This window comes from Rhizobium sp. PRIMUS64 (genome assembly GCF_023006465.1).
Lineage (GTDB): Bacteria > Pseudomonadota > Alphaproteobacteria > Rhizobiales > Rhizobiaceae > Rhizobium > Rhizobium leguminosarum.
The window spans coordinates 1-53,316 of sequence record NZ_JALBGX010000042.1 but is presented as its reverse complement, the minus strand read 5'-3'; the positions used below and the strand labels follow the sequence as shown (position 1 = coordinate 53,316).

Sequence of the window (53,316 nt, the reverse complement as noted above, 5' to 3'; positions counted from 1 at the left end):
CGTCGGCCGGCGCGACTGCCTGTGGCGCCAGCTCGCCTGCTCGGCGCTCGATGCTGTGGGACGCGAGCACCAGATCCTGTTCACCAGCTGGTCCTGCACCGTCGTTGCCGCCGCCGTGCTTGCCGGCATGGCGGTTTCGGTGATGCCGGAATCGGCGCTGCGGACGGGCATGAAGGTGCTGAGCCAGGCGGACGGCTTCCCGGCGCTGCCGCCGGTGCAGATCGGCATCATGAAGCGGCCTGGCGTTTCGCTCTCGCTGATGAACGCGATCACGGCACATATCACCGCCTGCCTCGACAATATCACGCCCACTGTCGTCGACGACACGCTCGAAGCGGATGTCAAATCCGCTCAGGCGCGCCTTTATCCGCGGCTGAAGGCGGCCAATATGGTCCCAAGCTGGTAAGAACTCTCAGGCGGCGCGCGACACGGTCGCGGTGAAAAGGGAGGCGCGGATGACGCGCTTCCACTCATCGAGCATACGCCGCGCTAGGGCCTCCTCGCTCACGGCGGCAAGCCGGATGACGGCGCCGATCAGGTGGCTGAACAGGTAAGTGCGCGCATACATTTCTTCGTCGCAAAGGTCGGGAGCCAGTTGGCGCACGGCGTCACGGAAGATGCCGGCGACGTGACCGCTATGCTCGATATTCAGCTGTAACAGATCCTGATCGGTCTCCGTTCCCATCCAGACGCCGAGATAGACGGGATCGTTGTGGTAGGAATCGTAATACCAGTCGATGGTGGCGCAGACGACATCCAGCGCCTGATCAAGTGACTGTACGCCGGTGAACATCGCCGCCATCTTCGCCTGGATCGCCGAGGCGTGCTGGTCGAACAGGGCTTTGACGATCGCCGCCTTCTCCGGGAAATACTGGTAAACCGAACCGATCGGCACCTTGGCGGCGGCGGCGAGCTCCGTCATCCGCATGGCGCTGACGCCCTTTTCGGCGATGATCTTGGCGGCGGCGGCGAGAATGAGGTCCAGCCTCTGGATGCTGCGTTCCTGCTTCGGCTTCCTTCGCAGGCCTATCCGATCCATGCTTTCCGCGCCCATGTCGTTCCCATTCTTTTTGTTCGCGGCGGAAGGCATGTGCCAAATCACCGCATCGGGTCGATATGACATGCAGGTCTTCATCCGCCGTAAATGGAAACGTTCGCATTTTAACGGCCGGGAAAAGCGTGTGTAATCGCGATTTTAGGCTGCGGCTTTATCGACTCACAACCCGATCCAAGCGATCTAATCCGCATGATGGTTGATGGGCCAACTCGCCTGCCGTTTCACCCCATCGCCATCCAAATGGCGAGCCAGACCCACATGGCGGCCAGAGCCAAATAACCGGCGGCGAAGATCGGGCTGCGATAACGCAAGTCGTTGCTGGTGACATGGATGGCGGCGTGGGCGTAGCGCAGGGCGACGAAGGCCCAGGCGAGGCCGAGGGCGACGAGATTGTCGGCCTCGGTGAAATAAAGAAGAATGCAGCAGGCGTAGAACAGCACAGGCAGTTCGAACTGGTTGGCGAGGCAGTTCTTGACGACAAGGCTTTCGGCCGGCTCGTCACGATTTTCGCGATAATCCGATTTCGCGATGGTGCCGGCGCGGACCATTTTTGCACGCCGAAGCCCAAGAACCGCATAAAGACCATAGACCAGGGCCACATGGGCGAGGAGTGGCCAGAAGATTTGATAGCCGGTCATGTGTGGCCGTTTCCTTTCCGCTTCCGATTTCGACGCGAGCATTAGTCGAAAGACGATCGGGATACCAGCGTCGGCGGCCCGCCATCAAAAACTGGCGGGCCGCCGGACTTCATCACACCTGCGCGGCGCCGCCGTCGGCAAAGAGTTCGGTACCGGTGACGAAGCTCGAATCGTCGGAAGCGAGAAAGAGTGCGGCGGCGGCGATCTCTTCGGCGCGGCCGACGCGCCCCATTGGCACCTGCGTTGCGAGATAATTGAGCAGGCCCTGCTGTTGCACCTCATCCTTGCCGGCGAGTTCGACGAGACCGGTTGTCTTTGTCGGACCGGGGCTCAGCGTATTGATACGAATGCCGCGATCCTTGAGATCGAGGATCCAGTTGCGAGCGAAGCTTCGTAGCGCGGCCTTCGAGGCGGCGTAGACGCTGAAGGCCGGAGTGCCCGTCGAGCCCGCCGTCGATCCCGTCAAGATAACCGATGAGCCCTGACCGAGCAGCGGCAGCGCCTTTTGCACGGTGAAAAGAACACCTTTCACATTTCTGTCGAACGTGTCGTCATACTGCTCTTCGGTAATTTCGCCGAGTGGCAGCATCGAACCACCGCCGGCATTGACGAACAACACATCTATCCGGCCGGCTTCGGCTTTCACGCGGTCATAGAGCCGGTCAAGGTCCGCCAGCTTTGCCGAGTCCGCCTGGATGCCAACAACCTTACCCCCTATCTCCGCAACGGCCGCGTCGAGCACGTCCCTGCGCCGGCCGGTCACGAAAAGCTGGGCGCCTTCGGCGGCGAAACGCTTGGCAGTCGCAAGACCGATGCCCGACGTTGCGCCAGTAATCACTGCAATCTTTCCACTCAACCTCTGTGTCATTGTCGTCTCCTGTTGTTCGACCAAGGCTGAGATATGGACGCGACGAACGTTTCGAAATAGAAAGAAATGAAAGCTATTATTGCAGGAATGAAATGACGAAATTTCCGGATTTCGAAGGCCTCGCAATGTTCGCCAAGGTCGCAGAAGAGCGTTCTTTCGCCCGCGCCGCTAGGACGCTCGGTGTGTCTGTGCCTACCGTTTCGCGGGCTGTCAGCCGGCTGGAGGAGAGACTTGGCGCACGGCTCTTCAACCGCACCTCGCGGCAACTGGCGCTGACGGATTTCGGCTTGCGATTGGTCGACAGTGCCTCGCGGCTCTATGCGGAGGCAGAGGCTGCGGAAAATGCAGCGCGCGAGCTGTCCAGCCAACCGCGGGGGCTTATCCGGCTTGCCGTGCCGATGGCCTTCGGCACACGCTGGCTGGCGCCGATCCTGCCCGACTTTTTCGACCTCTATCCCGATATTTCTATCGACCTGCATATGAGCGACGCCATCGTCGACCTGGTGGGAGACGGTTTCGATGCTGCCCTGAGAATTGCCGTTCTGCCGGATTCCTCATTGGTCGCCCGGAGGCTGACAGCGGTCGCTCCGTTCATTCTCGCTGCACCGGCGTACCTCGATAGATACGGTGCGCCGCGGCATCCGCGCGAGCTTAAGGCTGACCATTGCCTAGGGTACGCCTATCGGCCGCGCCAGGACGTCTGGCGCTTTCGCAATAAGGCAGGCGAAGAGGAAGTTGTCGTGCCGGCCGGTCCGTTGCGCTCCACCAATTCGCAAGCCTTGATTCCGATGGCGCTGCACGGCCTTGGAATTGTAGAGTTGCCGGAATTCATGGCGCATGAATATCTCGCCGATGGCAGGTTGAAAGCGATCCTCGCCGACTGGACGCTGCCGAGCGGAGCACTCTATTTCGTCACGCCCTCTGCCCGGGCTCGGCCTGCGAAGGTGGAGGTGCTCTCGGATTTCATGGTGGCGCGGCTTTCAAATCCGACGTGGCGGTGGACAGGCTGATAGCACCCTTAGTCTTGGCGCGGTGAGAGCCAGCGGGCGATGGCGAGCCGGGCGATGAGGATGAAGCAGATAGCAAGGCTTGCGAATTTCAGCCGCGTCATCCACGGCAGCAGCTGTGTTGCAAGGCCTGAGGGCGTACCATCGCCGAAGGCGATCAGGCTCGAGATGTTCTCGCCGTAATCGGCGATGCCGTAGATGAACGGCAGCAGGTAGACCGCCTTGCCGACGAGCGGATGCGCCGATCGGCCGAACCATGCGCCGCCGGGACCGAGCTTGAGGAAGGCGAGAAACAGCAGCGCCGTCAGCAATGCCGGAAAGATCAGCTCCGGCCCGAAATACATGGCGCGCAGCAACCTGGTCGCCGTCTCGTTCTCATCGAGCAGCTTCTGCATATGGAAGACCGCAGACTCGTCGTAACCGGCGAAATAGGTATCGAGCACCGCCTGGCCGGTTTCGTGCTTGAACGGAACGACGAAGCCGAAGGTCGTCCAGGCGAGCACGGCAAGACAGAGGGCTGCGAGCAGCGCGACGATCCAGAGAGGAATCCGGCTGCCCGCCTTCATGATCAGAGGCCGGCGCCCGGATAGTTCGGGCTCTCGCGGGTGATCGTCACGTCATGGGCGTGGCTTTCGCGAAGACCGGCACCGGAGATGCGCACGAACGTGGCGCGGTCCTGGAAATCCTTGAGGTCCTTGCCGCCGACATAGCCCATGGCCGCTTTGAGGCCGCCGGCGAGCTGGTGGATAACACCCGAAACCGGTCCCTTGTACGGCACCTGACCTTCGATGCCCTCAGGCACAAGCTTCAGCGTGTCTCGCACCTCGGCCTGGAAGTAACGGTCGGCCGAGCCGCGGGCCATGGCGCCAACGGAGCCCATGCCACGATAGGCCTTGAAGGAGCGTCCCTGGTAGAGATAGACCTCGCCCGGGCTCTCATCGGTGCCGGCAAGCAGCGAGCCGATCATGACGGCGGAAGCGCCGGCGGCAATCGCCTTGGCAAGATCGCCGGAGAACTTGATGCCGCCATCGGCGATGACGGGCACGTCCTGATCATTCGCGGCCTGCACCGCCGACATGATGGCGGCGAGCTGCGGCACACCGACGCCGGCGACGATGCGCGTCGTGCAGATCGAACCCGGACCGATACCGACCTTGACGGCATCGGCGCCGGCATCGATCAGCGCCCTGGTGCCGTCATAGGTGGCGACGTTGCCGGCCATGATCCGCACCGAGTTGGAAAGCTTCTTGACGCGCGTGACGGCATCAAGGACGCGCTGCGAGTGGCCATGGGCGGTATCGACGACCAGAAGGTCGACGCCGGCCTCGATCAGCCGCTCGGCGCGCTCGAAGCCATCATCGCCGACGCTGATGGCGGCGGCAGCGCGAAGCCTGCCCTGCGCATCCTTGGAAGCGTTCGGGTTCAGCTGCGACTTCTCGATATCCTTGACGGTGATGAGGCCGACGCAACGGCCTTCGGTATCGACCACCAGCAGCTTCTCGATGCGATGCGAATGCAGCAGGCGCTTGGCCTCCTGTTGATCGACGTTTTCCTTGACGGTGACCAGTTTGTCCTTGGTCATCAGCTCATGGATCTTCTGTTCCTGATCGGTAGCGAAGCGGACGTCGCGGTTGGTCAGGATCCCGACGAGGCGGCCGGACTTCTCCACGACAGGGATGCCGGAAATGCTGTAGGATTTCATGAGCCCGAGCGCATCGGCAAGCGTCGCATCGGGGCCGATCGTCACCGGATTGACAACCATGCCGCTTTCGAATTTCTTCACTTGCCGGACCTGCTCGGCCTGCTCGATCGGCGTCAGGTTGCGATGAATGACGCCAAGGCCGCCGGCCTGGGCCATGGCGATCGCCAGGCGGCTCTCGGTGACGGTATCCATGGCTGATGAGATGATCGGGATGTTGAGTTCGAAATCCCGGGCGATGCGGGTGGAGATATTCGTCTGGCCCGGCATGACCTCGGAATGTCCCGGCTGCAGCAGCACGTCGTCGAAGGTAAGCGCGTCTGCGCCGGTTGCCGTTTCAATGATGCGTGCCATGGCCAAATTCCTTCATTTAATAAAAATGCGACCCTGTCCGGAAACGAATCGTCCGCCCCGGCGGTCTGCATGGGTTGCTTGGAAGTTGGCGAGGGCTGGTAACACGTCTATGACAGGAAGGAAATAGCAAAAAGCCCGGCATGTCCGCCGGGCTCGTCATGGGTGCCATGCGCCAAGAGCATTGCAGGAAAAGCGCCAGCGCATCGGCCCGAAAATCGGAATCGATTTTCGGAAGCTCGATGCGAGGATTGAAAGTGTTACAGCGTCCTTTGCGCGTCTGAAAAGACGCGCGGCGCTGTAAGCGCTTTTCCGTTCGGAATTGCATAAAAACAAGACGTTAGAGCGGTCCAGCGCTTCCGTGAAAGGCTGAACCGGTTCGGATCAGATGTTGAACTGATAGGTCTTCGGCACGAAGCGATAACCGCCATCCTGCCTTTCGACGAAGCCTACCGCCGGGAACGGCATGTGATAGCCAAGGAAGGCGATCTTCTCGCTCGCAATCATCTCGAAGATCTTGCGGCGCGTGGCCGCCGCCTGCGTCTTGTCCATGTCGAAGCGCACTTCCCAATCCGGCCGCAGCAGCGACAGGATATAGTGATTGGCCGTATCGCCGGTGAGTACAAGGCGCTTGCCCTCGGATTCGACGTGGAACACCATATGCCCCGGTGAGTGGCCGGCCGCCAGCATCGCCGTTATGCCGGGCGCGAAACTGTCCCCTTCCTTAATGAAAGTGGTCTTTTCGGCGAGCGGCACCACATTGGCAAGCACCGCCTTGTGACCGCCTTCGGCCGGCGTGCCCTCACGTGCCTTGTCCGACCAGAAATCATATTCGGCCTGGCCGACGACATAGCGGGCATTCTTGAAGGCAGCCGCACCGTCTTCCATCAGACCGCCGATATGATCGCCGTGCAGATGGGTGAGCGCCACCAGCGTGACGTCGTCGGTTGAATATCCCGCCGCCTTCAGGCCTTCGGTCAGTTGACCGGCGCCACGTGCCCGGCCGCTGGCGCCGAAGCCGGTATCGACGAGGATGACATCCGAACCGGTATCGATAAGGGCCGGCGTATAGCCATTCATGAACTTGTCGGCCGGCAGGAAGTTTGCGGTCAGCAACGCCTTGACGGTTTCGGGGTCCTGATTGGTGCCGAAGGTTTCATAGGGCTTTTCGACAATGCTGGTGCCATCGCGGACGACGGTGAACTTATAGGAACCGAGCTTGAATTGATTGACCTCGGGCAAAGGCGTTCCATCCATATGATTGCTGTCTCCAGTTGCGGCCGCTTCGGCCCTCTCTTTAAAAATTGCCGGCGCCGCCAGCAGGCCAAGGCCCGCGGCAAAAAGGGTGCGCCGCTTTATTCCCGATGAAATTGCCATATGTCCATCCTCTTATGACGTGCGGTGCGTCGCCGCACGGCCCCCGATGTCAGTTCCGCCAGGTTTTCATGCCCGGCGGAGTCGACATATCTCAATCTTGACACGCAACGTTGATGCGCAAGCCGTCTCACGCAGACGTGAAGCAAACGTGTCGTCGACCCGGATTTGGGGATTGGCATAACCCGCAGCTGGGACTAAACAGCACGAGCCTTTCCAGCTCCAATCCGCTGCCCCATCAAGGCTCCCGCCTATGAATCGCATCGTCCCGCTGATCCTTGCCGTCGCCCTTTTCATGGAACAGATGGACTCGACCGTCATTTCGACGGCGCTGCCGGCGATCGCTAGTGATTTGCATGTCGGGCCGATCACGCTGAAGCTCGCGCTGACCTCCTACATGGTGGCGCTGGCGGTGTTCATCCCCGTCAGCGGCTGGATGGCCGACAGGTTCGGCGCCAAGAAGATCTTCCGGCTTGCCATCTCCGTCTTCGTCATCGGCTCGATCTTCTGCGCGATCTCGTCCAACCTCGTCGAATTCGTGTTTGCCCGCTTCCTGCAGGGCATGGGCGGCGCGATGATGACCCCGGTCGGCCGTCTCGTGCTGGTGCGCACCACGAAGCGCAGCGATCTGGTCTCGGCCATGGCGCTGCTCACCATCCCCGCACTTGTCGGCCCGCTTACAGGACCGCCGCTCGGCGGCTTCATCACCACCTATTTCAGCTGGCACTGGATCTTCCTGATCAACGTGCCGGTCGGCATTATCGGCATCTGGCTTGCGACGATCTTCCTGCCGGAGGTGGAAGCGACGGCGCCGCCGCGGCTCGATTTCACCGGTTTCGTGCTGACCTCGCTATCGGCTGCGGGCGTCGTCTTCGGCCTGTCGGTGGTCAGTCTGCCGGCCCTGCCCCCGATCATCGGCGTCACCGCCACCTTGATCGGCCTCAGCTGCGGCCTCCTCTACGTGCGCCATGCCAAGCGGCACCCGGCGCCGATCCTCAACCTCAACCTGTTCAAGAACCCGACGTTCCGCGCCTCCACCTTGGGCGGCACGCTGTTTCGCATTTGCGTTGGCGCCATGCCCTTCCTGACGCCGTTGATGCTGCAGCTCGGCTTCGGGCTGACGCCGTTCCAATCCGGCCTCATCACCTTTGCCGGGGCGATCGGGGCGATCACGACCAAGTTCATGGCGAAGCGGGTCTTTGCCGCCGCCGGCTTCCGCACCACGCTTCTCGGCGCCGCCGGGGTAACCACCCTGGTGACTGTCATCACCGGCCTGTTCACGCCGTCGACGCCGCACCTCGTCATCATCGGCGTGCTGCTGCTCGGCGGCTTCTCCCGCTCCTTCATGTTCACCGGCGTCAATGCGCTTGCCTTCGCCGACATCGATGATGCCGAAGCCAGCCAGGCGACATCGATGAGCTCGGTGATGCAGCAGGTCAGCCTGGCGCTCGGTGTTGCGGTCGCCGCCGCGATCCTGGAGAGCTCGATCTACATCAGCGGCGAAGCACTGCAGGTGGCCGATTTCCACCTTGCCTTCTACATCATTGCCGGACTGACGGTGATTGCGACCATTCCCTTCATCCGGATGGACCGCAATGCCGGTGCGCTCGTTTCCGGCCACCGTTTGAAGACGATGACGGCAGCAACTGTTGAAGCCGAACAGCACGCGGTGAAATAGAGCATGTCGCGCAAAAGCGTGCAGCGGTTTTGCGGTAACGACATGCGTGGAAACAAAGACTGAAGCGCGAGGAGCGAATCTGAAAGATTGCGACGGTTTAGGCGCCGTTACTCCGGGTTTTCGCAGACGGCAGAAAGCTTGTTGCCGTCGAGGTCACGGACATAGGCGGCATAGAAATGGGCATGGTAGGCGCGCAGGCCGGGTTCACCTTCATCCACGGCGCCTGCCGCGATCGCTGCCGCATGGAAGGCGTCGACATCCGCCCGTGTTTCGGCTGCGAGCGCCACCATGGCGCCATTGCCTGAGGTCGCCCGGCGGCGATTGAAGGGCGTCACCACCCAGAAGCGGCAGCGGGTATCGCCCTCGGCGGCATAGCCGATTTCCTCTTCGGAAGAGCGCTGGCGGCGGTAACCGAGCACAGACAGCACGGCATCATAAAAATGCCCTGCGCGATAAAGGTCGTTGGTTCCGAGCGTGACGTAAAGAAGCATGGGATCAGCGGTTCAAATCCTGACAGCGCCGCGCGCCCTTTCAGATACGCAAAGGACGCGGCAACGCTTTCCATTGCTGCATATCTCATCCTTAAATCGACAGCGTTTTAAGGAGCTATGCAGTCGATCGCCATCATCCGTCAGGACCGGCACGAAGATCAAGCTTCTTCAGCGTCGCCTTCGGCCTTGCGCCCCTTGAACCCCTTGGCCAGCAGGAACATCTCGACCGATTCGGCGCGCGACGAGTTCGGCTTGACATGGACGACCTGGCGGAAGTTCTGCTTCAGCATGGCGAGCAGCTCACGCTCGGTGCCACCCTGGAAGGTCTTGGTGAGAAAATGTCCGCCTTCCTGGAGCACTTCGACGGCGAAATGTGCCGCGACTTCGCAGAGATGCATGGTGCGCAGATGGTCGGTGCGGTGGTGGCCAGTGGTTGGCGCCGCCATGTCTGAGATGACAAGATCGGGCGTGCCGCCGACGGCCTCCAGCAGCTTTTCCGGCGCACTGGGATCGAGGAAATCGAGCTGCAGGATCTTGACCCCCGGCAGCTGGGTCATCTCAAGGAAATCGATCGCGGCCACACGAATATCATCATCCGTCGAGCCGGTGACCTTGGCTGCGATCTGCGACCAGCTGCCCGGCGCAGCGCCGAGATCGATGATGCGCTTGGCGCCGCGCAGGATATGATGTTTTTCGTCGATCTCCAGCAGCTTGAAGGCGGCACGGGCGCGATAGCCTTCGAGCTGGGCGCGCTGCACATAGGGATCGTTGAGGTGGCGCTCCAGCCATTGGCGGGAGGAGGCCTTCATCTTCTTGTTTTTGACGCGCTGGCCGAGCTTGCGGCCGGTGCGGTTTCCCGCGATCGGTGCCTTGGTCATGCCTTCTTCCTATCTCGCGCGCTGGCCGCGGCGGTTACGGTTGCGCCGCCACACGCCGTCATCGGCCATCATGTCTGTGAGCAGGCCTTCCCTCAAGCCACGATCGGCAACGCGCATGCGCGGGCTTGGCCAGCGGCGGCGGATCGCCTCGAGAATGGCGCAGCCAGCAAGCACCAGATCGGCCCGATCAGGCCCGATGCAGGGATTGGCGGCGCGGCTTGCGAAATCCCAGGAGAGAAGCTTTGCCTGCATGGCGGAGACCTCGTCATCGGACAGCCAGATGCCATCGACCTTGCGCCGGTCATAACGCGGCAGATCGAGATGGACGCCGGCAAGCGTCGTCACCGTGCCAGACGTGCCGATCAGATGGAAGTCGCCGGTCTGGGCGACCTCGATCTCCGGGCAATCGAAGTGTCCGAGCATGCCTTCGACTTCGCGCACCATGCCTTCGAAAGCCTCCGGCGTGACGTCGTGCCCGCCATGGCGCTCCGACAGCGTGACAACGCCGACCGGCAGCGAGGTCCAGTGGGTGATGTGATTGGCGAGGCGGCTGAAGCGATTGTCGCCGATACGGATGACGGCAATCTCCGACGAACCGCCGCCGATATCGAACAGCACGACGGAGCGCGTCTCGCGACCGACCAGCGAGGAGCAGCCGGAGACGGCAAGCCGCGCCTCGGTCTCGCGATCGATGATCTCGAGCGCGAGGCCGGTTTCGGCAACGACCCGACTGAGGAATTCCTCGCCATTGACGGCTTGGCGGCAGGCTTCGGTGGCGATCAGCCGCATGCGGCGGATCTCCCGGTTCCTGAGCTTGGAGGCGCAGATCCTCAACGCCTCGATCGCCCGCTCCATCGCCTCGTCGGACAGACGGCCGCTGGCCGCTAGGCCTTCGCCGAGGCGCACGATGCGGGAAAAAGCATCGACAACGCGAAATTGTCCCGGACGGGTCGGCTGGGCAATGAGGAGACGGCAATTGTTGGTGCCGAGATCGAGAGCGGCATAGAGCTCCTCCGGCCAAGCATGCTCGCCGGCCTGGCGATCCCCCTGATGCGCGGGATTGCTATGGCTTTCCTGGCGGCCCCTGCGGTTGGCGTTCGCGCCATTCAACGTTTCACGCAGTTCGACACCGGGCGCCGTCTCTTCCGCGCGGCGTTCCTGTTGCGAGACACCTGATGGTTTTGCCGATGTCAGCGGCCGGCCCTGAAGACCGCGCTTGCCGCGATGCTTCCGGCGGTTGCGGCGGCTCGGCGCCGAATCGCCATCGGACCGGGCGGCATGATCTGCCGCTCCGGCCTGTTCCATCACATGAGGTTGAAGTGAACCATCCTGCGCAGCACCTTGGCCGCCACGACGGCGACGCTTGCGCTTGCGGGCCGGATTACCGGCTGCATCTTCCATCGGGCGCGCTGGCTGTCCGGCACCGCCGGAAGGCTCATGCGAAGCGGGATGAGCCGCGTTGCGGGATTGCCCACTACGTTTGCCCTTGCGGCGCCTGGACTTCTTGCCGTCCTTGCGCCCTGCCGCCGACGCCCCGTCAAATTGCGGCTTTGCGCCGCCTTCGGGGTCTTCCACGTTGTTTTTCCACCGCGCCGCGCAAGTCTTGAGATATGCAGCAGGCGCTCATTCGATTTTTGCGTTGCGGCAAGAATATCAGCGCCCGCCGAAATCGCCAAATTCTTTTTTGGACGGGGGTTTGCGGGTGGTTTCACCTCTTCCGCACCGCACTGAATTTTTTCAAATCGGCTATTTGCAATCCGCCCGCTTTTGGTTATAAGCGCCGCACAGCAGCCAAGCCATGCTTCGGCGGCAACTGCTGGGGAATAGTTCAATGGTAGAACGACGGACTCTGACTCCGTTAATCTTGGTTCGAATCCAGGTTCCCCAGCCAAAAATTTTTCTCGGTTGAATCAACGTGGCGACCAGGCGTAGGGCAGCAAACTTGCCCATGTGATGTTGCGGGTGCTTGCAATGCAGTTCCCTGCAATTCCGCACGTTCGATAGCAAGATCGCGCCTCCCACGGATTATGGCCAGAAGCGCCTTCTATAGCGCGACCAACTGCGATTCTGCTGGCAATGGCCGCGACCTCAGAGTCGAGCCCGTCTGAACAAACGAGCCTGATCAGGCGACGCCGATCCGCAGCAGGTCGTGGAAGTGCACCAGCCCGACCGGCCGGCTGTCATCGTCGATGACGATCAGCGCGCCGATGTGATGCTGGTTGAGCAGCGCCAGTGCTGCGGTCGCCAGCACCGTCGGCTTCACCGTCTTCGGCGTCCGCGTCATGATATCGTCGACGGCAAGCTCTGAAAGATTGCGCGTCAGATTGCGCGCCATGTCGCCTTCGGTGACGATGCCGCAGAGCCGCCCATCTTCATCCAGCACCCCGACGCAGCCGAAATGCTTGCGCGACAGCACGGTGATCGCCTCCGGCATCGGTGTGCCCTTGGCAACGAGCGGCAGCCGCTCGCCGGTATGCATGACATCGGCGACATGCATCAGGCTCGCACCCAGCTTGCCGCCGGGATGGAAGACGTGGAAATCCGTAGCGGTAAAGCCGCGCGCCTCCAGGAGCGCCACCGCCAGCGCGTCGCCGATTGCAAGCTGCATCAGCGTCGAGGTCGTCGGCGCCAGCCCATTCGGGCAGGCCTCCTGCTCGTTCGGCATCAGCAGGACGATATCGGCGGCGGTCGCCAGCGAGGACCCTTCGCTGCAGGTGATCGCGATCAGCGGAATGGAGAAGCGCCGCGTGAAGGAAATGATACTCTTGAGCTCGGCGCTCTCGCCACCTTTGGAAATCGCCAAGACGACGTCGTCGCGCGCAATCATGCCGAGATCGCCGTGATTGGCCTCCGCCGCATGCACGAAAAAGGCGGGCGTTCCCGTTGAGGCGAATGTCGCCGCCAGCTTGGCGCCGATATGCCCGCTCTTGCCGACGCCGGTGACGATGACGCGTCCGGAGATGTCGCCGATGACTTCGACGGCCCGTGTGAAAGGACCGGCCAAGCCATCGTCAAAGGCCTGTTCGAGCGCTTCAAGACCGCGTCTTTCGGTCTCTACCGTGCGTTTTGCCGACTCGAGCACGCTGTTTTCAACGAGGTTTATCGCTCTTCTGATCATGAAGTTGCGTTAGACCTTTTCACTTTCCAAGTCCACCCCGCACGATTTCGGTCGGCATCTGTGCAACGAATGCGAAAAGGGGCCACCGTTTTACCGGCTTGAGAAGAGGTCAAATAGCAGAAAGGTGAGTACTCGTGCCGTTCCTCGCCCCACTCTTTCGCTCCGGCGGTGACGTGGGCTTTGTATGGGCCAATCAAGCAGCGAACCGTATGAAGGCGGCGCCCAACCGCGATCGAACATTTCAGAGCAAGGACGGTAACCGCTTAAGACGGGCGAGAATGCGATGTTGAACGGGCAGCAGGCGCAGATAAGGGGCAGGCCAGAACAAATCGCGGAAGAAACTTGAAGATTTCGAACGGCCGATCCATTTCGGGAATGCAGGATGGATATAGCCTTTGTCGATAGCTTGATTGATATCCGCCAATGTAACAGCACCTGCGTCCAGCGCAGCGTTCACTGCCGCGTAAAACACGTCTCGATTAGGATTGGTCGGCTCTACCCATGGCTGGCGATTCATATCGGTGAAGTGGATAAGGCTCGTCTCGCCACTGTCATAGTATTCGAGCGCATTCCATCGGAACGGCAAGATCATCGCCTTTTCGTCGGCAGACATATGAGAGAATTCGTAGACCAGAGAATGATAGTCATAGACACCAGTATCGAGCTTTTGCATTAGCTCCTTGGCAGCCCAGCGCGCTTTGGCGCAGTCTACCAGGAAAACGCTGTATTGCGGTCGACGACCGCGTTCAGGCGGCTGTTCAGCGTACAAAAGCGATACCCCGTCAGGCATCGGCCAATTCCATAATTCGGCGATATCGGTAAAGACCAGCATATCCGCATCCAGATAGATTGCCCGGCCCTCATAGCCGCAGATTTGCGGAATCATGAAACGCGTGAAACTGAAGCCAGTCTTGGACCTTAGTGCCGGATTCTGAGGCGAAGGAGCAGCATAATCGCTGAGATAGTGAATCTTCACCGGAGCACTTGTACGCGAAGTGATGCTGTGAGCCAGCACCTTCGCGCCAATCATCTGGTATTCATCGGTGCCAATAAATATCTGGATTGGGTCCAAGTTCGCCATATGGTCGGCCTATCTTTGGGTGCGTTCTGATTTTATGTGGCGGGCAAGCTGCGCGATGCCCGTTTCCAGGCTCACTTTCGGTTCGTACCCTAACAAAGTCCGAGCCCGGGTATTATCGGCAAGCGCAAAACGGACATCCCCTGGTCGGAAATCGCCAGAAATGCGAAGGTTTTCCTTGCTGGCGCCCAGTTCGGTGAGCAAGCACTCAGCAGCATAACGAATTGTCGTGCTAGTGCCGCTTCCCACATTTATCGGCTCACTGTCAGCGCTGCCAGCAACGGCAGCAAGCATCAGCGCCTCGACGATGTCATCGACGTAAACGAAATCGCGGACGATCTCGCCATCCTCATAGATGTTCAGAATCTTGCCGTCTAAAATCTGCTGGCCAAAAATCGAGAGCACACCGGTATAGGGATTCCGGCTACTCTGCCCGGGCCCGTAAACATTCTGAAATCTGAGAATTACGGGTTGGATGCGCGTGTTGTCGAGGCCTTGGACGCATATGTATTCCTGCATCAGCTTTGTGGAAGCATAGATGCTTGACGGACGCAGAGTAATGCCTTCAGGAGTAGCGACAGGGGTAGCCGCTTCACCAACGCTGTCGTAGAGATCAAAAATCCCCTTAGACATAGTCTCGCTTGGACGCGGCTTAGGTGTGAAGATTTCGCCGACGCTCGATTTGTAGGCGCCCTCCCCGTAGACTGCCCTGGAAGAGGCGAGAACGAGCCGTCTCGTCTTGTCGGGAAGCTTACGCAACCCTTCAATCAGATAGGCGGTTCCATTGATGTTGGTATCACAATATCGAGAAATTTCGTGATAACTCTGACCGGTCCCGGTTTCGGCCGCAAGATGGAAAATCAGATCGGGATCGTGTCGTTCAAGCACCCCTTCAAAGAAAGCCCTGTCTGACACCGATCCTTCTTCAACAATCGCCCCCTCGATAGATTTAGCCGGTTTCTCACCGTGGACTTGGGGATGAAAGTTGTCGAGCGCGACAACGGACTTAATGTCTGGCCGCTGCGCCAGGCGTGCAATGAGCCGCCTCCCGATGAAGCCCATGCCACCGGTGACCAATACTGTGTCTTGCTTCACTATCAAGAATCTCCTTGGGCATCATAACGGGGTCGGAATCAGGCTGCCTTCTCGGCGGCCAGTTTCGCCTCATATTCCTTGATGGCCTTGGTACGGAGACGCTTGGCCTCGTACACTTCCTTATGCGCAACATATCCCAGGCGCTTATCATTGGCCTTGTGATAATTGTACCAGGCCTTGCGTGCAAAACCCGGAATTTTATTGAGATACTTGAGATCAGCGATCAGAGAGGGCCGGAAATAGCCCATATCGATCTCTTTCTTAATCTGATCCATCGCCAACTGCCCCTCGGCAACCATTCGGTTCACTTCATTGAACCAGATGTATCCGAGTGGATGGCCACTATAGGTCCATGGCTGAGTATAGACGTCGGTGTAGTGCAGCAGGCGCGTGTTTACGTCCCAATGCTCAAGTGAGTTCCATTCGAATGGAACGCCATACTTGACCTCGTTTTCTTCGAGAATGCAGAATTGGCTCATCAACTGATCGTAATCGTATTTGCCATCATCCATCCCCTGGACGATCTCCTCGACCTTCCAGGCGCAAGCGGCACAATCGATCAGCATCACAGCGCATTGCTTCTTACGGGCGGCAGGCGCTCCCTCCTTCGCCGTCGTCACCTCAGCGTGCTTGACCTCTTGCTGGACAATGATCTTCGCGCCGTCGAAGGGAATATTCCACAATTCCTTGATGTCTTTCATGACGATCATGTCGGCGTCCATGTAGATCGCCTTGCCCTTATACCCATTCAGCGCTGGAATGGTGAAGCGGGAAAAGGAGAAGCCCGTACGCTGACCATTTCTCGGATCGACCGGTGCGGGCACCGGCAAATCCAGCATTCCAAAGACCTCAACCTTTGCATTGGTATGGCGCTTGATCGAGTATTCCAGAACGTTGACAGCAAGCATCTGCGAGCTGTCCGTTCCGACAAATACGCGGATGGTGTCATCATCCAGATTGCGGGTAGCAAGATCGTTGATCTGGGTTATAAAAGTCGGCATCGTCAATCGCCTTCCTGCTGGATCCGATAAGTTGCGTGTTTCACTCATACATTCTTACCCGCCATCGGATCAAATGGAATTAGCGGGAATAGACAGCTTTTGATGCCGCGGAGAATGATGAGCCGTGGGCGAGGTATCACTCGCTAAAGTGCTCGTTTTGTGGCGGTTTTGGCGTGCGATCTTCTAATAGGCGATCAATCTCACACACGATGTTGGACGCAACGTTTCCCGCCGCCAACGCGGACGATTTGAAGCGGCTGACGGCATCCATAGTCGCACTGCCGTCAAGAGCACGGGTTACAAAAGCCTCTATATCCTCATAGGAACGACCGATTTCGAGCGGTTCAAACAGAGGCAAATCCAACGTATTGGCAAAGACCAGAACCGGCCGGCAAAGCTGGGTTGCATCTACTGCAACTGTCGAGGGAGTTGTTATGGCCGCTAGTGAGGCCGAGAGTAAATCGGCGGCGGTGACACCGGCGAACCCGGGATCATCCCGGTGCAGTAGAAGCGCGTTGGCCCGGGTTGTTATGCGGGGATTCTTTTGCAGCCAGACGCCAGCCGGATGCGGTTTTATGACAAAAAACACATCCTTGAACGTGTCCACCAGTCGTTCGATATTCGCGCTGAAGTGCCCGCGATAGCCATCGGCTTCATACCGATGCCAATGCAGATTCTCAAAAATCGCGATCACCGGTAGGCGGCGAGGGTTCATCGCCTCGAGGCTGCTCTGAAGCGTCGCAAGGTGCCGCGACGTGCTTGGCGCAAATCGTCCTACGGGAATGCAGCGTCGCACAAGATCAGATGATGCTTGCTTCGGCAGTCGCGCAGGATCGCCATAGGTGAATATGGATGACGACGCAATTTTCACATCACTGGTATGGCGATCATCAAAGTAGGATAAACCCGGCGCTTCCAATCCATGTTGCATGGATATCGTTGGAATACCGAGTTCATTGGCTTTCAACACGGCCGCGTGAACCAATCGATGTGGGCGCAAGGAAGTCTCCGCACCGACGATAAGGACGGACGCGGACTTCACATCGAGCGCTCGCAGATTGCCCTCGTCCGTGTCCTCCGTGAGAAGACGAAGACGCGCACCGGTGTTTACGATCTCTCGCACGATATCCGGCTGTTGAAGGTATACCGACTTCAGAAGCACCACATCCACATCATGGCGGTTGCCATTCATGTCTTCGCCAGCGTCGGCGACCAAAGCCGTCACAACTGGCAGCAGCACATGAATGTCCTGCAGAAGATGGAAGAATATAGCAATCCGCGGGGATTTGGCAGGCCGAGGCTTCTCCAGCCGCATAAGCTCGAGCCATTTCCGGCCAGTAGCCTCTGCCGAGAATTCTTTCTCAATAATCGATCTTGCCTTCTCAATGTCCGCCTCTGTCGCCGCTTCATCGAGAAGATACCGTCGAAATCCGCCCTCCCAATCATCGGTTACGATGCAATCCTTTAACGGCTCGAGAGACATCAGACGCGAAGCTATCACCGGAGTACCGCAGCTAAGCGCCAGAAGCGCGCGATTGGCCGATTTACACTCTGAAAATTCATCCTCGATCTGGGGCATGAGGAAGGCATCACTCGCCCTGACAGCCTCAAAGCAGCCCTCCTGGCTCCACAACTCAAATCGTGACCGGAATGGGAGTGGCTCTATCAAAGTCCTATAAGCATCAGAGCGGCTACTCATAACGACCAGTTCGAAATCAACCGTCTGCGCAAGGCGGATCAGATCAGATGCAATGAGCGTCAGGGTTTGTATGCCCGATTGAAAGCTGTCCGAACCCGCGTTTCCGAACCAGATGAGCTTCTTGCCACCGTTAAGACCCGAGACAGGTGCCTGATCCGCCGGCATCTTATTGCGACCTGCAGTCACTAGCCGAGGGCGAGTTGCCCAATAACCACGAAGCCGATCATACAGCCTCGCCGGCAACTTACGCGGCGTGCGAGACAGCTCTGCGACCAGGATCCGAAAAGACAGAAAGGACTCTCGCGCCTGTTGTCTCGTCCGCCCTATCTTGGATTTCAAGTCGGCCAAGCGGGTACGAGGGCGAATAAGCCGGCGAAGTTCAGCAAGACTATAGGCATCAATCTTTTTGACGCTGAAAACACGCGTGCGCTCAATGAGCGCGCTAGACTCCGCTTGATCAGGAATAACAACGATCGGAATTGAACCCGAAAGCGAAGCGGATAAAACCTTCCTCAGCTGCTCCGTTGGCACCACGATAGCGTCGATGTAGGGCGCCTGAGAGAGAATGATAACCCTGCGCAGTTCCCCCGAGCTGTTGCCGTACCTGGGATGCGTGACATAATCGCATAGATCGAGAAAGACCTTTCGTGCGTACCGTTCGCGGAGCTCCCGCATAATCGCGGTCAAAACATGGCTTACGGTCTTGACGAATATGACGACATCGTACTCCTTCAAATGCTCGATCTTGGCATCGCGAACCGAGAAATAGGCATTTTGGAATCCATTGTCCGCAAGGGCGAAGCTGGGATAAAGCGCGCGATACCTGAAACTGGCAACGTTCGGGCTGATGTCTGCCGATACCCAAGCAATCTTCATGTGGCTTCCAGGAATAGATCCATACTGCGCAAGGCGTCACCGAGGATCGCTCTTGCATTCAAACATGCAACCGCAGGACCCTTACAACTTGGTCCTCCAATCTCGCAAGAGAATAAAACTCCGCGATCCTATCCTGCACGTTCTGCAACAAAGAAGCCGCTTGGCTCTGGGGCATCGAAAGCAATTCGATGATTCGTTCTGACCAGGTTTCGTTCACGGTTTGGGGCAAGCCCGTAATATCGCAAATACGAGCATAGACCGGTCCTGTCGACAGCACGGGCAGGACGCCAGAACTCGCATACTCTATGAACTTGGTATTTGCCTTGCAGTCATTGAACGGATTGCGCACCAGCGGCGCCAAGCCCACTTTCCAGTCAAGCTCACGCATCCTCGCGAGGAAACCATTATAGTCCGCCGTCGGCGGAATGGCGCGCACCCTGCTTCCGTATTTCCGAACCATTTCAGGCGGCATCTTGATCGATCCGAAGGTTTCGAAGCGCGCTTCCGGGAGACGATCCAGCACATGCTCGATGGACGGCAGGACTTGCGCGAGATCCTCCGCGTGACCGGCAGTCCCCATGTAGCCGAACAGGAGCTTGTCCGACAGTTCTCGCTTTATGTCATTTGAGGCGGGGCAATATATCTCGCCGGCGATGGCCTCGGACCTGAAGTCATAGCGGTTAAAACGTCTCTTCAGCTCTTCGGTGGACAGGTAAATAAGGCTAGCGCCTTCGCAGAGCGCTCGCATGCTCTGCAGGCGGATAGGATCATGGTACCGATCGTACTTTGCCTTACCCAGCGAGAGCGGAACGTCAAACAAGTCATCGTCGAAATGGCTCACGAGCGAAATGCCCGCGCTGTGACAGTAAGCAACGACCTCCTTCGAACCGACACCTCCATAGCGGCTCGCCACCACTATAGTAGGATGCAAAGACGACAGAAGTGTACGCATATCTTGAGGGGTCGAAATGACCGACTCCTCAAACATAGCGAGCGCAACTTCCCCGGTCTGCCGGCGTAACGTCAGCGGCAAATCAAAGCTTATTCGCTGAGTTGCACCAGCTCCATCAGCCATTATCACCACCCTATGCCGAGCGTCGGAAAAATGGCGATCGAATATGAGCGGAGAAATCTTCGAGGTCGATTGGCCCTGAGGGGTGGGGCGGAAAATACGGGCGATACGGCGCAGCATTCAACGGCACTTCATCGGTAGCAATACTCGTACATCTCTTGAGTTGCCGCTTTAGATATAGCAGGAGAAACCCAATCGCAAACATTATCCCCACCCGAGCTATCGTGTTCGTTCGGAGCCGGGGGCAAGACGCCTCAAAACGGCGTGCGGGAGAAGTTTTCGCTGGCGCACCGGCCAAAAGCTGAATATCGGTGCCCCGCTGACCATGCAATTTACCACCAAGATAGGACGTTTGTTTCTCAGCATGCAGACTGAAAACATTGATTTCGATGGCACGCCTTCGCCGGCCAAACGGGTCCGGCATAGCATCGCGCTTGCCTATCAATTGTTCCGACCGCAGCTCAAGGCCAAATTCAGCCGATCATTCCTCGGCTATTTCTGGATCATTTTCCCTATCGTTGTCCTGACGGTGGCGGCGCACGGAGCCCATCAATCTGGAATCATGTTCGCGCCAGACATCAATCTTCCGTTTTTCATATTCTATATGATTGGAGTGGTGGCGTGGTTGAATTTTGGTGAGGCTCTTATGCTAGGGGTGCGATCGGTTGAAGCCTCCCGGTCGTTCATCGCACGTGTCCGCTTTCCAATGCTCAGCATCGTGCTCAGCCAGTTGTTTGCAATCCTGGTCGACGGCCTGATCCGTATTCTTTTCGTCGCCCTGATGTCGCTTGCCTTTGGAATTGACCCGTTGAGAGTCATACTTAGCTGCGGGATCATCCTGTTCGGGACCGTCTTTGCGGCAATGCTTGGCGCCTTTATTGCTCCCTTTGCGCTATTGGTGGAGGACGTTAAGCGTATCTTCCAGCTATTTTTGTCGTTCGGTCTCTTAGTTAGCCCGGTGTTCTTTCAGCCGCGGCCCGGCACAACATTGGAGACTGTTTTATATTTTCATCCGATTGCCCCGATAGCTTTACCAGCTCGCAAGGCGATGGCAGGTGCGCCAATTGACATTCCACTGTCGATTGTGTTCGGTCTGACAGTGTTGGGTCTACTGATTATTGGTTTGCGCTTCTTCATCAAGGCTAAGCCGCTCATCGTCGAGCGCATGCTGTTGGGAGGACGATGATGTCAGAGAATGCCGTCGTCCGTGTCAACGGTTTGAACAAAAAGTTCAATCGCGATCTGAAAGGTTCCTTTACCTCGGGCATTCGTACGCTAATTGGAGGCGCCTTTAAGGAGGACCCCAGCAAGCTGAAGGCTGGCGAATTTTGGGCGCTTCGAAACATAAATCTGGAGCTTAGGAAAGGCGAGTCACTTGGCCTTGTCGGAGTCAATGGCAGCGGCAAGACCACCCTGCTTCGCCTGATAGCCGGGGTCATAAACCCGACATCCGGAACGATCGAGACCCGTGGCAAGATCGCACCCATGCTGGCTCTCGGCGCAGGCTTTGAACCCAGCCTCAGTGGCTCTCAGAACATCTACCTCAATATGTCGCTTCTTGGGATGACCACGGATGAAATCCGAGCGAGCTACGACGCGGTCGTCGATTTTGCGGAGATCGGCGAAAGCATCGACGCCCCGCTCGGCACCTATTCTACGGGCATGAGGATGAGGCTTGGATTTGCATGCGCCGTCCACACCGACCCGCAACTTCTCATCGTCGACGAGGTACTGGCAGTCGGGGATGCGAGCTTCCGCGTAAAGTGCCGCAACAAGATCAACGATATCCGCAAGGGAGGGGCATCTCTCATTCTCGTCTCCCATTCCCGGCTTTCGATAGAGTACTTGACAGATCGAGCAATCTATCTGCGGAAGGGCCAGGTGCTGGCAGAGGGAGATTCGAAGTCCGTTCTCGATGCCTATGAAGCCGATCAAGCCAGCACAACAAGAGAAAAGCTAAACAGTCGGGACAAGCCCTCAACCTCTGCGACATCGATTGCGACAGGCAAGAAAATAACCATCGACCACGTCCGATTGCTTGACAATGCCGGCCACGAAATTGAGCAGATTTTTCCTGGCGAGGATTTGACCGTCGAAGTAGCCGTGACAGCTCATGAAGACCTTGACGAGTGTGCTTTCAACGTCATGTTTAAGCCGGTGGTCGAACCAGTGGTCTATCATCCCTCCTCGACACGAGATGAATTGGGATGGGTACAAATTACCAAAGGCAGGCACACGGTTCGCATGAAATTTGATCCTGTCATCTATTTGCCTGGCCTTTACTCGATCAGAGTCAACATCTCGCAGGGATCGATGATGGACATACTGTGTCACGTGGAAGAGAAGAGTGTCCGAGTACTGCGACCCGAGGGAAAGATAATTCGTTCGCACTATATACCGCCGCTGCACATCGACCTCGCAGGCTTGGCTGTTACTGCGCCGGATCCGGAGGACGTGGATTTTGAAGGAGCAGAAGATCTTTGACGAGGCGTCCGGGCATGCTGAATGAAAGGTCAGTGCAACTTGTTGTGTTTCATGTCGATAAAGGCGCTGCTGTTATCGATCGAACCAAATATGGAGACTTTCGCGCGCGGGATTATCACAAAATGATTGCCCTCATGTGGGCGTCATTCCAGCGTTACCACCCAGGCACGACCCTCACCATTCTTACGGATACAGACAGCCGATTTAAATTGCCGGGTGCTACGATCTGGCGTCGCGAAATCGACATCGATCGAATAATGTATGAGCGCATGATCTGGCAACGCGATGCACTCACGCGCCTCGGCAGCGAACACCCGGTATTCCTGCTCGACTCCGACATGCTCTGCCTCAGAAGCTTCGCCCACTTATTTGAACAGAAGACCGGTACCTTTGATCTCGCGTTGACATACCGACGCTCCCACAACTCACCGATCAACGGCGGCTTGTTGATCGTCAATAGCGGTGACGAAGCGCGCAAGCGCGTAGTGAGCATGATGTCTCAGATGATTGAAAACTACACGTCTATGAGCGAGGAGGAAAAGACATGGTTCGGCGACCAGCTCGCGCTCCGTGATCTTGTGGGCCTACATCACAGCAAAATGCGTAACCTTCAAGTGATCGAAAACTGGCTGGGACACATCCTTCTGCTGGACTGCGAACAATATAATTTCACCCCGAAATTGAGCGATCATGACATCCTCAAGCCGACGACGAAGTGTCGGCTGTATCACTTCAAAGGTAATCTCAAGCATTATATGGGGCCGTATTTCACGGTCGCACGTGCCAAGCCCTTTAGGCCATCGGCATTTCTTGCCTATCCGTTTCTGCCCTGGGCACTCTTTAAAATTTGGCGGCTGGAGCGGATTCGACACGCTGAATCCCGACGTGGCGAACAACAGCCGGAGAGCAACGGCGCGATAGCGACGAAGAGAAAAGGTCCTGACGAAGGCGAGCAAATACGCACCGAAATCAAGACGCTTTCCGATGAGCTGCGCGCTCGCAATTTGACATACTGCGGCTATGACAAACTGGCCATCCTTCACGATTGTATTGTTGATGTGGAACGGAACAAACTGGAAGGGCGGTTCGTTGAGGCGGGGGTCGCCCTTGGCGGCTCGGCTATCTTCATGTGCCATTATAAATCTCACAATAGGCCACTAGACCTGTATGACGTTTACGACCAGATCCCAGCTCCTGGGCCGGAAGACGGGCTTGATGCACATGAGCGCTATGCTCAAATCGAGTCTGGGCAGTCCCACGGCCTTGGCCAGGATCAATATTACGGTTACCTTGGCGATACAAAGCAGCTTGTCGCCGACAACCTCAAGACTTTCGGCTTTCCTGCCTTCGAGCACAACATCCATTTCATCAAGGGATTGTTCCAGGATACGATGAACCTGACAGAACCCGTCGCAGTCGCTCATATCGACGGCGATTGGTACGATTCGGTGAAGACTTGCATCGATCGCATTGCGCCACATATCGTAAAGGGCGGTTACATTATATTTGACGACTATTCGTCTTATTCCGGATGTCGGAAGGCAGTGGATCAGTGGCTCGCGCAATCACCTGAATTCGAGCCGGTGGTGATTAAGCGCTCCATTGCCGTTCAGCGAAAACGCTAGCGAATCTCTGTCAATCCTCCGAGGTTGCCGATGTTGGCGTCTGCCTCGCCTCTCCTCACCGTACGCGCGGTCATCTGCGCTGCGTGAACGGTCGACAACGATGCCGATGCATGAAGACGACAAGATGGTCGCCGGAAGAGAAAAGAACCCCGACCGGGCCGGGATCTCGCCATTGCGCTCGCTCTTCTGCTCGTCAGCAGCTACGTCATAACCGGCAGCTTTGGCATCATGTTCAATCAGAAGGCTTTGGATCCGATCTGCGCCTATATCCGCCCTTATTTGTGCGGACAGAGGCAGCACGGGCTTTATGCCTGTCGTTCGGAGCTAGATCACTCAAGAGCGGTTCAGTTTTTTGCGGAAGTGCAGAACCGTCCCGAGCTTTGCCATTGCGCCATTCCTGGGAAAACTGCTTCGCACTTTACTGGCGTTGCTCTAGCTGACGTCACAGCGACGCCTAGTTGATCCGCTTACGGGCGGCCCGGAATCGCATTTACGAAACGCTGCATCACCAAATGGCACGCCTGAGCCGAGGTTCTGATCATCTCCAGATCCGCATCGAGGTGATGGCGGAGTTGGCCGGGTTCGATGAGTTCGAAACCGAGAGCACTCGCAATTCCGGGGGAGCGTTCGTCGACCTTGACGAGAAAACTCCATTTGTTCTGACTCAACATATGAAGATGCGCATGGAGGCGACTACCCACATGCAAGTCCACTTGCCCGTAAAATGCCAGGAGCCTGTCAACGTCGTCGGCCAGGAGGATCTCGTACCCAAGCTGTCGAGCGAGTTGGCGCAGGTGGCGAGGCGTCTTCGCCTTTTGGCTGCCCAAACGCATCCCGAACCGGTCGGCCAACGGCTCAAAGACAGATGGAGGATCAAAATTCTGATGGAACACCAAAACCCGCCTCTTTTCCGGAAATAACTCGGCCACCTCTTTTAAAACCGGAATCTCTCTATCCCAGAAATCACCGCGATCTGTAATCGTTACCGCGATGGTTGACAGGTTGCGCTCGAACTTAGAGCCGTCCAATAGAGGGCGGTCCATGACAACTGGGCAGCAGGTCATCAGCGTCTGTTCACGCAATGCCGGCAACGCCGTGTCCAGAAGCCCCTTCGTCAGCGGACAGCGCCAACTTGAGTATTCAATTCGTTCGTGGATGATCGACAAGATCTCACTAGCGTTGTCTGTGAACCCTTCGTTGAAACCCGCTTCTCCGTGCAGACCGATACCGAAGGGTATGAACACCAGGTTTGACTTGCGCAGCGTGCTTGCCTTCATTTTGGCGATCGGCGCGAAGTCATCCTTGAGCTGGTTGGCTCCGGCGAGAATCACATAGCGATGCGACTGCAACCGCGCAAAATCCTCATCGACGAGGGGCGTTCTGGGAGAAAACATCGCTGACTGAGAGAACCTGCCAACCTGCCGCTCAATCGCACGCAAGATGAAGCCGTCACCATAATTGACCTTCTTTTGATGACGAATGGAAGGCGGAACCAGAAATGGAGTAAGAACTGCGGACATCAAGAATTGCGCCTACTTCCGGCCAGCGTAAACCGCATATGGATTAGGGTGGGTGCGCACGATCACCTTTTCAACCACCTCACTATAGTTTTCAAAGAACACTTCTTCGAGGCACTGCGGCGAAAACCGGTAGAAATCAGCATTGTATCGAATGCCGTGTCTCGCGAAAGTGCGTGTGGTATTGTCGCTATCGTCGGGAAGGGTCATGTAAATCGGCACCCCTATGATGGCGAGTCCACCCGGCTTCAGTACCCGCAAAAACTCCCCCGTGCTTTTCCAAAAGTATTTGTCGTGCTCAAGCGAAGACGAGGACAGAATGCAATCGAATGTGTTCTCGCTGTACTCCAATTCGTTCGAATTACCCAACACCATCTCACACTGTTCAAGCTCCGGCGAAGTTTTCTCAAAGCCCAAGTTCAGCGCAATTTTGCGAGCACCATCAAATGCATCCATCGACAATAGAGTATATGCACTTGCACCGGCTTCCATAACCGCTGCAACTTTGCGATCCCCTAAATGCTTTTTGACGATATCCTCGAAGACCGCAAACACCTGTGGACTCATAAGTCACCCTTTCTTTATTTGTGCCGCTATATGTCTACCCATGCATCAGAGTATCAATAACAGCTATCCTGCACGGCTCCGGGCAATTGCAAGAAACGTACGCTTCTCTATTGGCTCGAGATAACTATCCAGCGTCTCCCAGCCACACTCGGCCAGCAGAGACAGGAGTTGATCTTGGGAAAGATGGTTTCTCCAGCCAAGTCGGGTCAGCGCTTCCCCGTCATACACGCCGGCATCCGATATGACATGCGAAATGATTAGCCGATCTGCCGATCCAGCCATCTTGACCAAGAAGCCCCTGAGATCATCGATATATTCGCTGACACCGAGGACTGTTATAAAGTCATAATGCCTGGGCAGCTCGTCCCTGTTGAGATCCAGAGCAATGACACGCCGACTCTGAGGAAGAATGTCGTAACCTTGATAGGAAGCTCGGGACAAACGAGAAGCTAGGAGGCGCTCAAGTTTCTCATCCCCGCAGCCAAGATCGGCGACATCTACGCGCTCCGCTTCCCGAGTTTGAATATCTCTCTGAATAAAGGACACGCAGATCTCAGCCCGATTGAGCCACGACGTAGCCTTTTGATCCGACAGGTTATAGCGATTCATGATTGCTCTCTTGACGGCTCCACTCAGAGGTAACAACTCCTCGATATCATCCGTAACTCGTGCCCCGAAGGCGACATTGCGTTTACCCGCCTTCCGAGACAAAGGCTAGCCTTTTTCCCGAGCGGCGCCGCTTCCTTGGAAACCGCCGATAGGAAGCGCAACGCCTACAACCTGTTTAGGAGAGCAAGGATGGGAAGGAATTTGGTCTGGAGTGCGCTTTGGCGCTTTATCCCGGTTCGCTTGAGCACGGACAATCTCTCAAAGGGCCAGCCGCCATGGCGAGCCCGCTGAAAGGCATGGAACGCGGCACGATTTTCGGGAGTAAGGCGATCCTCGAAAGTCGCGATTGCGAGTTCATGGACAGTGTTCCACGCGCGCCATTGCCCCTGGAGGGCCATCCACAACCTTACGATTTGTCCCGAGATACTATTGTTGGCGCCGATCAAGTTGGCGGCGTGCTGACGGTATTTCAACACGGGCTCGGAATCATATCGGACAATCCCGCCGCAGCCCGCGACAACAATGTAGAACCACCAGTCATGGGAAATGAGTCGTGTTTTCGGCAAGGTATTGACCACAAGATCCCGCGCCGCCTGGTTGAACATCATGGTGTTGCCTCCGCCGATGCTCTGGACCAGGGCGTTGCGAAAACTTGGCTCGAGTTTAAACTTGGGTGACAAGCCTACATGGTTGAGGTGCTCATCGACAATTTCAGTCCGAGCGAAATAAACTGCCGGTGTGCCCGCATCGATCCGCCCCAGCCAGTCAATCCCACGTTCGAGTTTTTCCGGGTACCAAATGTCGTCCTGGTCGCTGAACGCATAAACGTCGGCATTCTTGAGCTTCGAAAGATTGCCCAGGAAATTTCCGCAAAAACCGAGATTGACGGGATTTCGTATCAAGCTGAAGCGAGCGTCATTTACGGCCAAAGCTGCCAGCATTTCGACGGTACCATCCGTTGAACCGTCGTCGAAGAACGTGACATGCCAGTCGGTGAGTGTCTGTGCCTCAATGGATGCGATCTGCTCCTGAAGATGGCGCATTCCATTAAAGGTCGCGCAAAGAATGTCTATCAACTCAACATCTCCGAATCTTCAACGGGAAGTGGTAGCAGCGCGTTCACGAGCCATTGGCACGGGGCAATGCCACCTCTTCTGTTGACGGCGTACGTCCGGGCAAGCGCCTCTCCAGCTACCACGCGAACCTACTTGCCATTGCACGACGCCAGTTCCTGCGATGACGCGCTCTCAACGGCTCGGCGTGAAATCGCTGGAAATAACTGTCCGTCTTCCTCGAACATCGTCTCCCCGTGCAAGATAGCCTCTAGGAGAAGAGTTGAACCGGTGCACGTCTCCATGTGATCTTCGTCCGAAAAAAGGCTCCAATCCTCGGCGAATCCAAGCCCCTCACGCTCCAGATCAATGAACGGAATGTGATACTTTTCGGACACCCTCTTCAGATCCTCGACATGCAAATCCAGGCCATACTCTTTCTCGAATTCAAGCGCATCGGATCGCACCGGCGGCTGATAGAAGACGATCTGAATATTGTGTGCTTTCCCCCATATTGCGAAAAGGTCGAATAGCCCATTCCAGGGAAAATTGCTCCTGATATCGGCGAGCCTCTGAATTTTAGGATGTTCGCGCGCAATGGGCGGAAGTGGGTTCGCATTCATCGCGGCAGACAAATCGATCCGCTCACCATTTGGGCGAACCGTCTTGAACCAGGGATCATCGTAAACCGGGATGGAGCCATCAGCGCCGATCAGCCTGCGGTATAAATTCGTCAGACGAAGATCCGATCTATACCGCACAAGGTGAAGCAAATGCGAATCTGGCGATCCTCCATTCGTTTCGTAGTTGATAATTTCCGCTTTGGTCTGCTTTGCCTGATCCAGTTGATCAATGAGAGGCATCAAAGAAAGGAGCAACGGAAAGTATTTCTGATGATCTCTTTCCATGGATAATCCATCGCGGCGCCTCATCAAGACTGGTGCCTCGACATAGATCTTTCGCAAAGTGGGGAATTGAAGCCGTATTATTTCCGCCTGCAAGAGCAGCCCGTATGAGATTTCATTGTAGGAATTCCCGGATCCATTGACGGCATCCGCGAACCCAAAGCGAGCGGGCCTCAGAACCTTTGAACGAGAACTGCCGACGAACGCGGAATGCACGGCCTCCGGGTCCGGCAAGCGTTTGAACAGCGCGACATTGTGTACCAGAAATTGGTTGCCGATTTCGCGTCCGGATATCTTTGTTTCCGGCAGCGACCGAAGCAAGCCCTCTACGCCCTCCGTACTCGTTGCGGCCTGCGACATTTCATAAGCACGAACCGCCCCCTCAACCATGGCTAACGCCAGCACAGACACCACGACGTAAGCGAATACCGTTCTCACCGCTGTTCTCCTAGAACTGGAAATAGATGAATTGCGCGCCGTCTACATAGTAAATGAGTGAAAACACAAACATTGTTGAGAAAACCAAAAGCTGATTCCGAATTGAATAATGGGTTATAGGTTGACCATTTGTGGTTTTATTTGCGATGAAATACAAAATGACAAACATCCCCAGCAATTCAAAGAAAACCCCATCCAGTCTTGTCTGCATGTATCCGGCGCCGAAGCTAAATATATTTGAAACCACCATTAGCGCCTCGGAGAGGGTCGGCGCCCTGAAAAATATCCACGAAAAGAAAACCACAGCCATGGTAAGAATCCACGACATCGGCCCCCATGAGAACACCGCCTTCACGCCCGATGGGAGCCTCACGAGGTGGTAGTACCTGTTCACGCTGAGGGCGAGGCCATGAATTCCCCCCCATATGACGAAATTATAACTGGCTCCGTGCCACAAACCTCCGAGCAACATGGTAATCATTAGATTTCGAGTGATTTTGAAATTGGAAAGATCTCTCGACCCCCCGAGAGGAATATACAAATAGTCGCGAAGCCAATTCGACAGCGTGATGTGCCAGCGGCGCCAAAACTGTTGAATTGATCGCGCCGTGTATGGAGAATTGAAATTCGAGGGCAAGTCATAGCCAAAGAGCTTCGCCGCCCCTAGAGCCATGAGAGAATAGCCCCAGAAGTCGCAGAAAATCTGAACGCCAAATCCGACAACAGCCAGCAGATTGTCGAGGCCGCCATAATTGCCCGGGTTGGCAAATGTCGTATTGACGTAGGGAGCGATACCGTCGGCGATCCCACACTTCAGAGCGAAACCAGTCACAAAAAGATACGCTCCCGTAACAATGAGATCGCTTGAAAGTTTTTGCAGGGTGCCAATTTGCGGCATGAACTGATTAGCGCGGCAAATCGGGCCGGCAATCAGGTGCGGGAAGAACAATACGAATATCGACAGCTTCAGCGGATTTCGTTCCGCGACCATCTTTTTATTGTATAGATCGACAGCATACGAAATCAATTCAAAGACATAAAACGAGATGCCCAGCGGCAGAAGAGCCGGAATCCTGGGGCTCTCTACCGCGATTCCGACTAACTGAAGTCCATCGACCACGTTGTCGACAAAGAAGGAGAGATATTTGAATGAGAATAATATGCCCAGATTTGCCAACACCACCAACCACAGACCCAGACGGCTGTTCCGCGGATAAACCCCGACAGTGATGACCCAATTCAGAATGATGAGGCCAAGCAGCAGAAATACAAATAGAAAACTCCACTGAATATAAAAAACAACACTGGCAATAAATACTATTAGCTGCCGGAGAGGGACAGACTTTGTAGACCAATACGCCAATAATGTAAGAGCCAGAAGGATCCCATAACCTTCAGAATTGAACAGCAAACGTCACCTCTCCGCGATCCAGCTCGTACAACGGGCACCTAGCGACCTGTCGGTCCGTTGTTTCATCACCCATGCCGCAACCTCATGCGGCAGCGGCAAATGTCTATGCCGGCGTGCGCCATAGCGCATGATTGACACCTATGCCAAGCGCCAACTGGTATTCAAAGGATGCCAGGGATGAATTCTCTTTTGGCTGCAGCCGTTATGTCACTGCAGAACCCCTTGCGATCTCGGATAGAGACGAGCGGGACGCAAAGCCTCGACGCAATTTTGCAGGAATTACTCTAGAAGCCAACACTTTACCTTGGCTTCAATCGTTTGCTCCGGCGTTTCACGCATCCGGCGGCAGAACTGGATTCTCATCTTGCCGTCCAGGCCTCGCCAAGGTATGTGCTCAGCAGCACAATTGGCTATATTGCCGGCGTTGGCCGCTGTCACAATCCAGCGATCGAGCCTAATGCAAGGATGTATGCGTTGAATGTAGAACAACTGGAGATCGGGGACGTCAAAAAGATCACTCCCGCCAGGTTCGGTGACTCGAGGGGCTATTTCAGCGAAGTCTTCAAGGATTCCTGGTTCCGCACCAGTGTGGCAGACGTATCTTTCGTGCAGGACAATGAGTCCCTTTCAGCACAGCCGGGAACCGTCCGGGGATTGCATTTTCAGTTGTCTCCCTTTGCGCAAGGCAAACTTGTGCGCTGTCTCCGTGGCACGCTCCTGGATGTGGCCGTCGATATCAGACGTGGCTCTCCGACATATGGGAAGTGGGTCTCCGCAGAACTGTCCCCTGAGAATGGCTCACAGCTTTGGGTGCCAGCTGGATTTGCGCATGGGTTCGTCACTTTGCAGCCTGATACGATCATAAGCTACAAAGTCACAGCTCCCTACAGCGCGGAACATGACCGTGGCGTGCGGTGGAACGACGCCGAGATCGGGATCGAGTGGCCACAGATGGATGCCTACGTTCTTTCTGAAAAGGACAATAAGCAGCCACTGCTTTCCGAACTCCCCGAATATTTTCAATTTTCGTAAAACGGAGGGCCTCATGCGTGTTCTTGTAACGGGTGGCGCTGGCTTCATCGGTTCGGCATTGGTGCGCTATCTCGTCAGCGAGATCGGCGCCGAAGTGCTCAATATCGACAAGCTGACCTATGCCGGCAATCTTGCCTCGCTGAAAGCGATCGAGAATGCTCCGAACTACAGGTTCCTCAAAGCCGACATTTGCGACAGAAGCGCGGTCAGCAGCGCTTTCGAGGAGTTTCGTCCCGATTATGTCATGCATCTGGCGGCGGAAAGCCACGTTGACCGCTCGATCACCGGCGCGGCGGATTTTATCGAAACGAATATAAACGGCACCTTCAGCATGCTGGAGGCGGCGCGGCAATATTGGCAAGGTCTTCCGGCGGACGAAAAGGCAGCATTCAAGATGCTGCACGTGTCTACCGACGAAGTCTATGGTTCCCTCGGCGAAGACGGGCTGTTTGCCGAGGCGACACCTTACGATCCGTCCTCTCCCTACTCCGCATCCAAGGCAGCAAGCGATCACCTCGCGACGGCGTGGGAAAGGACTTACGGGCTGCCCGTGATCATTTCCAACTGTTCGAACAATTACGGTCCTTTCCATTTCCCGGAAAAGCTCATTCCCCTCATCATATTGAACGCGCTGGAACGGAAGCCGTTGCCCGTCTATGGAAGCGGCTCCAACATTCGCGATTGGCTCTATGTCGACGACCACGCACGAGCGCTTTGGCTGATCGTGCAACGGGGCCGCCCCGGCGAAAAATACAATGTCGGCGGGCGCAACGAGCGACGAAACATCGAGGTTGTCGAGCGCGTGTGTGCGATCATGGATGAAATCCGGCCAGGAACCGAGCGGCATAGCGATCTTATAAGCTATGTTGCCGATCGGCCGGGCCACGATGCACGCTATGCTATCGACGCCACCAAGCTCGAGACCGAACTCGGCTGGAAAGCACTGGAGAATTTCGACAGCGGTATTCGCAAGACCGTCGAGTGGTATCTGGAAAACGCTTGGTGGTGGCAGCCGCTGCGTGAGCGTGTGTATTCCGGTGAACGCCTCGGCGTGTTGAAAAAGGTGTGAGATGCGCATCGCGGTAACAGGCAAGAGCGGCCAGGTCACGTCTGCGTTGCAAGCGCTGAACGTGGGAGCTATCGAGGTCATCGCCATCGGGAGGCCCGAGCTGGATTTGCTCGAGCCGTCGACGGTGCGTGAAACCATTGCGAAGCTCAAACCTGGCGTCGTCGTCTCGTCGGCCGCCTACACTGCCGTTGACAAAGCCGAAAGCGATGAGGCGGCGGCTTTCGCCATCAATCGAGACGGCGCAAGGGCCATCGCCGCAGCGGCTGCCGAGCTGTCCCTTCCCGTCATCCACCTCTCGACCGATTATGTTTTCGATGGCGACAAGCCCGAAAGCTATGTCGAGAGCGACCCGGTCGGGCCGGTATCCGTCTATGGCAGATCGAAGCTCGAGGGCGAATTTGCGGTCGCCGCCGCGAATGAAAACCATGTCATCCTGCGGACAGCCTGGGTCTATTCAACGTTTGGCCACAACTTCGTGAAAACCATGCTCAGGCTTGCGGAGACGCGGGAAGAGTTGAGCGTTGTGAGCGATCAACTGGGTTGCCCGACCTCAGCCAACGACATAGCCGAGGCTATCGTCAAAATAGCAGGCAGGCTAGCAAGTGACTCCAGTCCGGACTTGCGTGGGGTTTTTCATTTGGCCGGCAGCGGCGAAACGAGCTGGGCTGGGTTTGCACGATATGTAATGTCAGTTCTTGAGGAAAAGACTGGCAGGCGCGTCACCGTCAAGGACATCGCCACCGCTGACTACCCCACAGCCGCGAAACGGCCAGCTAATTCCAGATTGTGCTGCGATAAGTTGAAGGGCCGTTATGGCGTGAGCATGCCGGAGTGGCGGATGTCAGCGCGAGATGCTGTGACAAAGCTCTTGGAAGAGCCGAAGGAGGCCGTATGAAGGGTATAGTGCTTGCGGGGGGGAGCGGCAGTCGCCTGCACCCGATGACTCATTCGGTCTCGAAGCAGTTGCTTCCGATCTATGATAAACCAATGATCTACTACCCGCTGACGACCTTGATGCTGGCTGGCATACGGGAAGTTTTGATCATCTCCACTCCACACGATATGCCGCTCTTTCAGCGTTTGCTGGGTGATGGCAGTGAATGGGGCATGTCTCTGAGCTATGCTGTCCAGCCAAGTCCCGATGGACTGGCCCAGGCCTATATCATCGGCGCAGACTTCGTGGCGGGCGGGCCATCCTGCCTTATCCTCGGAGACAATATCTACTTCGGCCACGGCCTTCCGGAACTCCTCGAAGAGGGTGTGTCCAAGGGTGATGGCGCGACGGTATTTGCCTATCATGTGCACGATCCCGAACGTTACGGTGTCGTCGAATTCGGCAGCGACATGACTGCCATTTCGATTGAAGAAAAGCCGGCGAGGCCCAAATCGCACTGGGCTGTCACCGGCCTATATTTTTACGATGCAGACGTCGTTGATATCGCAGCCAATCTAAAACCATCGCCACGCGGCGAATACGAGATCACCGATGTCAACAAGATCTACCTGGAGCGGGGGAAGCTGCGTGTCTCGATGATGGGCCGGGGATATGCCTGGCTCGATACCGGCACGCCCGAAAGTCTGCTCGAGGCCGGCGAGTTCGTCCGCACGCTTGAAAAACGCCAGGGCTTCAAAATCGCCTGCCCGGAGGAAATTGCGCTGGCGAAAGGCTTCATCACCAAGGAGCACTTCGCCCAGATTGCCGCCAAAGCGGGCAAAGGCGATTACGGCCAATATTTGCGTGGTCTGGTGGAATAATAGCTGCGATTCGGCAGAATATAGAGGTCAGGCTGAAAGCCTCCTCCTGACGTCCTCTCCCAATTCCTTCATGCGGTCGGCCGGAATGCGGCCGATCAGCATGAACGCGTGCGTCTCGTTCGACCAGTAGATCACGTTCAGGCCCTTGCGGCTTTCGAGGTCCGGCGCCTTGCGGCCGGCATCCGATTTGACGATGCACAGCGCCATCGGGCCGGTTTCGGGATCGAGATAGGCGATCTGGGCGAGCGGCTTGCCATCATATTGCAGCATCAGTGCGCGTTTGAAATCGATGCCCGGGAGCGACACGGCTTCGGGGGAGAGCGACAGGCCGAGTTTTTCGTCGAGCGAGCCGAGCTGGGCGGCCTGGACGTCTCTCTCGGGTACGGGGCCGGCGAGAGTCTCCGGGGTATAGAGTGAGATATAATCGGCGACCACGGCGCGCCATTCGCTGTTTTCGTCCTTTGCCGAAAAGCTCCTGCCGATGCCGATGACGGCGCGGTCGATCGCGATGCCGGCGACCAGCGAGGCGGCGAGCGCGCCGAGGAAGCGGCGACGGCTGCCGAAAGCGGGCGTGGGGTCGGATCTTGCGCTCTGCTGCACCGGGATGGCAGCGAGCATCGTCCCCAGCTTTTCGCGTGGGGCCTCAGACAGCAGCGGGGCGAAGGCTTGCTCGAACGGCAGGCTGGCGCGCGCCAGAAATTCCAGCCGTTCGGCGGTGCTCTCGTCTTCGTTCACAATGGCTTCAATGCGCGCAGCCTCTTCGGCCGTCAGTTCACCGTCGATGAAGGCGGTCAGGTCCTCGTCGGAGGGAATGGTGTGCTTCGTGTTCATTGTCGTCCCCCTTCCGATCCGGCGCCGGAGAGCTTGGCGCGGGCAGCCGCCAGCCGGCTCATCACGGTTCCGATCGGAATATCCAGTATGCCTGCAACCTCGCGATAGGAAAGTCCTTCCACATAGGCGAGGAAAATCACCGTCCTCTGCGCCTCAGGCAGCGCATTCACCTGTTTCAGCACCTGACCCGCCATCACATGCGTTTCGGTGTCGTGCGCACCGTCGAAGGTCAGTGTCTCCCCGGCATCAACGAAACCCTGGCCCTGGCGCACCCGGCGGGAGCGGATCTCGTTCAGCCAGATCGAGTGCAGGATCGAAAAAAGCCAGCGGTCGAGACGGGTGCCGGGGATGAACTGATCGGCGCGCTCGAGTGCGCGAAGGCAGGTCGCCTGCACCAGATCGTCGGCGACATCGCGCTGATGCGAGAGAACGAGACCATAACGCCAGAGCCTTGCCAGATTTTCCGTCAGGCCGCTCCTGATATCCGCTTCGCTCGCGATGGCCGCCTCCGCCAATCCTGCATCCCTCGAAACCGCCGGATGAACCGGCGATTCCATTCTCGCGCGACTATAGGCAGGAAAATGGGTGCGCGCGACCGACATTCTTACATCCCTTTCGTGCTTCCATTTTCCCGCCCCGTGGCCTGCTGATCAGATCTTCGAGGGATCGAGGATTGCTGCGTTCAGATCCTGATATTCCTCGCAGCCGGTGCCGCAGATCGCCTTGATTGACTTCAGCTGGTCCTTGGCGAGATCGAGCTGACCCTTGATGACATAGGCTTCGCCGAGATATTCGCGGACCTTGGCGTATTGCGGGTCCATCTTCACCGATTGCAGATAATAGGAGATGCCCTCATCGGTGCGGCCGAGCTTGCGGGTGGCATAACCGCGATAATTCAGCACTTCGGCGGTGTTCTGATCCTTGACCGTGTCGAGCACGGCAAGCGCTTCTTCGTAACGGCCGGCCTTGGCCAGCGAATAGGCATAGTCGGCGCGGTTCTCGTCGGAGACGTTGGCGCTCTGTTGCTTGACGCATTTCTTGGTCTTCTGGTCGTAGATCTCGCCCTTCTTGCAGGTGGGCGTCGTGCTGCTATCATCGCCGACCGCAAAAACCGGGCCGGAGACAACAGAAGCGGCAAGGCAGCCGCCGAGAATGATGGAAGCGATGCGGGCTGTCATGATCGTCATGGGGAAACTCCTCGAAAGTGACGTTGCGACGAGAGAACACCGCTGCATCCAGCTTTATTCGGCTGCTGCTTGCATTTCTTTCTTCACCCTTTCGTGAAGCTTCAGAGCTGAATAATTTAGGCGTCTGCGTGTTTTCCTTCGTTCCGCCGGAGGGACAAGGAGAATTCTGTGACCGATACCGTCAAACTCGTCAGCCTCGCCGTTGCGACACCCGAACATGTCATTTTCCAAAAACAGGCGGTCGAAGCCTCGGCCCGGTTGTTTGCCGACCGCTTCGAGGATTTCCGCCATCTTGCCCGCGTCTTCGATAGCGCCGGCATCGAAAAGCGCCATGCGGCGCGGCCGCTTTCCTGGTTCGACGAGCCACATGGCTGGCGGGACCGGATGCAGGCCTTTGCCGAGGTGGCAGGCGGGCTTTTCGTCGAGGCTGCCACCTCTGCCCTTCGCCAGGCAGGGCTTGAGGCCGGCGATGTCGACTGTGTCGTGACCGTCTCCTCCACCGGTTTTACGACACCGAGCCTTGATGCGCAGCTTAGCCGCAGGATGGGTTTCAGACCCGATATCGAACGCGTGCCGGTCTTCGGGCTCGGCTGTGCCGCCGGCGTGTCAGGTTTTGCGATCGCCTCGCGGCTGGCGCGAAGCCGGCCGGGCACTGTTGTGCTTTTCGTCTCGATCGAGCTTTGCACGCTCGCCTTCCGGCTGGACGAGCTGACGCGACCGAATATCATTGCGACGGCGCTTTTCGGCGACGGCGCTGCCGCCTGCGTGCTGCGATCAGGCGGAGACGGACTGGCGGAAGTTGAGTCGACCGGCGAGCATCTCTTTCCCGACACGCTCGATATCATGGGCTGGAAGATCGATGACGGCGGCTTCGGTATCGTGCTGGCGCAATCGCTGCCGCCGTTTGCCGAAAAGGAGCTCGGCCCGGCGGTAACGGCCATTCTGGCGCGAAACGGGCTGAGGGTGGAGGATATCGACCGCTTCATCTGCCATCCCGGCGGCATGAAGGTGCTGGCCGCGATGGAGAGCGCGCTTTCGATGGTGCCGGGCACGTTGGATCACGAGCGCACCGTGCTGGCCGAATACGGCAACATGTCCTCGCCGACCATCCTGTTCGTGCTGGAGCGGGCAATCCGCGCCGGATTGCCGGCGCGCTCCGCGATGATCGCCATGGGGCCCGGCTTTTCGGCCAGCTGCGTGACGCTGCGGGGGGCGGCATGATGTGGCCGTCGATCGCGCTTTTGACATTCGTGACGCTGCAGCGGCTGGCGGAACTCGTGCTCGCCCGGCGCAACACCGCGGCCCTTCTCGCCAGGGGCGCCAGAGAGGTTGCGCCGGAGCACTATCCCATCATGGTGGCGCTGCATGCAGGCTGGATCATTGGTCTCTGGCTGCTTGCACCGGGCAGGCCGGTCGCGCTCTTCTGGTTTCTCGTGTTCATGGGGCTGCAGGCGCTGCGGCTCTGGGTGCTGGCGACGCTGAAAGGCCGCTGGACGACGCGCATCATCATCCTGCCCGGCGCGCCGCTCGTCAGTTCCGGCCCCTATCGCTTCCTCCGCCATCCGAACTATGCGATCGTCGTCGGCGAGATCGCCGTCCTTCCCCTCGCCTTCGGCCTGCCGCTTTACGCGATCGTCTTTTCCCTTCTCAATGCGCTTATCCTCCATGTCCGCGTGAAGGCTGAAAATGCCGCACTGAAAAGCGCAATGATTTTGAAATGAATGCGATTTTCCGTTTGCGTCGCGGTATCGGCACGGGCATTTTCACCCCGATAAACAAAGTGGAATGCAGGGGAAATGACGAAGAACGCAATCGTGCTCGGCGCCGGCATCGTCGGGGTTTCCACGGCCATCCATCTTCAGCGGCGCGGCCGGCAGGTGACGCTGATCGACCGCAAGGATCCGGGCAACGAAACCTCCTTCGGCAATGCCGGCCTGATCCAGCGCGAAGGTGTCGCGCCTTACGGCTTTCCCCAGCAGCTCGGGCTTTTGCTGCGTTATGCGCTGAATAACCGCATCGACGCGCATTATCACCTGCGCACGCTGCCGAGCCAGCTCGCCTTTCTCGCCCGCTACTGGTGGAATTCCAATGCGCGCCGCCACGCCATCATCACCCGGGCCTATGCGCCGCTGATCGCAAATTCGGTTGTCGAACACAAGGATCTGATCGAGGCGTCGCAGGCCGAAGGGCTGATCCGTAAGGACGGCTGGATGAAGATTTTCCGCACTGAAGCCAAGCGCGACGGGGCTCTTGCGGAGGCCGCACTTTGGCAGAATGAATTCGGCGTGGAGTTTGACAGCCTGACGCCGGCCGATATCGCCCGCATGGAACCGCATATGACCGGCGATTTCGCCGGCGGTATCCACTGGCGCGATCCCTGGTCGGTGCTCGACCCGCATGCGCTGACATCGGCCTATCGCCGCTATTTCGAAAGCCTCGGTGGCAAGTTCGTCACGGGTGACGCCGCCTCGCTCGGTCAGTTCGGCTCCGGCTGGAAGATCATGACCAGGGAAGGTCCGCTCGAAGCAGAGGATGCGGTGATGGCGCTCGGCCCCTGGGCGGCCGTTGCAACGCGCCGGCTCGGCTATTCCTTCCCGCTCGGCGTCAAGCGCGGCTATCACATGCACTATGCCGCCGAGGGCAATGCCGTGCTCAACAACTGGACGCTCGATGCCGAACGCGGCTATCTCCTTGCGCCGATGCGCCGCGGCATCCGCCTGACGACAGGGGCGGAGTTTGCAACGCTCGACGCGCCGAAGACGCCGGTCCAGCTCGACCGGGCCGAAGCCGTGGCGCGTACGATCTTTCCGCTCGGAGGCAGGCTCGATCCCGAACCCTGGATGGGGGCGCGGCCCTGCACTCCCGACATGATGCCTGTTATCGGCAAGGCGCCGCGCCATCAGGGCCTCTGGTTTGCCTTCGGCCATGCTCATCACGGGCTGACACTCGGGCCGGTGACCGGCCGCGTGCTTGCCGAACTCATCACCGGCGAGACGCCGTTCATCGATATCGCGGCCTATTCGCCGCAGCGTTTCAACCCGTAACGCCGAGCGCGGCGAGGCCTTCGAGCGCCGTTGCCGCAATGCCGTCGATCGTGTCGTCGATATCGGCAGTGACGACGCCCGGCTCGCCTGTGGGCACCTCAAGCGTCGCAAGTTGGCTATCCAGCAGCGAGACCGGCATGAAATGTCCCTTGCGCTCGCCCATACGCTTCATCAGCAGCGCCCTGGAACCTTCGAGATAGACGAAGAACAAATTGCCACCGGCAGCAGCCCGCAGCCTGTCGCGATAGATGCGCTTCAGCGCCGAGCAGGAGACGATGATGCCCTCGCTTTTCTCCAGCGAGGCCTTCATGTCTTCGCCGATCCGGTCGAGCCAGGGCATTCGGTCCTCATCGTTCAGCGGAATGCCCTTCGACATCTTTTCGACATTGGCGGCCGGATGAAGCGCATCACCTTCGACGAAGACCAGGTGCAGGGCTTCAGCGAGTTTCTCGCCGACGGAGGATTTGCCGCAGCCGCTGACCCCCATGACGATGATCGCATGGGGTCTGTTCATCTGCTCATCCGGCATGGTTACTCCTCGGGCTTGTCTTCCCGCTCAATCGAGCGGGAAATGACAGGCATATTGATGTGTGCCTTCCCCAGTTAATTCGGGAGAAACCTGGCGGCAATGGTCCTGCGCCTTCCAGCAGCGCGGATTGAAGTGGCAACCCGACGGCGGCTTCAACGGCGAAGGCAGTTCGCCCTGCAGGCGAATGCGGGTCTTTTCGCGATCGGGATCGGCGATCGGCGTCGCCGACAGCAAGGCTGCCGTATAGGGATGGCGCGGCCTGGCGAAGACCTCGGCGGCGGGACCGGTTTCCACGGGACGGCCGAGATACATTACCATCACCTCGTCGGCGATATGATGGACGACGGACAGGCCGTGCGAGATGAAGAGATAGGCAAGCCCCATCTCTTTCTGCAGGTCCATCAAGAGGTTCAGCACCTGCGCCTGGATCGACAGATCGAGCGCCGAGACCGGTTCGTCGAGCACCAGCACCTTCGGCCGCAGCATCAGGGCGCGGGCAATGGCGATGCGCTGACGCTGGCCACCCGAGAACATATGGGGATAGCGGCCATAATGCTCCGAACGCAGGCCGACGCGCGCCATCATCTCCTCCACCTTGCGGCGGCGGGCGGCGGCGTTGAGATCGGTGTTGATCTTCAGCGGCTCTTCGAGGATCGAACCGACCTTCTGGCGCGGGTTGAGCGAGCCGTAGGGGTTCTGGAAGACGATCTGCACCTGGCTGCGCAGGCTGCGGTCACCGACATGGGCCGGCTTGCCGTCGATCAGCAACTGCCCTGATGTCGGATCCTCGATCATGGTGACCAGGCGGGCGAGCGTTGACTTGCCGCAACCGGATTCGCCGACGACGGCGAGCGTCTTGCCGGAATGCAGGCTGAAGCTGACGCCGTTCAGCGCCTTGACGGTGGCATCGGCTTTGAAGAGGCCGCGGTTGACGGTGTAAAAGCGGGCGAGATCCCTGCCCTCGAGAACGGCGTCCGTCATACGAGGTCTCCTGCAGTTTCAACGGCCATGATGCCGGGATGCCCGAGCGGCTTGCCGTCCTTCAAAGGATAGTTGCAGAGCGCCAGTCCGAGCTCCGGCCCCTGGCGGACAACGCCGCGCTCGCATTCGACCGTGGCGAAGCCACAGCGCGGCGCGAAGAGACAGCCCGTCGGGCGACCATGCTGGCCGGGAACGACACCGGCGATCGAGGGAAGACGCTGGCCGACTTTGGCGCGTTCCGGCAGAGCGGCGAGCAGGGCTGCGGTATAGGGATGATGCGGATCGCGGAACAGCGCCCTCACCGGCTGTTCTTCGACCTTCTGGCCGGCATATTGCACCTGCACACGTTCGGCGGTTTCGGCAACGACGCCCATGTCATGGGTGATCAGCACCAGCGCCATGCCCTGCTCCTTCTGCAGGCGAACGAGCAGATCGAGGATCTGTGCCTGGATCGTCACGTCGAGCGCGGTCGTCGGCTCGTCGGCGATGAGCAGCTTCGGATTGCAGGCGAGCGCCATGGCGATCATCACGCGCTGGCTCATGCCGCCGGACATCTGATGCGGGAAGTTCGACAGGCGCTCTTCCGGCGCCGGAATGCCGACGAGGTTGAGCAGTTCGATCGAACGTTGGCGGCGCTCCGTGCGGTTGAGGCCCATATGGAAGCGCAGGGTCTCGCCGAGTTGGAAGCCGACCGTGAAACACGGGTTGAGGCTGGACATCGGCTCCTGGAAGATCATCGCCATATCCTTGCCGACGATCCTGCGGCGCTGGCGGGCGGAGATGCCGCGCAGATCCTTGCCGTCGAACTGCATGCGGTCGGCGGTGATCTTCGCCGTCCAGGGCAAAAGCCCCATCAGGGCAAGCATGGCAACGGATTTGCCCGAACCGGATTCGCCGACAACCGACAGGATCTCGCCCTTGTCGCAGACAAGCGATACGCGGTCGACGGCGCGGAAGAGACCGGAAGAGGTCTGGAATTCGACAGTCAGATTTTCAATCTCGAGGAGTGGCATCACGACCTCTTCAGTTTGGGATCGAGCGCGTCGCGCAGGCCGTCGCCCATCAGGTTGATGGCGAGAACGGTGATGAGGATGGCAAGACCCGGAAACGTCACCACCCACCAGGCGCGCGAGATGAACTCACGGGATTCGGCCAGCATCGTCCCCCATTCGGGTGTCGGCGGCTGGGCGCCCATGCCGAGAAAGCCGAGGGCGGCGGCATCGAGAATCGCCGCCGAGAAGGCGAGCGTCGCCTGAACGATCAGTGGCCCAAGACAGTTCGGCAGGATCGTCTTGAACATCAAACGGAAGGTGCCGGCACCGGCGACACGCGAGGCAATCACATATTCCTTCTCACGCTCTGAAATGACCGAGGCGCGCGTCAGCCGCACGAAATGCGGCTGGTTGACCAGCGAAATCGCGATCATCGCATTGGTCAGGCCAGGCCCGAGCACGGCCACCAGCACGAGAGCCAGCAGCAGCGACGGGAAGGCCAGGATGATATCCATCAGGCGCATGATCGCCGTATCGATCTTGCCGCGGAAAAATCCGGCGACGAGGCCGATCAAGACGCCTGAAATGACCGATAACGTGACGACGACGACGCCGATGAAGAGCGAGAACCGCGCGCCGTAGATCAGGCGCGAAAGGATATCGCGGCCGACGGCATCCGTTCCGAGCGGGAAGGAAGCGCTGCCGCCCACCATCCAGAACGGCACGGCCAGCAGTACCGCACGGTTCTGCTCGTTCGGTTGATGTGGCGCAAAGAGCGGCGCGAGGACTGCGACGACCAGAATGATGATGAAAACCACCAGGCCGATGACGGCGCCCTTGTTGCGGGAGAAATAATGCCAGAACTCCGCAAGAGCGGATGGCTGGCCGGTTTTGACGGTGACCGTGCTCATGGACCGCTCCTAATGACGAATGCGCGGATTGATGAAGCCGTAGAGAACATCAACAATCAGATTGACCAGCATGATGACGCCGGCGATCAGCAGAAGACCGCCCTGGACCACGGCGTAGTCGCGCTTGAAGACCGAATCGACCATCCATTTGCCGATACCCGGCCAGGAGAAAATCGTCTCGGTGAGGATGGCGCCGGCAAGAAGGACGCCGATCTGCAGACCAATCGTGGTGATGACCGGGATCATCGCATTGCGCAACGCGTGCACGCCGACGACGCGCAACGGCTTCAGACCCTTCGAACGCGCCGTGCGGACATAGTCCTCGCCCAGAACCTCGAGCATCGCCGAACGCGTCTGGCGGGCGATAACCGCGAGCGGGATGGTCGCCAGCACGATGGTCGGCAGAATGAGGTAGCTGACCGCCGAGGCGAAGGCGCCCTTTTGGCCCGACAGCAGGCTGTCGATCAGCATGAAGCCGGTGACCGGCTTGAAGAAATACATCAGCGAGATGCGGCCGGAAACCGGTGTCCAGCCGAGATAGCCGGAGAAGAAGATGATAAGCAGCAAGCCCCACCAGAAGATCGGCATGGAATAACCGATGAGGGCAACACCCATCACGCTCTGATCGAACCACGTGCCTCGCTTGACGGCCGCAAAAACGCCGGCGGGCACGCCAAGACAGACCGCGATGATGATGGCACAGAGCGAAAGTTCCAGCGTTGCCGGGAACAACGTGAAGAACTCACCGAGAACGGGCCGCTTGGTGACGATCGAGGTGCCGAGATCGCCGTGCAACACTTTTACGATATAATCGAAATATTGCACATATATGGGCCGGTCGAAGCCAAGATCGTGCATGATCTGGGCGTGACGTTCCGGCGCCATGACACGTTCCCCCGACAGAAGCATGACCGGATCACCGGGAATCAGGCGGATGAACGAGAAGGCAATGAGTGAAACGCCGAGAAACGTCGGGATCAGCACCGCGAGGCGGCCGATGAAAAAACGCAACATAGCAGGTTTTCCAATAGTTTCCGGCGGTCAGGGGAACCTGACCGCCGGCCGCACCCGGCGTTGACCGGGTAGTTTACAGATTTTTTATTATTCGGAAATGTCCACGCCGTCGAAACGGTGGATGCCTAGCGGATCCATGAAGAAGCCCGAGACCTTCTTGCTCATCGGAACGAAGACCAACGAGTGGTCAAGCGTATTCCAGGGAGCTTCCTTCTTGAAGATCAGCTGCGCCTGCTCATAAGCCTTGGTGCGCTCGGCGACGTCGGCCGTCTGCTTGGCCTTCGTCATCAGATCGTCGAATTCCTTGTTGCACCACTGAGCGCGGTTGTTGCCGCCGACAGCGTCGCAGCCAAGCAACGTATCCATGAAATTGTCGGGATCGCCGTTGTCGCCGGTCCAGCCGAGGATGACGGCACCGTCGCGATTCTTGTCGGACGAGAGCTTCAGATATTCGGCCCATTCATGGGTGACGATTTCCGCATCGACGCCGACCTTGGCCAAGTCGGCCTGCATCAATTCGGCGGCGCGACGCGCGTTCAACATGTAGGGACGCGAAACCGGCATCGCCCAGATCTTCATCTTCAGATCCTTGACGCCGGCATCTGCCAGCATCTTCTTCGACGCATCGGGATCGTACTTGTCGTCTACGACGGCGTCGTTATAGGACCACATCGTCGGCGGGATCGGGTTCTTGGCAACGGCCGCGGCACCCTGGAAGACGGCATCGACGATCGCCTGCTTGTTGATCGCCATGTTCAGCGCCTTGCGGACTTCGGCCTTGTCGAATGGAGCAATCAAGGTGTTGTAAGCGAGATACGAAACGTTCAGGCCGGCTTGCTCGAGCACGGTCAGGTTCTCGTCCTTCTTAAGTTCGGCGACGTCAGCCGCATTCGGATAAGGAATGAGGTGGCACTCGCCGGCCTTCAGCTTCTGGGCGCGCACGGCAGCGTCAGAGGTGATCGCGAAAACCAGATCGTCGATCTTTTCCTTACCCTTGAAATAGGTTTCGTTGGCCTTGTAGCGGATAACGGCATCCGGCTGGTAGGCGACGAAGGTGAACGGGCCAGTGCCGAGCGGCTGCTGGTTCATCTGCGCCATCTTGCCGTCGGCGGCGAGCTTGTCGGCATATTCCTTGGAGACGATCGAGGCGAAGTCCATGGCGAGGTCGGCGAGGAACGGCGCTTCGGGATGGTTGAGCGTGAACTTGACGGTGAGGTCGTCGACCTTCTCGACCGACTTGATCAGCTCCGGGAAGCCCATGCCGGCAGCGTATTCGTAAGAGCCGCCCTCGACATACTTGTTCCACGGATTGTCAGCCTTGAGCTGGCGCTCGAACGAGAAAATGACGTCGTCGGCATTGAAGTCACGCGTCGGCGTGAAGAAGTCGGTGGTCTGGTACTTGACGCCCGGATGCAGCTTGAAGGTGTACTCCTTGCCGTCGGCCGAAACGCTCCAGCTGTCGGCCAGGCCCGGCTCGATCTCGGTGCCGCCATGCTTGAATTCGACGAGACGGCTATAGACCGTGCGCGACGACGCGTCGAAGGTCGTGCCTGCCGTATAGAGGCTCGGGTCGAAGCCTTCCGGCGAGCCCTCGGAGCAATAAACAAGGGTCTTGGACCAGGCCGACGTCGCCATGACGGAAATCAAGGCCGTCGCTGCCAGGAGGACAGAGATCTTTTTCATAATATTGTTTCCCGGTTGTTCTTTTTTGATGTTTGGAGATCGTAGAATGGCATCACGATCGACGGTTGATGGAACGATATTTATCTACTGAAAGCAACGGGCTACGCAGAAAAATTTTCCAGCTGGACAATTTTAGAAATTTTCAGTCAAAAATCAGCCGCATTTGGAAATATTCAGACAAAAAAGACCGGAATTTTGTCGCATTTGGTACAAAAGCGCGCCCATCGCGACATGCAACCGGCATTTCCCAGCAGTCCGAAGGCCAATGAGACGCCCGCAAAAACAAAAACCGCGGTTGCCGGGGCAACCGCGGTTCAGAAGCATATTCTGCTCTCTAATTCAGGCGGCGGGGGCAACGATCGCGGGTTTGCGATATGCCGGCTCGCCGGTAATTCCGAGAAGGAAATTGATCTGCGGACGCGCCTTGACGAGGTCGTCGATGGAATATTCCGACAGCACGGCGAAGAAGGCGTTGAGCGCCTTGCGCAGCGCCGAATTCAACCCGCAACTGTCGACCAGCGGGCATTCGACTTCACCGTCATCCTCGAAACATTCGGCCATGGCGAAGCTGTCTTCCGTCACCCGAACGACGTCGAAAAGACTAATGTCGGCGGCCGGCTTGCCCAAGCGCACACCGCCATTGCGACCGCGCACGGTTTCGACCAGACCCGCCTTGTTCAGCGGCTGAAGGATCTTGAAAAGAAAGAGCTCGGAAACGCCATAGGCCTTGGCGATTTCCGGAATCCGGCTCAAGTGGCCGTCATTGGCAGCACAATACATCAACATGCGAACCGCATAGTTCGTCTGCTTCGTCAACCGCATGCCATTCTCCTGACTCGTCTGTTCAGACCTATATAGGCGGTTTGGTAGTTTTGAACAATTCCAAAATATGAAATTCGCATTCAGCTTATGAGGCCATTTGCCGCGACGTCAATCCTGCTCCAGGATCCCGATGTCATCCAGGATGGCCAGCCTGCGCTCGGGCGTGCCTTGCGCATCAATTTGACCTCGGCACTGGGGGAATAGGGGATGGCGAGCAGACTCAGGACATCCTCGACGCCGGACCGATATCGCCGGCAATCAGCATGATGAGGAAAAATTCGGGAGCCAAAAGGCCCCCGAATTGCAGATTTCAGATCGGAATGTCGTGACGATCACTTCATCGTCGGCATGACGAATTCGGCGCCGCTCTTGATGCCCGAGGGCCAGCGGGCAGTGACAGTCTTGGTCTTCGTCCAGAACTTGATCGAATCCGTGCCGTGCTGGTTGAGGTCGCCGAAGCTCGAGGCCTTCCAGCCGCCGAAGGAGTGATAGGCGAGCGGAACCGGGATCGGAACGTTGATGCCGATCATGCCGATATTGATGCGCGATGCGAAATCGCGGGCGGCATCGCCGTCACGGGTGTAGATGGCGACGCCGTTGCCATATTCGTGCTTCATCGGCAGCGACAGCGCATCCTCGTAGTTCGCGGCGCGAACGACGGAAAGGACAGGTCCGAAGATCTCGGTCTTGTAGATATCCATCTCGGGCGTGACGTGATCGAACAGGCAACCGCCGACGAAATAGCCATCTTCATAACCCTGGAGCTTGAAATCGCGGCCGTCGACGACGAGTTTGGCACCTTCCTCGATGCCGCGGTCGATCAGGCCGCGAACACGGGTATAGGCTTCCTTGGTGACCAGCGGGCCCATGTCGGCCTTGTCGTCGGTATAGGGGCCGATGCGCAGGGACTCGATCTTCGGCGTCAGCTTCTCGACGAGGCGGTTGGCGGTCTCCTCGCCGACCGGAACGGCAACCGAGATCGCCATGCAGCGCTCGCCGGCCGAACCGTAGCCTGCGCCCATCAGCGCATTGACGGCCTGATCCAGGTCTGCATCCGGCATGATGATCATGTGGTTCTTGGCGCCGCCGAAGCATTGGGCGCGCTTACCGTTCATCGCCGCGGTGCCATAGACGTAGCGGGCGATCGGCGTCGAGCCGACGAAGGAGACGGCGCCGATATCAGGATCGGTGAGAATTGCGTCAACCGCACCCTTGTCACCATTGACGACGTTGAGGATGCCGGCGGGCAGACCGGCCTCGATCATCAGTTCGGCGAGGCGGATCGGCAGGGAGGGATCACGCTCGGAGGGCTTCAGGATAAAGGCGTTGCCGCAGGCGATTGCCGGGGCAAACATCCACATCGGGATCATGCCGGGGAAATTGAAGGGGGTGATGCCGGCGCCGATGCCGACCGGCTGGCGGATCGAATACATGTCGATCGCCGGCCCCGCGCCCTCGGTGAACTCGCCCTTGGCGAGATGGGGAATGCCGCAGACGAATTCGCAGACTTCGAGGCCGCGAATGACGTCGCCCTTGGCATCCTCGATCGTCTTGCCGTGCTCCTTGGAGAGGATTTCGGCAAGTTCGTCCATGTGCTTGTTCAGGAGTTCGACGAACTTGAAGAAGACGCGGGCGCGGCGCTGCGGATTGGTGGCAGCCCATTTCGGCTGCGCAGCCTTGGCGTTTTCGACGGCGGCGCGCAGTTCCTCGACGCTTGCGAGTGCGACGGTCGCCTGCACTTCGCCCGTCGCCGGATTGTAGACATTGCTCACGCGGCCGCTGGTGCCGGCAACCTGCTTGCCGCCGATGAAATGACCGATCTCACGCATGGGTGTTCCTCCTGTTTTTCGATGACCGACAATCGCACTTCAATTTGCACAAATCAATGCGCTGATATAAGCAACCGTTGTGCGTGAATTATAGCTCTATCGTTGCATCAGGCGCTGCGGCTGCTTTCAAACTTGGTACGGCACGCCAACAAGTCAAACGCCGACAAGTCAAACCCTGGGGGAGGTCAAACCGATGAGCCGGAAACCCATCGTCAGAATGGCGGAGCTGGAGATCGATCCGGAGACGCTTGAAACCTATCGCGCCTTGCTCGTGGAAGAAATTGAAGCATCCCTAGCGTTGGAAGACGGCGTCCTTTCCCTGAGCGCTGTTTCCATCAGGGACAACCCAAACCGGATCCGTATTCTTGAAGTCTACGCCGACCAACAAGCATACGAGGCCCATCTGCGGACACCACATTTCCTTAAGTACAAGAACCAGACAGCGCAGATGGTGACATCGCTGACGCTTATCGAGGTCGATCCGATCGCAATGCGTGCCAAGCCATGAATTGGGACGATGTTCGGATTTTCCTTGCCGTCGCCCGCACCGGGCAGATCCTTGCCGCCTCGAAGCGGCTGGGGCTCAATCACGCCACGCTCTCACGTCGACTGACTTCGCTGGAAGCGGCGCTGAAGACACGGCTTTTCATCCGTCGCACAAACGGCTGCGAGCTGACGGCCGAAGGCGAAGTGTTCCTGGCATCCGCGGAGCGGATGGAAACGGAAATGCTCGCGGCACAGGCCAGCCTCGGCCATACAGATACGGCAATTGCCGGGACTGTGCGCGTCGGCGCGCCTGATGGGTTCGGCGTTTCCTTTCTTGCGCCGCGCATGGGCAGACTGATCGAGCGCCATCCGGAGCTGAAGATCCAGCTCGTGCCGGTGCCGCGCTCTTTCTCGCTGTCGCAGCGCGAGGCGGATATCGCCATCACGCTGGAGAGGCCCGAACAAGGCCGGCTCGTCTCCTCCAAGCTCACCGACTACACGCTCGGTCTCTATGCCTCACGCGACTACCTCGCCTCCCGGGGCACGCCAGGCGATATCGACGCGCTGAAAGCGCATCCGCGCATCGGTTACGTCGAAGACCTGATCTTCACCGCCTCGCTGAATTTCTCCGGCGAGGTGATGCGGAGCTGGGATGCCAGCTTCGAAATTTCGACGGCGATCGGGCAGACGGAAGCGGTACGATCAGGCGCCGGGATCGGCATCCTACACGATTATATCGCCCGGCAGTATCCGGAGCTCCAGCGCATCCTGCCGGAGGTTTCGATCCGCCGCGCTTACTGGACGACCTATCACGAAACGGCGCGCGACCTCATGCGCGTCAGGAGCGTTGCCGATTTCCTGCAGGAGCTCGTCAGCGCCGAACGGCATATTTTTCTTTAAGCCTCGAAAGCGTGTTTTGCCGGTTCGTCGTTCTCGTCAGGATTTGGAACCGGCGCTTCGTCAGGAAGCCGGTCAGGCTCCGGTTCCTTGATCGGAGGCACCGGCTTCCAGCCGGGTCCGGGCATCGGCGGCTGATCGGGAATGGGTTCGTTGGGCACGGACATGACCGCCTCCCTTTGATGATTTCAGTTTACGCGACATTCGGGGCTATTTGTCCGGCTTCAGCGATTCGGCAGCGCGCATCGGCATGCTGTCGATAATGGCGAAGAGCTCGCCATCGGTAATCGGCTCGCTGGCCTTGAGCTTCACGGTGCCGTCCTTGCCGAGAAGGAAAGCGGCGAATTCGCCCACCTCCGGCGCCGCGAGATCGCGGCGGATCGCTTCGCCGTCGAGGCCGTCAGCCGCACCGAAGAGTGGTCGAACGCCGGCACCGGAAATCTTCAACACGACCAGGTCACGCTCATCGAGCGCTGAGCGATCGGCCAGCAGATGATTTTCCTGCCGGGCGGCGCGTGAATTATCCCTGTCGGCGAAAACAACGAAGACGCGGTTCTTCCACTGAAACTGCGCGAGACTTTCGACCGGCGCATAAGCGCTGTTGGTCTCGTCGATCTTCGTCGCACCGTAGAGAAGAGTTTTCGACATGCGTATTCTCCCGTCAACTGGAGAACGGCCCGAGACGGCGCGGGTTCCATCGAAACGTCAGGGAACCGTATTTTTGGTTTCACTTCCCAAATTCATCAGTGAGATCCGTTTAAATGCCATTCACACCGATGCCACGGCCACGACTGACAGCCCGCTGGTGCCGTTCCGAGATGATCTGTTCGCTGCTTTCCATGCGCACCGTCCGCTGCAGGACCTTCAACCTGTCCTGCATCGCCTCGAAGGCGCTGCGCTGCGCTGGTGGCACACGGTTGATGAGATCCTTTTCGCCGCGAACGATGGCATTGCGACCAAAGCGCTCGTCGAGTGCCCGGCTGACGGCGGCGAACTCCCGGCGAATGCTGGGATCGAGAGGGGCAGCGGAAGCCGTCAGCTTGCGGTCGTTGTTCTTCGCCTCGGCAGTCAGTCGCATGAGCACGTCTTCCGCCGCCGTCGACAGAGCAGGAATGGCAACCGCCATGCGCCGTCGCTCTTCGGCGATAGCCTGGCGTTCGGCATCGAGCACATTGACGTAGGCCGAACCGAGCGATCGCAAACGGGCGGCGGCTTCAGGCACGGCCTGCACCGCCTCTTTCCGCTCCCGGCCGGCGGCCAGCATCCGGTCCATCAGGCGATCGGAACCGCGCAATGCGCCGTAGGCGGCCGGATCGTTGGTCACTGCGGCGGCGATGCGCTCGCCAGCAAAACCTTTCTGAAGCAGATCTTCGATCTTGCCGACGGCGCCGACCGGATCGCGCCAGATCGCACTTGCCACCGCCGCCAGCGCTGCTCGCTGCTGGCGATAGAGAGGATCTGAGAGCACACGCGAGCGCGCCTCCTCGTCGATCGCGGTCCTGAACTCGGTGACGGCGGCAAGCATGGGGACATTCTCCATCCCTTGATCGGCACTGGCGCCGGCAACAATCTTCGAACGATCCCGGCGCTCGGCGAGATGCTGCTCGTCGGCAAAGCGCTTCACGGCCTCGAACAGCCGGGTCAGCTTCTCGCCTCTGCTACTGGCGAGGTCTTCCGGCATACGCTCGACCATGTTGCGTTCGCCAACCGCGTCGGCCTTCGAGGTAAACGCGCTCCAGCCAAAGCGGGCGGTCAGCGCCTCGCTGACCGCCTTGACCTCCTGGACGATCGAGCGATCTTCGGCGGCAAGCGCAAAGGCGGCCTTGTAGGCGTCGTCACCACCTTGCCTGCGCACCGCCTCGATCTCGGTAAGACGTGCCATCACCTTTTCGGAGAGCGCCGGGATCGGCAATGCCATATGGGCGCGGCGCTGTTGCTCGTGGCTTTCGAAGCGTTCGGCATTCCGGCGGAACCGGGTGGCATGGGCGCGGACGAGCGGCAGCAAGTCCGTCAAGGCAGTGATCGCGGCATTTCGTTCGTCGCGTGCCGCACGACCATCGACGATCAGGTCGGAACCCCGCAGGCGGCCGAGCCGCTCGGGTGCTTTGGCGAGATCATCGGCAAGCCTGCGCGGATCGACGCTTATATCCGATGAAAGCGCGTTCAGGGCGACAAGGGCTGCATCCGGGTCACGATAGATCTTCTCCAACAGCGGCCGGAGGATGGCTTCCCGTTCCTTCCAGGCAGGAGACGAAAGTTGTGCCAGCCGCGCATCTTCCTCCACGCTGCTGGTGAAGACTGTGGTGGGTGGAATCAGATATCGGCCGCTCGCAACATCCGCCTCCAAGGCGGTTTGGGGTTCACGTTCCTCGTTGTAGGCGATGCGCCGTTCCCGCTCGATCGTGAAGCCGAGCGCCACGCTTGCCCGCTCCCACAGCTTCGCCAGCTGCTCGCGCTTCTCGGCAATCCCGGCCCACCGCCGGGAAAGGCTTTCCTCCACCCCGGCTGCGGCAAGCGAAAGGTGATCGAGACCACGGCGGCGGGCAAAATCTTGCGCCTGGGCGCGATAACCGGCCTCGCTTTCAAAATCGAGCGTCGTCGTCTTGGCGCCGGAACGCGACAGGCGCTCTACCAGCTGCTTGAACACATCCGGTCGATGGCTTTCCCGCTCGATCCGTTGCTGACGTTCTGCGGCGGTTTCGATCCGCTTGGCGGTCCAGACGTTGCGGTCGACCTCTCTTTCCTTGAACCGCTTCTGGCCGGTTTGCTCGTCGACGATGGCAACCTTGATCGTCACCCGCTCGACGCCGTCCTTGCGCAGCGTGACGGTATCGCCCTCTGAGACGCCACCTTCCTCGAGCGCCTTCGGCAGGCTGACGCCCCATAGACGATGGAGGGTGCCGTCATCCGTCCTGACATCGGCATAGGGGCTGTCGTCGGCATCCTCGTCATTCGGCCGGAACTTGGCTTGTCCTGTTTCCACGAGCGCGCCGGTGACGCCGGCGGCATGATCGACATGCGGCTTTCGTCCCCATTCCGGCTTTGCTTCAAAATCGTCCTTCGCCGCATAGAGATCGACGCGGTCTCTGTGTCTCGTCATCGACACATAGGTCAGGTGCTGGTCCATCATGCCGGTGGCGAGCACGAAGGTTCGCTCGACAGTGGCGCCTTGAGACTTGTGAATGGTCGCGGCGTAGCCATGATCGACATTGCGATAGCTGCTCTCGCTGATGACGACATCACGGCCACTGTCGAGACGGACCGAAAGCACTGCGTCGCCACGTTTGTCGCCGGTGGAAACGACCGTGCCGAGCATGCCATTCTTCACATGTTGCGGGCCGAGACGCATTGCGCGCGGTTCAACGAAGCGGGCATTCTCCAGGAAGATGATACGGTCACCGGCAGCAAATTCCCGCGCGCCGCGCTCGGTCCGGAAAGCGCGGTTCTCACCAAGTGCGCCCTCTCCCACCATCACCGATCGCAGCGCCTCGTTCAGACGCTTGACGTCCTCGTTGGTGTGGGCGAGCACCAGCAGTTCGTCACCACGAAGACGATCGTCATTGCCTGCCGTGGTTGAGTTCTGGATTGCCTGTTTGCGCGCTTGGCTCCAATCGGCGACGATCCGATCGATCGTTTCCGCCCGTGTCCCTGCCTCGATCAGATGCC

49 protein-coding genes, 1 tRNA gene and 2 pseudogenes are annotated in these 53,316 nt (G+C 58.4%); 17 read left to right on the top strand and 35 right to left on the bottom strand.

Translation table 11 applies throughout. From position 1 onward, the window contains the following. Positions 1 to 406, top strand: a pseudogene (locus MOV76_RS18150) (LysR family transcriptional regulator); the annotation flags it as partial. A gap of 6 nt (positions 407 to 412) precedes the next feature. Here the strand turns inward: MOV76_RS18150 and MOV76_RS18145 are convergent. The 3 genes from MOV76_RS18145 to MOV76_RS18135 all read right to left on the bottom strand — a co-directional run bounded on the left by MOV76_RS18145 (position 413) and on the right by MOV76_RS18135 (position 2,563). After that, positions 413 to 1,054, bottom strand: a complete 642-nt coding sequence (locus tag MOV76_RS18145) for a TetR/AcrR family transcriptional regulator (protein ID WP_247265019.1) — start codon at positions 1,052 to 1,054, stop codon at positions 413 to 415. Positions 1,055 to 1,278: 224 nt separating this feature from the next. Next, entirely contained in the window at positions 1,279 to 1,695 is a 417-nt protein-coding gene (locus MOV76_RS18140; protein ID WP_247265018.1) for an MAPEG family protein, read from the bottom strand. A gap of 112 nt (positions 1,696 to 1,807) precedes the next feature. Next, positions 1,808 to 2,563, bottom strand: coding sequence for an SDR family NAD(P)-dependent oxidoreductase (locus tag MOV76_RS18135; protein ID WP_247265017.1), 756 nt, complete (start codon positions 2,561 to 2,563; stop codon positions 1,808 to 1,810). Between the two features lie 92 nt (positions 2,564 to 2,655). On the opposite strand from MOV76_RS18135, the gene MOV76_RS18130 reads away from it, so the two are divergent. Next, positions 2,656 to 3,573: a LysR family transcriptional regulator gene (locus MOV76_RS18130; protein WP_130749366.1), complete on the top strand. Its 918-nt coding sequence runs from the start codon at positions 2,656 to 2,658 to the stop codon at positions 3,571 to 3,573. A gap of 8 nt (positions 3,574 to 3,581) precedes the next feature. Here the strand turns inward: MOV76_RS18130 and MOV76_RS18125 are convergent, their stop codons facing one another. The 3 genes from MOV76_RS18125 to MOV76_RS18115 form a co-directional block, all read right to left on the bottom strand. After that, a complete protein-coding gene (locus tag MOV76_RS18125; protein ID WP_131605784.1) occupies positions 3,582 to 4,136 on the bottom strand; it encodes a hypothetical protein in 555 nt (184 codons plus the stop codon). A gap of 2 nt (positions 4,137 to 4,138) precedes the next feature. Beyond that, positions 4,139 to 5,623 (bottom strand): IMP dehydrogenase, encoded by a 1,485-nt coding sequence (gene guaB / locus MOV76_RS18120; protein ID WP_018244933.1) that lies wholly within the window; start codon positions 5,621 to 5,623, stop codon positions 4,139 to 4,141. A gap of 381 nt (positions 5,624 to 6,004) precedes the next feature. Beyond that, on the bottom strand, positions 6,005 to 6,997 hold the full coding sequence (locus MOV76_RS18115; protein WP_247265016.1) for an MBL fold metallo-hydrolase: 993 nt from the start codon (positions 6,995 to 6,997) through the stop codon (positions 6,005 to 6,007). Between the two features lie 250 nt (positions 6,998 to 7,247). Between MOV76_RS18115 and MOV76_RS18110 the strand changes: the two genes are divergently transcribed. Then, on the top strand, positions 7,248 to 8,672 hold the full coding sequence (locus MOV76_RS18110; protein ID WP_247265015.1) for a DHA2 family efflux MFS transporter permease subunit: 1,425 nt from the start codon (positions 7,248 to 7,250) through the stop codon (positions 8,670 to 8,672). A gap of 107 nt (positions 8,673 to 8,779) precedes the next feature. Here the strand turns inward: MOV76_RS18110 and MOV76_RS18105 are convergent, their stop codons facing one another. From MOV76_RS18105 to MOV76_RS18095, 3 genes are all read right to left on the bottom strand, one after another. Further along, positions 8,780 to 9,163 carry a VOC family protein gene (locus MOV76_RS18105; protein ID WP_247265014.1) on the bottom strand — a complete coding sequence of 128 codons (384 nt, stop codon included), beginning with the start codon at positions 9,161 to 9,163 and terminating at the stop codon, positions 8,780 to 8,782. Positions 9,164 to 9,321: 158 nt separating this feature from the next. Beyond that, positions 9,322 to 10,041 carry an RlmE family RNA methyltransferase gene (locus tag MOV76_RS18100; protein ID WP_018449420.1) on the bottom strand — a complete coding sequence of 240 codons (720 nt, stop codon included), beginning with the start codon at positions 10,039 to 10,041 and terminating at the stop codon, positions 9,322 to 9,324. Between the two features lie 9 nt (positions 10,042 to 10,050). Then, positions 10,051 to 11,616 (bottom strand): Ppx/GppA phosphatase family protein, encoded by a 1,566-nt coding sequence (locus MOV76_RS18095; RefSeq protein ID WP_247265013.1) that lies wholly within the window; start codon positions 11,614 to 11,616, stop codon positions 10,051 to 10,053. 242 nt (positions 11,617 to 11,858) lie between these two features. On the opposite strand from MOV76_RS18095, the gene MOV76_RS18090 reads away from it, so the two are divergent. Then, a tRNA-Gln gene (locus tag MOV76_RS18090) sits at positions 11,859 to 11,932 on the top strand. A 231-nt stretch (positions 11,933 to 12,163) separates the two neighbouring features. Here the strand turns inward: MOV76_RS18090 and MOV76_RS18085 are convergent. The 6 genes from MOV76_RS18085 to MOV76_RS18060 form a co-directional block, all read right to left on the bottom strand. Then, positions 12,164 to 13,159 (bottom strand): SIS domain-containing protein, encoded by a 996-nt coding sequence (locus MOV76_RS18085; RefSeq protein WP_112905115.1) that lies wholly within the window; start codon positions 13,157 to 13,159, stop codon positions 12,164 to 12,166. A 241-nt stretch (positions 13,160 to 13,400) separates the two neighbouring features. Beyond that, entirely contained in the window at positions 13,401 to 14,240 is an 840-nt protein-coding gene (locus MOV76_RS18080) for a glycosyltransferase (protein ID WP_065277103.1), read from the bottom strand. A 9-nt stretch (positions 14,241 to 14,249) separates the two neighbouring features. Continuing rightward, the gene (locus MOV76_RS18075; protein WP_197728230.1) at positions 14,250 to 15,332 is read right to left on the bottom strand and encodes an NAD(P)-dependent oxidoreductase; all 1,083 of its coding nucleotides are present in this window, start codon (positions 15,330 to 15,332) and stop codon (positions 14,250 to 14,252) included. A 38-nt stretch (positions 15,333 to 15,370) separates the two neighbouring features. Continuing rightward, positions 15,371 to 16,333 carry a glycosyltransferase gene (locus MOV76_RS18070; RefSeq protein WP_050578579.1) on the bottom strand — a complete coding sequence of 321 codons (963 nt, stop codon included), beginning with the start codon at positions 16,331 to 16,333 and terminating at the stop codon, positions 15,371 to 15,373. Between the two features lie 136 nt (positions 16,334 to 16,469). After that, positions 16,470 to 18,908 (bottom strand): hypothetical protein, encoded by a 2,439-nt coding sequence (locus tag MOV76_RS18065; RefSeq protein WP_028734778.1) that lies wholly within the window; start codon positions 18,906 to 18,908, stop codon positions 16,470 to 16,472. 58 nt (positions 18,909 to 18,966) lie between these two features. Beyond that, entirely contained in the window at positions 18,967 to 20,100 is a 1,134-nt protein-coding gene (locus MOV76_RS18060; protein ID WP_028734779.1) for a hypothetical protein, read from the bottom strand. A gap of 205 nt (positions 20,101 to 20,305) precedes the next feature. Between MOV76_RS18060 and MOV76_RS18055 the strand changes: the two genes are divergently transcribed. The 4 genes and pseudogenes from MOV76_RS18055 to MOV76_RS18040 all read left to right on the top strand — a co-directional run. Next, the gene (locus MOV76_RS18055) at positions 20,306 to 21,166 is read left to right on the top strand and encodes an ABC transporter permease (RefSeq protein WP_028734780.1); all 861 of its coding nucleotides are present in this window, start codon (positions 20,306 to 20,308) and stop codon (positions 21,164 to 21,166) included. Further along, positions 21,166 to 22,464, top strand: coding sequence for an ABC transporter ATP-binding protein (locus MOV76_RS18050; RefSeq protein ID WP_050578580.1), 1,299 nt, complete (start codon positions 21,166 to 21,168; stop codon positions 22,462 to 22,464). The genes MOV76_RS18055 and MOV76_RS18050 overlap by 1 nt, the downstream gene beginning before the upstream one ends. A 14-nt stretch (positions 22,465 to 22,478) precedes the next feature. After that, the gene (locus MOV76_RS18045; RefSeq protein WP_247265012.1) at positions 22,479 to 24,089 is read left to right on the top strand and encodes a TylF/MycF/NovP-related O-methyltransferase; all 1,611 of its coding nucleotides are present in this window, start codon (positions 22,479 to 22,481) and stop codon (positions 24,087 to 24,089) included. Between the two features lie 138 nt (positions 24,090 to 24,227). Beyond that, positions 24,228 to 24,417: pseudogene (locus tag MOV76_RS18040) on the top strand (polymerase); the annotation flags it as partial. Between the two features lie 139 nt (positions 24,418 to 24,556). Here MOV76_RS18040 and MOV76_RS18035 read toward each other — a convergent pair. The 6 genes from MOV76_RS18035 to MOV76_RS18010 all read right to left on the bottom strand — a co-directional run bounded on the left by MOV76_RS18035 (position 24,557) and on the right by MOV76_RS18010 (position 30,588). Continuing rightward, positions 24,557 to 25,609 carry a polysaccharide pyruvyl transferase family protein gene (locus tag MOV76_RS18035; RefSeq protein ID WP_028734750.1) on the bottom strand — a complete coding sequence of 351 codons (1,053 nt, stop codon included), beginning with the start codon at positions 25,607 to 25,609 and terminating at the stop codon, positions 24,557 to 24,559. A 12-nt stretch (positions 25,610 to 25,621) separates the two neighbouring features. Beyond that, positions 25,622 to 26,161: a class I SAM-dependent methyltransferase gene (locus MOV76_RS18030; protein WP_165403077.1), complete on the bottom strand. Its 540-nt coding sequence runs from the start codon at positions 26,159 to 26,161 to the stop codon at positions 25,622 to 25,624. Positions 26,162 to 26,236: 75 nt separating this feature from the next. Next, positions 26,237 to 26,782: a methyltransferase domain-containing protein gene (locus MOV76_RS18025; RefSeq protein ID WP_130651756.1), complete on the bottom strand. Its 546-nt coding sequence runs from the start codon at positions 26,780 to 26,782 to the stop codon at positions 26,237 to 26,239. Between the two features lie 164 nt (positions 26,783 to 26,946). Beyond that, positions 26,947 to 27,858, bottom strand: coding sequence for a glycosyltransferase family 2 protein (locus MOV76_RS18020; protein ID WP_028734747.1), 912 nt, complete (start codon positions 27,856 to 27,858; stop codon positions 26,947 to 26,949). 128 nt (positions 27,859 to 27,986) lie between these two features. Next, the gene (locus tag MOV76_RS18015) at positions 27,987 to 29,177 is read right to left on the bottom strand and encodes a hypothetical protein (protein ID WP_130651755.1); all 1,191 of its coding nucleotides are present in this window, start codon (positions 29,175 to 29,177) and stop codon (positions 27,987 to 27,989) included. A gap of 10 nt (positions 29,178 to 29,187) precedes the next feature. Continuing rightward, complete coding sequence (locus MOV76_RS18010) at positions 29,188 to 30,588, bottom strand: MBOAT family protein (protein ID WP_130651754.1); 1,401 nt, start codon at positions 30,586 to 30,588, stop codon at positions 29,188 to 29,190. Positions 30,589 to 31,053: 465 nt separating this feature from the next. On the opposite strand from MOV76_RS18010, the gene rfbC reads away from it, so the two are divergent. Genes rfbC through rfbA form a run of 4 tightly spaced genes read left to right on the top strand, consistent with a single transcriptional unit; the run spans position 31,054 to position 34,444 of the window. After that, entirely contained in the window at positions 31,054 to 31,620 is a 567-nt protein-coding gene (gene rfbC / locus MOV76_RS18005; protein WP_028734745.1) for a dTDP-4-dehydrorhamnose 3,5-epimerase, read from the top strand. A 13-nt stretch (positions 31,621 to 31,633) separates the two neighbouring features. Beyond that, positions 31,634 to 32,689, top strand: a complete 1,056-nt coding sequence (gene rfbB / locus MOV76_RS18000) for a dTDP-glucose 4,6-dehydratase (protein WP_130651753.1) — start codon at positions 31,634 to 31,636, stop codon at positions 32,687 to 32,689. A gap of 1 nt (position 32,690) precedes the next feature. Continuing rightward, positions 32,691 to 33,584 carry a dTDP-4-dehydrorhamnose reductase gene (rfbD, locus tag MOV76_RS17995; RefSeq protein ID WP_247265011.1) on the top strand — a complete coding sequence of 298 codons (894 nt, stop codon included), beginning with the start codon at positions 32,691 to 32,693 and terminating at the stop codon, positions 33,582 to 33,584. Then, positions 33,581 to 34,444: a glucose-1-phosphate thymidylyltransferase RfbA gene (gene rfbA / locus MOV76_RS17990; protein ID WP_028734742.1), complete on the top strand. Its 864-nt coding sequence runs from the start codon at positions 33,581 to 33,583 to the stop codon at positions 34,442 to 34,444. The genes rfbD and rfbA overlap by 4 nt, the downstream gene beginning before the upstream one ends. A gap of 27 nt (positions 34,445 to 34,471) precedes the next feature. Here the strand turns inward: rfbA and MOV76_RS17985 are convergent, their stop codons facing one another. From MOV76_RS17985 to MOV76_RS17975, 3 genes are read right to left on the bottom strand one after another with little or no spacing between them, the layout of a single operon-like run. Continuing rightward, positions 34,472 to 35,275, bottom strand: coding sequence for an anti-sigma factor (locus MOV76_RS17985; protein WP_247265010.1), 804 nt, complete (start codon positions 35,273 to 35,275; stop codon positions 34,472 to 34,474). Next, positions 35,272 to 35,877, bottom strand: coding sequence for an RNA polymerase sigma factor (locus tag MOV76_RS17980; RefSeq protein ID WP_018445762.1), 606 nt, complete (start codon positions 35,875 to 35,877; stop codon positions 35,272 to 35,274). Before MOV76_RS17980 ends, MOV76_RS17985 begins: the two co-directional genes overlap by 4 nt. A gap of 48 nt (positions 35,878 to 35,925) precedes the next feature. Beyond that, on the bottom strand, positions 35,926 to 36,462 hold the full coding sequence (locus tag MOV76_RS17975; protein WP_047623132.1) for a tetratricopeptide repeat protein: 537 nt from the start codon (positions 36,460 to 36,462) through the stop codon (positions 35,926 to 35,928). 168 nt (positions 36,463 to 36,630) lie between these two features. On the opposite strand from MOV76_RS17975, the gene MOV76_RS17970 reads away from it, so the two are divergent. The 3 genes from MOV76_RS17970 (at position 36,631) to MOV76_RS17960 (ending at position 39,506) form a co-directional block, all read left to right on the top strand. Continuing rightward, positions 36,631 to 37,683 carry a type III polyketide synthase gene (locus MOV76_RS17970; protein ID WP_247265009.1) on the top strand — a complete coding sequence of 351 codons (1,053 nt, stop codon included), beginning with the start codon at positions 36,631 to 36,633 and terminating at the stop codon, positions 37,681 to 37,683. After that, positions 37,680 to 38,183: an isoprenylcysteine carboxyl methyltransferase family protein gene (locus MOV76_RS17965; protein ID WP_247265008.1), complete on the top strand. Its 504-nt coding sequence runs from the start codon at positions 37,680 to 37,682 to the stop codon at positions 38,181 to 38,183. The genes MOV76_RS17970 and MOV76_RS17965 overlap by 4 nt, the downstream gene beginning before the upstream one ends. Before the next feature lie 75 nt (positions 38,184 to 38,258). Then, positions 38,259 to 39,506 carry an FAD-binding oxidoreductase gene (locus tag MOV76_RS17960; protein ID WP_247265007.1) on the top strand — a complete coding sequence of 416 codons (1,248 nt, stop codon included), beginning with the start codon at positions 38,259 to 38,261 and terminating at the stop codon, positions 39,504 to 39,506. On the opposite strand, the gene MOV76_RS17955 is transcribed toward MOV76_RS17960, so the two are convergent. The 8 genes from MOV76_RS17955 to MOV76_RS17920 form a co-directional block, all read right to left on the bottom strand. Further along, positions 39,496 to 40,035, bottom strand: coding sequence for a gluconokinase (locus MOV76_RS17955; protein ID WP_247265006.1), 540 nt, complete (start codon positions 40,033 to 40,035; stop codon positions 39,496 to 39,498). The two genes, MOV76_RS17960 and MOV76_RS17955, sit on opposite strands and share 11 nt — an antisense overlap. A 27-nt stretch (positions 40,036 to 40,062) precedes the next feature. Beyond that, the gene (locus MOV76_RS17950) at positions 40,063 to 41,016 is read right to left on the bottom strand and encodes a peptide ABC transporter ATP-binding protein (protein ID WP_018445768.1); all 954 of its coding nucleotides are present in this window, start codon (positions 41,014 to 41,016) and stop codon (positions 40,063 to 40,065) included. After that, on the bottom strand, positions 41,013 to 42,029 hold the full coding sequence (locus MOV76_RS17945) for an ABC transporter ATP-binding protein (protein WP_018445769.1): 1,017 nt from the start codon (positions 42,027 to 42,029) through the stop codon (positions 41,013 to 41,015). The genes MOV76_RS17950 and MOV76_RS17945 overlap by 4 nt, the downstream gene beginning before the upstream one ends. Beyond that, the gene (locus MOV76_RS17940; RefSeq protein WP_018445770.1) at positions 42,029 to 42,919 is read right to left on the bottom strand and encodes an ABC transporter permease subunit; all 891 of its coding nucleotides are present in this window, start codon (positions 42,917 to 42,919) and stop codon (positions 42,029 to 42,031) included. The genes MOV76_RS17945 and MOV76_RS17940 overlap by 1 nt, the downstream gene beginning before the upstream one ends. 9 nt (positions 42,920 to 42,928) lie before the next feature. Then, complete coding sequence (locus tag MOV76_RS17935) at positions 42,929 to 43,933, bottom strand: ABC transporter permease subunit (protein WP_018244875.1); 1,005 nt, start codon at positions 43,931 to 43,933, stop codon at positions 42,929 to 42,931. 87 nt (positions 43,934 to 44,020) lie between these two features. After that, positions 44,021 to 45,616 (bottom strand): ABC transporter substrate-binding protein, encoded by a 1,596-nt coding sequence (locus MOV76_RS17930; protein WP_018244874.1) that lies wholly within the window; start codon positions 45,614 to 45,616, stop codon positions 44,021 to 44,023. Positions 45,617 to 45,955: 339 nt separating this feature from the next. Then, the gene (gene rirA / locus MOV76_RS17925) at positions 45,956 to 46,438 is read right to left on the bottom strand and encodes an iron-responsive transcriptional regulator RirA (protein WP_018244873.1); all 483 of its coding nucleotides are present in this window, start codon (positions 46,436 to 46,438) and stop codon (positions 45,956 to 45,958) included. A gap of 332 nt (positions 46,439 to 46,770) precedes the next feature. Next, complete coding sequence (locus MOV76_RS17920) at positions 46,771 to 48,267, bottom strand: CoA-acylating methylmalonate-semialdehyde dehydrogenase (RefSeq protein ID WP_018445771.1); 1,497 nt, start codon at positions 48,265 to 48,267, stop codon at positions 46,771 to 46,773. 193 nt (positions 48,268 to 48,460) lie between these two features. On the opposite strand from MOV76_RS17920, the gene MOV76_RS17915 reads away from it, so the two are divergent. After that, the gene (locus tag MOV76_RS17915; RefSeq protein WP_131647276.1) at positions 48,461 to 48,775 is read left to right on the top strand and encodes a putative quinol monooxygenase; all 315 of its coding nucleotides are present in this window, start codon (positions 48,461 to 48,463) and stop codon (positions 48,773 to 48,775) included. After that, positions 48,772 to 49,653: a LysR family transcriptional regulator gene (locus MOV76_RS17910; protein ID WP_131647275.1), complete on the top strand. Its 882-nt coding sequence runs from the start codon at positions 48,772 to 48,774 to the stop codon at positions 49,651 to 49,653. Before MOV76_RS17915 ends, MOV76_RS17910 begins: the two co-directional genes overlap by 4 nt. Here MOV76_RS17910 and MOV76_RS17905 read toward each other — a convergent pair. From MOV76_RS17905 to MOV76_RS17895, 3 genes are all read right to left on the bottom strand, one after another. Beyond that, entirely contained in the window at positions 49,650 to 49,817 is a 168-nt protein-coding gene (locus MOV76_RS17905) for a hypothetical protein (protein ID WP_164903171.1), read from the bottom strand. The genes MOV76_RS17910 and MOV76_RS17905 overlap by 4 nt on opposite strands. A gap of 43 nt (positions 49,818 to 49,860) precedes the next feature. Next, the gene (locus MOV76_RS17900; protein ID WP_166480589.1) at positions 49,861 to 50,298 is read right to left on the bottom strand and encodes a DUF4174 domain-containing protein; all 438 of its coding nucleotides are present in this window, start codon (positions 50,296 to 50,298) and stop codon (positions 49,861 to 49,863) included. Between the two features lie 109 nt (positions 50,299 to 50,407). After that, positions 50,408 to 53,316, bottom strand: a 2,909-nt coding sequence (locus MOV76_RS17895) for a BID domain-containing protein (protein WP_247265005.1), incomplete at its 5' end; no start/stop codon positions are given.

Bases quoted from the DNA above. Each gene is read 5' to 3' on its own strand.
- MOV76_RS18085 (WP_112905115.1), bottom strand. From the start codon at position 13,159: ATGATCAGAAGAGCGATAAACCTCGTTGAAAACAGCGTGCTCGAGTCG.
- MOV76_RS17950 (WP_018445768.1), bottom strand. From the start codon at position 41,016: ATGACGGACGCCGTTCTCGAGGGCAGGGATCTCGCCCGCTTTTACACC.
- MOV76_RS17960 (WP_247265007.1), top strand. From the start codon at position 38,259: ATGACGAAGAACGCAATCGTGCTCGGCGCCGGCATCGTCGGGGTTTCC.
- MOV76_RS18105 (WP_247265014.1), bottom strand. From the start codon at position 9,163: ATGCTTCTTTACGTCACGCTCGGAACCAACGACCTTTATCGCGCAGGG.
- MOV76_RS17955 (WP_247265006.1), bottom strand. From the start codon at position 40,035: ATGCCGGATGAGCAGATGAACAGACCCCATGCGATCATCGTCATGGGG.
- rfbA (WP_028734742.1), top strand. From the start codon at position 33,581: ATGAAGGGTATAGTGCTTGCGGGGGGGAGCGGCAGTCGCCTGCACCCG.
- MOV76_RS17945 (WP_018445769.1), bottom strand. From the start codon at position 42,029: ATGCCACTCCTCGAGATTGAAAATCTGACTGTCGAATTCCAGACCTCT.
- MOV76_RS18080 (WP_065277103.1), bottom strand. From the start codon at position 14,240: ATGGCGAACTTGGACCCAATCCAGATATTTATTGGCACCGATGAATAC.
- MOV76_RS18135 (WP_247265017.1), bottom strand. From the start codon at position 2,563: ATGACACAGAGGTTGAGTGGAAAGATTGCAGTGATTACTGGCGCAACG.
- MOV76_RS18145 (WP_247265019.1), bottom strand. From the start codon at position 1,054: ATGGGCGCGGAAAGCATGGATCGGATAGGCCTGCGAAGGAAGCCGAAG.
- MOV76_RS17910 (WP_131647275.1), top strand. From the start codon at position 48,772: ATGAATTGGGACGATGTTCGGATTTTCCTTGCCGTCGCCCGCACCGGG.
- MOV76_RS17965 (WP_247265008.1), top strand. From the start codon at position 37,680: ATGATGTGGCCGTCGATCGCGCTTTTGACATTCGTGACGCTGCAGCGG.
- MOV76_RS18100 (WP_018449420.1), bottom strand. From the start codon at position 10,041: ATGACCAAGGCACCGATCGCGGGAAACCGCACCGGCCGCAAGCTCGGC.
- MOV76_RS18070 (WP_050578579.1), bottom strand. From the start codon at position 16,333: ATGCCGACTTTTATAACCCAGATCAACGATCTTGCTACCCGCAATCTG.
- rfbB (WP_130651753.1), top strand. From the start codon at position 31,634: ATGCGTGTTCTTGTAACGGGTGGCGCTGGCTTCATCGGTTCGGCATTG.
- MOV76_RS17930 (WP_018244874.1), bottom strand. From the start codon at position 45,616: ATGAAAAAGATCTCTGTCCTCCTGGCAGCGACGGCCTTGATTTCCGTC.
- MOV76_RS17900 (WP_166480589.1), bottom strand. From the start codon at position 50,298: ATGTCGAAAACTCTTCTCTACGGTGCGACGAAGATCGACGAGACCAAC.
- MOV76_RS17935 (WP_018244875.1), bottom strand. From the start codon at position 43,933: ATGTTGCGTTTTTTCATCGGCCGCCTCGCGGTGCTGATCCCGACGTTT.
- MOV76_RS18110 (WP_247265015.1), top strand. From the start codon at position 7,248: ATGAATCGCATCGTCCCGCTGATCCTTGCCGTCGCCCTTTTCATGGAA.
- MOV76_RS17920 (WP_018445771.1), bottom strand. From the start codon at position 48,267: ATGCGTGAGATCGGTCATTTCATCGGCGGCAAGCAGGTTGCCGGCACC.
- MOV76_RS17915 (WP_131647276.1), top strand. From the start codon at position 48,461: ATGAGCCGGAAACCCATCGTCAGAATGGCGGAGCTGGAGATCGATCCG.
- MOV76_RS18045 (WP_247265012.1), top strand. From the start codon at position 22,479: ATGCTGAATGAAAGGTCAGTGCAACTTGTTGTGTTTCATGTCGATAAA.
- MOV76_RS18055 (WP_028734780.1), top strand. From the start codon at position 20,306: ATGCAATTTACCACCAAGATAGGACGTTTGTTTCTCAGCATGCAGACT.
- MOV76_RS18050 (WP_050578580.1), top strand. From the start codon at position 21,166: ATGTCAGAGAATGCCGTCGTCCGTGTCAACGGTTTGAACAAAAAGTTC.
- MOV76_RS18025 (WP_130651756.1), bottom strand. From the start codon at position 26,782: ATGAATCGCTATAACCTGTCGGATCAAAAGGCTACGTCGTGGCTCAAT.
- MOV76_RS18060 (WP_028734779.1), bottom strand. From the start codon at position 20,100: ATGCTGCGCCGTATCGCCCGTATTTTCCGCCCCACCCCTCAGGGCCAA.
- MOV76_RS17940 (WP_018445770.1), bottom strand. From the start codon at position 42,919: ATGAGCACGGTCACCGTCAAAACCGGCCAGCCATCCGCTCTTGCGGAG.
- rfbC (WP_028734745.1), top strand. From the start codon at position 31,054: ATGTATGCGTTGAATGTAGAACAACTGGAGATCGGGGACGTCAAAAAG.
- MOV76_RS18115 (WP_247265016.1), bottom strand. From the start codon at position 6,997: ATGGCAATTTCATCGGGAATAAAGCGGCGCACCCTTTTTGCCGCGGGC.
- MOV76_RS18130 (WP_130749366.1), top strand. From the start codon at position 2,656: ATGACGAAATTTCCGGATTTCGAAGGCCTCGCAATGTTCGCCAAGGTC.
- MOV76_RS18035 (WP_028734750.1), bottom strand. From the start codon at position 25,609: ATGTCCGCAGTTCTTACTCCATTTCTGGTTCCGCCTTCCATTCGTCAT.
- MOV76_RS17980 (WP_018445762.1), bottom strand. From the start codon at position 35,877: ATGTCGGTCGCGCGCACCCATTTTCCTGCCTATAGTCGCGCGAGAATG.
- MOV76_RS17975 (WP_047623132.1), bottom strand. From the start codon at position 36,462: ATGACGATCATGACAGCCCGCATCGCTTCCATCATTCTCGGCGGCTGC.
- MOV76_RS17905 (WP_164903171.1), bottom strand. From the start codon at position 49,817: ATGTCCGTGCCCAACGAACCCATTCCCGATCAGCCGCCGATGCCCGGA.
- MOV76_RS18140 (WP_247265018.1), bottom strand. From the start codon at position 1,695: ATGACCGGCTATCAAATCTTCTGGCCACTCCTCGCCCATGTGGCCCTG.
- guaB (WP_018244933.1), bottom strand. From the start codon at position 5,623: ATGGCACGCATCATTGAAACGGCAACCGGCGCAGACGCGCTTACCTTC.
- rfbD (WP_247265011.1), top strand. From the start codon at position 32,691: ATGCGCATCGCGGTAACAGGCAAGAGCGGCCAGGTCACGTCTGCGTTG.
- MOV76_RS18125 (WP_131605784.1), bottom strand. From the start codon at position 4,136: ATGAAGGCGGGCAGCCGGATTCCTCTCTGGATCGTCGCGCTGCTCGCA.
- MOV76_RS18065 (WP_028734778.1), bottom strand. From the start codon at position 18,908: ATGAAGATTGCTTGGGTATCGGCAGACATCAGCCCGAACGTTGCCAGT.
- rirA (WP_018244873.1), bottom strand. From the start codon at position 46,438: ATGCGGTTGACGAAGCAGACGAACTATGCGGTTCGCATGTTGATGTAT.
- MOV76_RS17985 (WP_247265010.1), bottom strand. From the start codon at position 35,275: ATGAACACGAAGCACACCATTCCCTCCGACGAGGACCTGACCGCCTTC.